Source organism: Geobacillus proteiniphilus (genome assembly GCF_001908025.1).
GTDB classification, from domain to species: domain Bacteria; phylum Bacillota; class Bacilli; order Bacillales; family Anoxybacillaceae; genus Geobacillus; species Geobacillus proteiniphilus.
On record NZ_MQMG01000024.1, the window covers coordinates 1 to 49793 of the forward strand.

Sequence of the window (49793 nt, forward strand, 5' to 3'; positions counted from 1 at the left end):
GTATATCTACAATGACGAATCCAACCTTGAACATCCCTGCGATGCTCAATGGGATGATCCGTGTGGAGTTTTCATAAAACTTTTGACCTTGCCTCTACAACAAATTATAAACTGAGAACAATTGATTTTCCATGTATTTTTCCTCAAAAAGCGGAATATATGATTAGTTTATGTCAAAAATCATTCAAAAGTTCTTGATCAAACTCATTTTTTCCTTAAAAATAGGAATTTATTGCTATATGTTGCCCTCTTCCCCTATAAATTTTTAACTAAGAAGAGGTCAGGGATTCGAGTGAGTAAACTATTTGTTGGTGGAATTCAGGAATGATCCCCGATGATCATTGCGAACGAAAGTTCGCAATGATCATCGGGACTACCAAGCGAAGCACGGCAGGATCCAACAGCCAATCTCATGCAAAAAGGACTCTCTCCCTGCTATGATGATTGGGAACATCTACCCAAAACAGAAGGGAGAGAGTCCATGAACATTCAACAATATCTTGCCAATGGCCTTTATTAGAAGAACTGGAGAAACCATTCATCCGCACCCTGCCAAAGCTGCGGACTTTATACCCTACAGCGTCGCACCCATGCCGGGCGTACACAAAAACAGAGAGTCCATTTAGGACTCTCTGCCTCTATCAAATTACTTAACTGTAATTGTAGTTCCAACTTGAATCGGATTTTGAAGGGTGCTTTGATCTTTAACAGCAGCGTTGTTCACGACTTTTACTTTCAAAGCAGACAGCAAGTTAACATCAAGGGTTACATCGCCAACCGCTTTGGTCGTTCCCGTTTGAACGAGAATATCCGTTCCGGAATCAAACGCATTATTTCCGTTTACATCCAAGTACAAGCGGTTGTCCGCAGTGGTTGACTCATTATTGTCAGCACCTTTATCTACTTTTGCTTTAAAGGTGACGACATATTTGCCAGCGTCAGTCCCCGTGCCGTCATCAAACTGAACGATGTTGCCATTATATGTCGTTGCAACTTCCACGCCATTGATCACAAATTGGAAATCAGACGGCGTAGTAGCTCCAACGGAATTCACCGACTCCGAGAATCCGAGAACGAGCAATCCATTGCTGGAAATGGTTGCTGTTTTCAGTTCTGGTGAAACATCGTCATTCAAGCGCACGTTTGCCACTTTCGGATCGGCGATGTTTCCGGCTTTGTCCTTGATGTTGTTGATATTCAATGCATATTGGCCGTCTTTCGTGATCGACTTCGCCGGAATGTTCAAAGTCACTGTGATGTTTGTCGCTGCGCTGCTGGAGCTGCCGCTACCATGTGCAATCGTTACATAGCTTCCAGACGGCAGCGGTTTGCCGTTTAACAAGTAGTTGTTGACATCTTGAACTGTGGCCAAGTCCAAGCCGACGTTGTCCGTCATCGTCAGCGAGATTGTCGTGCCGGACGTTTGGCTTGTTGCAGCTACAGCCGATACAGATCCTTCATTCACCACTGGCTTGGAGCTGTCCGAAGAAGCGCCGACGGTGACTGTCGTAACAGCTGCTGCGTTCCGGTTTGCCTGCGTGGACAAGTCTTGTACTACATCATTGCCGACACGCAATGTATACGTTCCAGCGCTCAAAGAGCTGCTAAGCGGAATAATGACTTCTGTGTTATCATCATTGTTTACTGCAGCACCGCCAGCATTCAAACGGCTCGTGACATCTTCGCCTCCAGCTGTGATCAATCTGAAGTCGGAGCCAATTTTCGCTACGTCCTCATTGAATTTCAAAACAATGGCGCCGTTCGTATACGTATTGCCTGCATATTGGCCGCCAGCAGCAACATAAGAAGCACCAGCCACTGTCGGGCGAGCCGTATCTTTCGTCAATGTAATGCTGTGCGTTGTAGCTGATTTCGCATTGCCATTGACATCTTTAATGCCATTGCCGAGCACAAGCGTGCCTGAAAATACACCGCTGTCGTTAAACGGCACTGCGCTTCCCAATGCCAGACGAACCGTCTTTCCAGCTGTCCCCGATTTAATGGTCGCTGTGATCGTGCCGCCTTGCGGATTGCCGTTCAAATCAAGCACGCGCGTATAACCCGCAAAGGTCGATGCATCCATTGCTTTGTCAAACGTCACTTCGATGAGGTTATCGCGGACCACTTTGACATCTTGCACAGTCGGCGCCACTGCATCACTGGATACAGTAAACGATTTCGTCGTCGGATTCGGCTGTAAGAAATTGTTTGCGTAATCTTTAAAGTTGAGCAATGTCAAGTCATATGTTTTTCCAGCTTCAAGCGCTTGAGCTGTCGTCAAGATGATTTCATTCGGATTCGACCCATCTTGAACTGACGCAGCTTGACCGCCGACATACGCAATCGCGCCGCTTGCTTGCACAGGCTCGCTAAATACAAGCGTCACTTTTGTCGTCGTAGATTTCGCCGTGGCTTTCACTTCTTTCAATGTCGGTGCCACTGTATCTTTGACAACTAGATTCGTGGAGTAAGAGTCTACTGTTTTTCCGTATTTGTCTTTAATATTTTCGACGATGAATTTGAACGGTGCATCATTGACTACGCCAAACTTATTGATAATGCCCGACGTTGTCGTGATAGTAACCGTTTTTCCGTCATCGGACCACGAAATGTCTGCTGAACCATCCAACGTCGCGAGAGTGCTAGCACTGGAATCCGAGCTTTTTTGGATTTTATAGTTGTTTTTATTGCTGGCTGTCGATCTGTCAACCGCTTTATTAAATTTAATTTCAATTTGTTTGGCGTTCACTACAGCAACACTTTCGACTTTGAAAGGCAACGCCGCTTCATATGCCGCATTGGCGTCTTGCGCTGCTTTTTGCAGTTCGGTTTTGAACGCATCGGTTACTTTCGATACATATTGGTTGACTTGGTCAAGCGCAGCTTTCGCTTTGTCCAAGTTGCCGGCTTTGACAGCGTCTTGCGCTTCACGCGCTTTCATCGAAACCGTGATGTCATAAACTAAGCTGTCGCGCAGTTTTTGCGCTTCGGCTTTGAATTGCGAACGAAGCAGGTCGCGCGTCGATTGGCCGTATACGCGGTCGAGGATGACGGTGCGCGTTTTGAGCTCGTACGAAATTTTGTGATAGAGCTCTTCTGCTTTTTTCAAGTCTTTCGCTTCGACAGCTTTCGCCAAGTCTTGACGCAGACCGTCAAGTTTGACTGCGTAGTTGTAAGCGTCGATGTACGTAGCCACGCGCGCTTCGCCCGATTTCGGGTTGGCTTTGAATACATACGTTTCGTATGTAGCTTGCAAGTCAGCCAAATACGCGTCTTTTTTCGCGCCGCCGGCTTTGTTCACAACAGCGACAGCGTTTGCATACGCTTGTTTTGCTTTGTTGTAGGCTGCATACACATCGCTGATGTTCGGGAGTTTACCCGTTTCCGTTACCGTGTGGCTGTACGTATAGTATGCTTCTTTAAATTGCGCTTTCGCTTGGCTGACGACCGTCGCAACGTCCGTTGCTGCTTGGGAAGCATGCGGGTTGGCTGCGACGAAAGCGCTCGCTGCTACAGCGCTGGCTGTGGCGAGTTTGACTGCTTTCTTTTTGTCCATAAAGCCCAAAATCCCCCTTCGTTTTTATGAAACTTTAGAGCAATGGGTACTAAACGTTTCCGTTTAGTAGATTCATTGCCTAAAAGGTGCTAACATCAACCAATATCATCCTTGACGGCTAGATGCTGGGCTGATTAGAAAGCCTAGCATCTGTTGCTAGCACTTGAGCATAATTCCTCAATGCTCCACGTCTCCTATAATAATACATTTTTCTTCTAAATTCTAGCCCTAAATACAAATTTTTTAGAGAATATGCCATTGAAATTATTGCCATCGATGGCGACATTGATATGAATATGCTGGAAATCAGAATGTTAGAACGATATTTTTGCAGATTGATGGGTTTCGTTGGAAACCATTTTGTACAAAAACATCAATCGTTTTTCTTCACCGTGACGTCCATCGGTTGGCCAAGCGTCATTTTGACAACGTCATAGCGGTCATTCAAGTACAAATCGAGAAAGCGGAACTGGCCTGGAAATTGCTCTGGGCTGTTCGTGATGGAAAATTGCAGCTGCATCGCGTAGTCGCCGCTGTTGGCGAGCTGTTCGGCGATTTTTTCGATCTCTTCCTTCGGCACGTTGTACGCTTTCAAGTAAGAGATCGAGTCGGCGATCGCTTCGGCGTTGTCGTTGAAGAAAATGGAGAGCGTCACCGTTGCGCCGTCGATGCGGCCTTCAAGCGGCAATGACATATTTTGGCCGTATAAATACCAGCCGAACAGACGATTTCCTTTTTGCCGCTCAATGACGAACGGGACGGATTCATTTCCTGCCCGAAGGATGTACTGCCCTTTCAATGAGCGGGCGACAAGGGCGAGAAGTTCGTCTTTTGTGAACGGCACGTATTGGATGGCGTCCCCTTGCTTGGCATACAGCCCGCCTCCGAGGCTGTAATAGACGGCGCCGCCTGCCCGTTTTTGGCTGTAGACGCGATACTCGCGCCCTTGTTTCGCCGTCATGGCGGGCTGCCATGCCGCTCCGTTCAGGTGGTATAGGGGCGTGTCGCGCAAAATGACGACTTTGCCGATCATGCCTTGTTTCCATTGAACTTGCCCCCATTGGACGGCAGCGTCAACCGTTTGCCCATTTCCTCCGAGGGCGATGGCGGCGGCGAGGCAGATGGCGGCCGCCATTTGGGATGCATGTTTCATCTTCGCGTTCCTCCTCGTTTTGCTCATCGTTGTCGTTCCAGCATGCTAAAAGAACCGCTTCGCCCCCAAGTACCGCTGTTTCCAATACGATTGGTCGAGGCGGCTGATCGTCACGCCGGTCGAGGCGCCGCTATGGATAAACTGGCCGTTGCCGATATAGATGCCGGCGTGCGATGGACCGTTGGTGGTCGTGGCGAAAAAAACGATGTCGCCGACTTCCGGGGCGGAAACCGATGCGCCTGCATTCCACATCAAGGCGACGGTGCGCGGGATGGGGACGCCTTGTTGCTGGAAAAGGTAGAAAATGAAGCCGCTGCAGTCAAACCCCTCTTCCGGCGCATCGCCGCCCCAAACGTATGGGGTTCCGAGCAGCTCAGCCGCATCGGCGACGAGTTCGATGACGTCCAGCTTCGCCGCAAGGGCTTGTCCGATCAGGCGCTCATATGTTTCGCCGTCAACGACGCCGGTCGCTGGGAGTTTGGCCGCTTGTTGGAAACGGCGGACGGCATCGGCGGTGGCGGTGCCGTAGTAGCCGGTGATGGCTGTGTAGAAGTAACCGAGCTCTTTCAGCTTCGTCTGAATGCGCTTGACGTCTTCACCGAGCGCGCCGATTGAGAGACGAATCGCCGGACGCTCGCGCTCGATCGGTGCAGGCGGGGGTGTTTTCTCTTTCACTGCGCTCGCAAGGCGGGCGGCGGTTTGGTTGTCGACCGCGCCGGTCACTGGCAGGCCGTTGTCGCGTTGGAAGCGGCGGACAGCGTCGGCCGTCAGCACCCCATAGTAGCCCGTGACTTCCGAATAGGTAAAGTAGCCGAGTTGTTTGAGCTGTTGCTGCAGCTCGCGGACTTGGTCGCCGCGCGCCCCAACAGTCAGCGTCGCAGACGGTGAGGGCGAGGAACCTTCTTCTTTTTGCTTCAGCCGTTCAAGCGTCGCCCGATCCGCCCGCCCGGTGGCGGGAAGCCCGTTCGCCCGCTGAAACTGCTTCACCGCATCGGCCGTCACCGCGCCATAGTAGCCGGTGATTTGTGGGTGGCGAAAATAGCCGAGCTGTTTCAGCCGGCGTTGCAAATCACTGACGGCCGCGCCGCGGGAACCGATGGCGAGCGTGTCGTTTGACGTAGGCGCGCTTTTGAGCTTCGCGTAGGTGGCGTCATCGACGATGCCGGTGGCTGGCAAGTTCATCGCCCGTTGGAACGCTTTGACCGCTTCTTCGGTAATGGCGCCAAAGTAGCCGGTCGCTTGCGGATACGTGAAAAAGCCTTTTTCTTTCAAGCGCTGCTGGAGCTGTTTGATTTCAGGGGAACTCATGCCTTTCTTCCATTCCGCCGCTTGGCTCTCGTCCGGCGCGAGAAAAAAGGCCGAAGCCATCGCAACGGCGAAAACAACGTGATTTGGTTTCACGGATGCGCCCTCTCCCTTCGCCGTCTGTTTCGTTTTTCATCTTTCATTGAGGCCTCATGCGGGATAGTTCCTCAGGCCGGCTTGACGTCCCGCAGCCAAAAATAGTAATGTTCTATATTTTCAGTATAACGGACGAAAGCCATGAAAGGAAACGATTTTTTTTATTGGAAGAAGGAAGAAGTTTATGCGCCGGAACGGGGCGTGCTTCGCTTCGGAGGCGACGGATACGTGAACAAATACGACACGCGTCGATCATCGACAAGGTAAATCGACTGCAGCACTTCATAAATGAGCTGTTTTTCCATCGCCAGCCATTCGTCAGCGCGGATCGGGATGTATTTTTGCCTCGGTTCGTTCCACTCGTAGAGGGCGACGGTAAACTTTTTTTGGCGAAGGTCGAGCTTGACGATAAACATGTACAACTGGCTCGTGCATTTAAACACAAAATAGAGCTGAGCTTCGGACGAGCACGTGATCGTGCGAAACAGCGCCTCGCCTTCAGACGAAAATCGCATCCGTCCACCTTCGTTTTTCAGCGAGCGCAGCGAATCAGTGAAACTGGCCGGGGCGATCGTTTTCAGCCGCACGGAAAACGGATTTTTCATTTCCTTAATATAGATGTGGTACATTTTTTGGGCGTGTTTCTCCCCGTTTCGTTCACAAATGACAAAATCGGCAAGATAAATGTTCACCTTGACCCCCTCTTTTTGGTTCGTAATTTCCCATTTTTAACTAATTGTACTATGTCCTTCCTGGACAAAAAAGATGCCGAACGACGGAATCACTGACAAATCCGTTCTGATTTGGAAACAAAGAGAGAAATGGGCTAAAAAGGAACAACCATTGGCTCCATGCTTTTCTATCTTTAAAGAGTAATGATGAAAAGCGTGGTGACGAACGATGACAAACTTGGGAGAAACGCTCAAACAACTGCGGAAACAACGGCGCTGGACACAGGAAGAGCTGGCCGAGCAGCTGAACGTGTCGCGTTCGCAAATCAGCAAATGGGAAAACGGCAGCTTGCTTCCGGATGTGCAGTCGCTTGAGAAGCTATGCCAGTTATTTGACGTCAGCGCCGATTTTTTGCTTGGCGGCGAAACGCGCCAGCGCGAGCTGTTGCGCGAAGTGACGGACATGTACGGAACGGCGGACGTGCATGAAACGGCGCTCGCGGCGTTGGACTACCTGCTTCAGAACCGGGAGATGAGCGAAGCGGTGTACGCGCTCGCGAAGCTGCCGGATAAAAAGCGGAAACATGTCGAAACGATGATCGTGACGATCGTGAAAGAGTGCTCCGAGCTCATTTAGCTCCCCCATGCTGAAAAAAAGCGCTAACAACGACGTGCTAGCGCCATCCGTTGGGGGAGTGTTTGGGGACACGTTCTTTCTCTTGGGGATTCGCTTTGAAAGGCATGTATGGGGAAACGACTATACGTGCTCCGGCCATTCTGGTTTCTTTCCGGAGTGGAGAAATTGGACGGACTCCGCGACGACTTCGGTGACATAGACGCGTTGACCGTCTTTTTTATCGTAGCGGCGCGTTTGGATTCTCCCCGTCACCGCCACCATCGATCCTTTTCGGCAATAGTTGGCGGTATGTTCCGCCGTTTTCCGCCATAAAACGCATGGAACGAAATCGGCGTCAATCCCTCCTTCCGCGTTGCGAAAATTTCTCGCCACCGCCAGCGTGACAGTTGTGACGGCAGCCCCTTCGGCCGTGTAGCGAAGCTCGGGATCTTTCGTCAACCGGCCGACCAACACGACTTGGTTGATCATGTGTTGGCGCATCCCCCCTTTCCTCCACCGCACCTTTATGATAACGAATCTCGTTTTGGGTCGTAAAATCGCGATTTTTGCATTTTTTTGCGCACTCTATGGATACAATCCAGCGAAAAAGGCGAAATCTTCGTCGACAATGGCGGGGCAAAATGGCGTTTTTGCCATCTGGCGGAAAAAAATGCAGATCGTTTTTCAGCAGCAGGGGCGGCATCCCGTTTTTCTCCCCTCGTCCGCCTGTGCTATAATCTTGAATAAGACAACGGTAACGAGGTGGACGAGATGAAAACGTTCAAGCTTGTCGGGCTCTCGGTCATCGACGACGACATGCACCGCCAAGACATCCCGTTTATTGACGGGCTGATCATCAACAAAGAAGACGGGCAAAACCGCTGGCTCGTGGAGGCGTATTTGGATGACGACTATGAGCCGATGTTTGTGAGCTTGCAGCGGCGTCCGGAGTTTCAACTGCAAGTGACGATCACCCACACGAGCAACGACCCGGCCAACATGCTCGTCGCCGTCCGTTCGATCACGAAAATGAACGGCCATATCAGCGTCTTGATGGAAGGGCTGATGATCCCGCGGCGCACCCATTTGGCGGAAGTCGTGCTGGCCGGCCTTGTCGAGAAAGGGCTGCAAGGCGAGGCGCTGCTTCAGGAGTTTCGCCAACAAATGAATGAACAGATCGGCCTCAAGGCGCCGCATGAACGAAAAAGGTAAAAGGCTGGGGGACGCGCTCTCCAGCCTTTTTGTTTGCCTTCCTGCAGGCAAGCGGATCATCCTCTTGGAAACGCCAGGGCATCAACCCGGACCGGGCGGGCGGTGATGATGCAGCGTTTCGGAGCGCGGCCGATGAGGCGAAACGGGTAGCACGTCGTCACCGTCAGCGTCGGGCGCGCTTTCTCAACCAAAACGGTTCGGTCGTCGTCATCGACGATGCGGATGTTGACGATGCGGTAATGGATGGCGGCGCGATCCGTCCGAATGATGAGCGCATCGCCGATCTCGAGCTCGCCAAAGCGGCGGAACACGGTATCGCGGTGCCCGGATAACACGACATGCCCTTTTTCCCCCGGCCAATCGCTCGCCGGATAATGGCCGACACCACGGCGCAATTCTTGTTCACGGACGCCTTCATACACCGGAATCGCCGCCCCGAGCTTCGGAATGGTGAGTTCGCCAAGGTAGACGCCAAGCGGCGCGTCTTTTTGCACCGAACGTTCCGTTGGAGGGCTTGCGGTCGGCGGTGAGGAAGGCGCAGGGGCATCCCGCTTGACCGCCATCCGGCCGACGGTGTACCAATAACCGTTCCAGCCGGCCGTCGCCGCCCCGATGACGATCGCCGCCAGCGCCGCCCATTGGGCGGCCCGGCGCTTCCACGAAAACCGCGTGGGCTTGCGCTCCACTTTCCTTCACCCTTTCAGCCGCCCGACCCGCCGGTAAAGAAGGAAACCGGCGGAAGCGAGCAGCAGCCCGGCCAATGTATAGGTCAAATACGGCGACGCCGTCTCCGGCAGTTTTTCCCCATACATCTTTCCTTTCATCTCTACAGCGAGCAGCCCGGCGTCAATGCCTTTCTCCCCCGCGCGGACGATGTAGCCCGATGTCAACATCTCCCGCGTTATGGCGATATCGGCGACCTCCTCGCCTTGGCGGTTGTACAATCGAACGCGGATCGGCTCCGCTCCGGCCGCCTTTATGTCCGGCACGTCCGCCTCAAGCTCAAGCAAGCGAAGCCCCTCTTCCCACATCGCCCGCAGTTTGCGGCGCTCTGTTTCCGTCCACGGCCCTTCCGTCTCCGCAAACGGGCGCAGCCGCTCACGAAGCGCCGCCAGCCGCCCAGCTAACTGCGGGTCGTCAAGCGAGGCAATATGGCGGGTGAGGGCGCGCACTTCTTGTTCCGTCATCCCAATGGCCCCAAGCAAGTCGTTGATTTGCTGCATGGCGGCGTTGTGCTGCGAGTAAAAACGGATGGCCCGGTCTAAGTCTTCGACAAATGTGTAATCTTGCACCGTTTCGCCAAACTGGCCAAGCAGCGCCTCGAGCTCCTCGACCGTCAGTCCGTGCCGGCGCAGCACGGCGTGAAGCCGCTCGTCGGTGATGGGCGTGCCGAGCCATTGTTTCAGCTCATCCATCGTGCGAAAATCGGCGGCTGTCAAGCCGTATTGATCCAAATAAGCCAACAGGTCGCTCACCGTCCAGCCGACGTCCTCGGCGTACTGCTCAAGCTCGCTTCGGCTGATGGCCGCCGCCTCAGCCGGAAACGAAGCGAAAACAGCGACAAGCACAGCCATTCCTAGCCATTGCCGCATTCGTTCTTCCTCCCTTCCGCTTTCTTTGGCGTACATTGGTAGTATTTTCCGAACACGCCGCTCTTATGTACGCCAACCAGCGAAAAAAGAAGAAAGCCCGGCTTAGAGCGCTTGAACGCTCTCCCACCTACGCAAACGCTTAGAGGCGGGAGATTCTCGGGGACACCTGCCCCACGGCAGGCTGCCAGCCAAGCCATCCCCGTCTGTCCCTGCGATTTGGCTGTCCCAACGAAGTCCTTCTTTCAAGATATTTTGGGCGGCGTTGGGGAACATCCATGATGGAAGACGCTGATTCATTCCCCCCTTCCGCTGATCGCGCGAAAGTGGGGGCTTCTCGGTTCATAAGAATAGGCGCCCGAGTTTCGGACGCCTGTTTCGCGTTAGGAAAGGTGGCTTACGGTTGCCTGTTGGAAGTAGGCGTTGTACAAGGCGCGAACCGCCTCGCTGACGACTTCTTCTTTAACGCCGAACATCATGCTCACTTCGGACGAACCTTGGTTGATCATCTCCAAGTTGATGTTGGCGTTGGCGAGCGCGGTGGTCGCTTTCGCCGCCATCCCGATCGTTTTTTCCATCCCTTCGCCGACGACCATAATGAGCGCCAAGCCGTACTCAATCGTCACCTCATCGACTGCAAGCTCTTCGCGGATGCGGGCGAGGATGCGCTCATCTTTTCCATCCGCGAGCTGATCCGCCCGCAAAATGATCGACATGTTGTCGATGCCGGACGGCGTATGTTCGTAGGAGATGCCTTCGTCTTCTAAAATTTGCAGCACACGCCGGCCAAAGCCAATCTCGCGGTTCATTAAGTATTTGCTGATGTTGATGCTGCAAAAGCCGGTGTCGCTCGCAATGCCGGCGACCGGTTCATCGATATGGTTGCGCTTGGCGACGATCCACGTGCCTGGAGCGGCCGGGTTGTTTGTGTTTTTTACGCAAACGGGAATGCCGGCGCGATAGACCGGCTCAAGCGCCTCGTCATGAAAGACGGAAAATCCGGAATACGACAGCTCACGCATCTCGCGGTACGTGATTTCTTTCAACTTGCGGGCATCGGCGACGATCGATGGGTTGACGCAATAAATCGAATCGACGTCGGTAAAGTTTTCGTACACGTCCGCTTTGACGCCCGCGGCGACGATCGAGCCCGTGATATCCGACCCGCCGCGCGGGAACGTGACGATATGGCCGGATCGGGAATAGCCGAAAAATCCCGGGATGACCAAAACGCCGCGCCGTTCGCGCAGCTGCTTCAGTTTGTCGTACGACTCCGGCAGCACTTGGGCGTTGCCCGGCTCATCGGTGACGATGATGCCGGCTTCAAGTGGGCTGACGTAGCTCGCCTCAAGCCCGCAATCTTGCAAATAGAGCGCCATGAGCCTTGCGTTATGGTCTTCGCCGCTCGCTTTAATGGCGTCAAACAACCGAGGCGGCTCGCTTCGATAGGCGCTGATTTTCGACTGCAAGTCATCGACAAGCTCGGCCAAAAAGCCGTCGGCTTCCAGCCCCAGCTCATTGGCAATGTCAGCATACCGCTTCACGATCGCTTCCATTGTTTCCTCATGCGGCTCGCCAGCCACAACTTGTTCGGCCAGCTGGATGAGCATATCGGTCACTTTCACATCGTCTTTGTACCGTTTCCCCGGCGCCGACACGACGACGATGCGGCGCTCGATATCCGAGCTGATGATATCAGCCACTTTGCGGAATTGCGCGGCGCTCGCCACCGAACTTCCACCGAATTTAGCTACTTTCATCGTTCATGACCCTTTCTGTCGAAAGTCTCTATATTTGTTTATCATATCACATTTTTCCGCTCTTGAAATCATTCATTTTTTAGAAATTTCCGCGAACGTCCAAAACCGCCGCCATCGCCGGCCATGATTCCCTATCAAACAGATGAGACCATGTCGGAAAGACGGCGCTGCAACAGACTCCCCGCCTTGACGAACGGATGATGGTTCAGCGCAACGCCGTTTTTCCATCGTCCTTCCTTGATGTTTCCGAAAACGGCCGCCGCCTCACGTTTGCGCCACATTGCCGCAACGGACGTTGGCGATCCCTTCTTTGCAGACGCCGTACGGCAGCCACGAGCAGTCGCGGCATAACTCGTCCAAATCATCCGGCTTGACCCGTTCCGCCGTCCGCCGGATCAGTTCGGACTTCCAATACACGTTGCCCGGCTCCAAGCCTAAATGGCGAATGACGTTTCCATCGAGCGAACGGACGTGGGCATCGGAATTCGGGCCGGCTTCGCATGTCGTTTCTCCATGGTGCGGACAGACGAGGCACGCCTCATCGAGCGCCGCGACGACTTCAATCGGAAAATCATCGTTTTCATCGCGAATGCGGGCAACGATCTCCCACATTTTTTCGACAAACGACGGGCTGTAGCCCATGCCGCGAAATCCGTGCACACAAAGCAAATGATGGCCGCGCAAACGCAACGGTTTCATTTTCTCTCCCCTCCCTTTCTTTCCTTTGGCGGGTGTTGGTCAAGGGCGAATCTGGCTCTGAGAATGCCCTACGATGCCCAACGGGATGGCTCGTGTGGAGTTTTCATAGAACTTTTGACGCTATCTTCTTTCCTCTCTTCAAACATATGCCGCCCGGCCCAATCGTTTCTATCGTTTTTGACTCCATCATACGTCAACTCTTTTCATTGAGCAACTGGCACCTCGATAACCAGCAGCGGACAGCTAAGCGACATCCCTTTCAGACCCATGCATCGTCTATGAAACGGTGGGCTCCCGGTCTTCGCCCAAACCGCAGTTTTCCTCCGTCAATTCGGAAAAATAACGGATCTGCTTTATACAGACAGCCGTCATGATACAATGAGAAAGGGAACGATGTTGCTGGGAAAGGACTGGCTGATCATGACGAAAGAAGAATTGGCACGCTCGCTTTCCGTCTTGCTTCATGAGCTGACGAAATCATGGCGGAAAGAAAAAATTCATTCCGATGTGCTCGAAATCATTATGAAGCTGCGCATTCAAACCGATGACGACGAGCAATACGTTGCCGATCTGCTCGGCAACATCGCGTTTGCGAGCGAATCGGCCCATGCGCTAAAGCAAATTTGGGGCTATATGCTGCGCGAGCAAACGTTTTTGTCGCCAAGCACGATCGAGGCGATGCTCGCTGACGCCCAGCGCGCGATCCACCGCCGGCTGGCGGAGCTTGTCGCCCGCTATGAGCGCCCGTTTTTGTCCATCGATGACCCGATCGAGCGAAAACGCCGGCTTGAGCGCTCCTACGGCGCGCTTCTTTTGTTCAACCGGATTGCCACCGATTTTTTGCTTGAGTTCGTCCGCGAAGAAAACGAAACGGCAGCGAGCGTCTTTTTCGCCGCCGATCCGAATGAGGCGATCGAAGTGTTCCATCATCTTTGCAGCGTCTGCGCGAGCCGCTGGCTTGAAGGTCTTGAAGTCGATTGATGGCCGAACCGTCGATTCAAGTCCTTGAAGCTAACCAAGGGTGCCCCAAAAGCGGCGGGGCGCCTTTTCTCATCACCATCTATACTGCCGCATTGGCATTTTCGATTTGACAGTATTGTCCAGCCATGCTAATTTGACACTCCACACGCCTAAAGGCGTGGGATTCTTGGGTCGTTAACGCCCTCATCCATTTCTGGTTCGGACAACGCCCAAGTTCGGGGCTGTGTCATCACCCCGTCCCATCGGGTTAGCATGTACCCCAATGGGCGGCGCACCTGTGACCAGCGCGCTAGGTTAGGCGCTCAAGCCTGAAATCGCTTTGGCGATGTTGATCGCGCCATTTAGGTCGGCGTGGATGGTGTATCCGCACTTTTGGCATTGGAAGAGGATGCCGTTGCGGTTGGCTTTCTCCCGATGACCGCACCGACAGAAAAGAGGCGTCAAGGAAGTGCTTCTTGGCGTCTTCGATGGGCTTCCGGGGCTGGAGGAAGCCTTTCGGGCGGTTTATCCGAAAGCTGACGTACAGCGTTGTGTCGTTCACAAAGTTCGTAACACCTTAAATCGTGTTCGAAAAAAAGACCAATTCGAAATGGCGGAGGATCTGAAACTCATTTATCGATCTCCGAGTAAAGAAATCGCATTGGAGATGTTTCGACAGTTTGAATCGAAATGGTCGAGCAAGTACCCAAGAGAAGTGCAATCTTGGGCCAATGAGTTGGATGTCCTCCTCACCTTTATGAATTATCCAAACAGTATTCGAAGTGTAATTTACACGACGAATGCCATCGAACGATCAAGGAGATTCGGAAACGTCTAAAACCGATGAACAGTTTGAGCAGTTTAGAAGCCGCGAAAAAAATCGTGTATTTGACCATTCAAGAGTTTAATGAGAAATGGGCAGAGCGAAAGTGGAGAGGATTTGCCGAAGCGCAGGAAGCCCTCAAGCGAATGTTTGAAGAACGTTACAATTAACCAAATACTGCAAATCACAAAGTAAGGGGATTCTCCCTTTCCGCATAGTAGACAGAATATTCTGTCTACTATGCGGAGGAAAGCCACTCTTATCTATTCCAAATCCATTGAGAGATACCCTATCTATCTTTCATTACACAAAATTCTTGACTGTACCGAATATTTATAATATTATTTACTTTGTAAGCGAATACAAAAACTCAAATGAAGGAGGAATCGGGGATGATCTACGCACAACCAGGCCAGCCAGGCGCGCTTGTCACATTTAAAAAGCGCTACGAAAACTTCATTGGCGGCAAATGGGTGCCGCCGGTCGACGGCGAGTATTTCGAAAATATCACGCCAATCACCGGACAGCCGTATTGCGAAGTGCCGCGCTCGAAAGCGGCGGACATCGAACTGGCGCTTGACGCCGCCCATGCGGCCAAAGACGCATGGGGACGCACGTCTCCGGCAGAGCGCGCCCGTTTGCTGAACAAAATCGCCGATCGGATGGAAGAAAACTTGGAAATGCTGGCCGTCGCCGAAACATGGGAAAACGGCAAGCCGATCCGTGAGACGCTCGCGGCTGACATTCCGCTTGCCATCGACCATTTCCGCTATTTCGCCAGCTGCATCCGCGCGCAAGAAGGCACCATTTCGGAAATCGATCATGACACGGTCGCCTATCATTTCAAAGAACCGCTCGGCGTTGTCGGACAAATCATCCCGTGGAACTTCCCGATTTTAATGGCGGCCTGGAAGCTCGCGCCAGCGCTCGCGGCCGGCAACTGCGTCGTCTTGAAACCGGCGGAGCAAACACCGACGTCAATCCTCGTTCTCATCGAACTCATCGAAGATTTGCTTCCGCCTGGCGTCGTCAACATCGTCAACGGCTTTGGCTTAGAAGCCGGCAAGCCGCTCGCCTCGAATCCACGCGTGGCGAAAGTGGCGTTCACCGGTGAAACGACGACCGGACGGCTCATCATGCAGTACGCCTCGCAAAACATCGTGCCGGTCACGCTTGAGCTTGGCGGCAAGTCTCCGAACATTTTCTTCGCTGATGTGATGGACAAAGACGATGACTTTCTTGATAAAGCGCTTGAAGGCTTTACGATGTTCGCTCTAAACCAAGGCGAAGTGTGCACATGCCCGTCGCGTGCCCTCATCCATGAGTCGATTTACGACGCCTTTATGGAACGGGCGCTTGAACGCGTCAAGCAAATCAAGCAAGGCAATCCGCTCGATACGGAAACGATGATCGGCGCCCAAGCCTCCTCCGAACAGCTCGAGAAAATTTTGTCATACATCGACATCGGCAAACAGGAAGGCGCCGAACTTTTGATCGGCGGCGAGCGGAACATGCTCGAAGGAGAACTGTCCGGCGGCTATTACGTCAAGCCGACCGTTTTCAAAGGGCATAACAAAATGCGCATCTTCCAAGAAGAAATTTTCGGCCCGGTGCTCGCGGTCACAACGTTTAAAGATCATGACGAAGCGCTTTCGATCGCCAATGAAACGCTGTACGGCCTTGGCGCCGGCGTCTGGACGCGCGACATCAACACCGCGTACCGGTTCGGCCGCGGCATCCAGGCTGGCCGCGTCTGGACGAACTGCTATCACATTTATCCGGCCCACGCGGCGTTTGGCGGCTACAAAATGTCCGGCATCGGCCGCGAAACGCACAAAATGATGCTCGACCATTATCAACAAACGAAAAACTTGCTCGTCAGCTATTCGCCGAAAAAACTTGGCTTGTTCTGACATTGGTCCACCTGCTCTTCCACAGCAAAAGGCAGCGCCGACGCGTTGCCTTTTGCCCACTGTTGCATCCGTCACCGCCAAAACCACGCAAACGCCTTTTGATGATGGAATGGAAAACGACGCAACAACCGTTCCATTCGACGAATCCAGCAAAGCTGCTCTAGGCACCTGTCTTTGACCGTGATGCGAAAGGAGGTGCATCCGATGCCTAATGAACCGAAAGTCATCGCCACCGAAGCGGCGTTAAAATTGATTGAAAAATTAAAGGCGAAATACGGCCCACTTATGTTCCATCAATCCGGCGGCTGCTGCGACGGCAGCTCGCCGATGTGCTACCCGCTCGGTGAGTTGATCGTCGGCGATTCCGATGTTTTGCTTGGCGAAATCGGCGGCTGCCCGTTTTACATCTCTAAGGCGCAATACGAATATTGGAAGCATACGCAGCTCATCATTGACGTCGTCCCCGGGCGCGGCGGCATGTTTTCGCTCGAAGGTCCGGAAGGCGTCCGCTTTCTCACCCGCTCCCGCGTCTTCGGCCAAAGCGCGGATGCGGGCGCAACGTAACCAGCCATCGCGAATCGTCACCGTGAAACCGCCATGCGCCGGGCATCACGTCGATGCGAAACCGCCTGGCGAAATGGGCCGCACGGAGCGAGCCGCCGGCTTCCATTGGCACCTCACCCCCGGATGCCTCATCGCTCCGGGGGAGTTTTGTTCGTCGCCGCCAAAAAGAAAGGCGGCCCGCCGCCTGAGCGAATGAGGCGCGGTCCGCCGTTTTCTTTTCTTCATTCGCATGCCGCTAGGCCTTCTCCTCTGCCTGCTTCAACTGCTTCATCGCCTCGGTCCGATCAGACAAGGTGATCCTTTTCAAACCGAACACCAACAACAAGCCCACAGCGATAAACACGAGCCCGAACAAAAAGACGGATTGCAGCGAGTCGACAAGCGACTGCTTCAGCACCGGCACGAACATGTCGCGCAGCAGCGCTGGAATCTTGGCCATCGCTTCCGGACTGAGCAGAACGGAATACAGCCCTTGCGGATCATCATGGATCATGCCGGCAAAGCGGTCGACAAGCCCTTTCGCCTGCGCCGGCAGCGCTTCGAGCTTTGGCATGAGCCGCTCGTCAAGCAAGGCGCTCGACCGGTGGTTCATGATGGCGCCAAGCACCGTCATCCCAAACGTCCCGCCGATCGAGCGGAAAAATTGGCTTGAAGACGTCACGACGCCAAGCTCCGATTTTGGAAAGCTTTCTTGCAGGGCGAGCGTCAAAATCGGCATCACGAGCCCTGTGCCAAGACCGAGAATGATCATATACATCGTCGCCGTCCATTTCGACGTCTCGACATCCATCGTGCCAAGCAGCCCGAATGCGGACGCCATAACGGCCATGCCGATGATCAGCTGCGGCTTCACCCCGATCCGGTATACCAGTCGACCGCCAAGGACGCTGCCGATGATCATCGTGATCATCATCGGCGTCATAATCGTCCCGGATTGGGTGGCGCTCACACCGACAATGCCTTGCATAAAAAACGGCACAAACATAATCGCGCCAAACATGCCGACGCTCATGAAAAAGCCGATGCCATTGAGCAGCGTAAACGTCCGATTGCGGAACAACCGAAGCGGAATGATCGGCTCCTCCGCCCGTTTTTCCGCCCAAACAAACAAAGCGAAAAAGACAACCGCGGCCGCAAACAACGAAACGATTTGCCACGACCCCCACGGATATCGGTCGCCGCCAAAGGTCAACCCCAACAACAAGCTGACGACGCCCGCCGTCAACGTCGCCATCCCGGCGATGTCAAATTTCACCGGCCCTTCGGCTTTATATTTGCTTAACCCCATCGCAATCAGCACCGTGGCGAGAATGCCGACCGGCAAGTTGATGTAAAACACCCAGCGCCAGTTCAAATGGTCGACGATAAAGCCGCCGATTTGCGGGCCCAGCACTGAAGCGAGACCGTACAAACCGCCGAACACCCCTTGCCATTTCGCCCGCTCCTTGCCGGTGAACACGTCACCGATGACAATCATCGCCATCGGCATCATAATCCCGCCGCCCAGTCCTTGAATGCCGCGGTAAATGATGAGCTCGGTCATATCGTTCGCCATGCCGCAAAGCGCTGAACCAGCCATAAAAATGACCAACCCGCTCACATAGACAATCCGACGGCCCAATAAGTCGGCGAGCTTGCCGGCGATCGGCACGACCGTCGTCGACGTCAACATATACGCTGTCGTCAGCCACGTCATAATCCCCAATCCGTGAAGCTCCCCGACGATGCGCGGCATCGCCGTGCCGACGATCGTCCCGTCTAATGCCGCAAACAGCATGGCAATGATCAACCCGGTAATGAGCAACGGACGATGACGAATGGTGCTCGCTGGCACTGTTAACGCTTTTTCCATGGTTCTCTCTCCCATCCATTGAGTCGTTGATACGCTTCCATTTCTTGGCTCAGTGCGTCCAAAGCCGACGCAAGTCGAGGCGCCTGTTGATGGCGCAAATACAAAAGCAGCGCTTCAACGATATAGGCGCGCGGCGGCTCATTGCGCCCAAGCACTTCCTCCTCCAGCGCCGCTACGGCTTCAAGCACATCGTTCGCCTGCTTCGGATCGAGCCCGTTGGCGGCCTCCCGGACGGCGGCGAACGCCGAAACCAGCCGCTCCCGCTGACGCTCGCGCTCACGCTCCTCCAGTTTCATCCATGGCGCAAACGACTCCTCGGTCAAAAGCGGGCGCTCATCAGCCGTGAAGCTGGCAACAATCGCATCAATGCGCCGCACGAGAAAACGAGCCGCCTCGTCCGCGTCAAACGCCTCTTCGCGAAAAAAGAAGTAAAACAAATATTGTCGGATGATGCCGTTGGTTATCATAGCGACATCATACACATACGGACCGACTGCCTCTCCGTACACCTCCGCCAGACGGGTGCAATACCATAAAAAAAGGCGCCCATGCTGGCGGAACATATACCGTTCCACTTCCGGATTGACTTTCGGCAATTGCTCCGACATCATCATACGCAAAAAGTCTTTGTACTCGCGAATGTGAGAAAAATGGGCGGCCAGCTGGCGAGTAAACCGTTCTTTTTCCGTCCCTTCCCCGCCGTCCGCCATGAAATCAGCGACCATTTTTTCGCTGTAGTAGCGGAGCACCGCCAGCAACAAATCTTCCTTCGAGGCGAAATGGTGATAAAACGCTCCTTTGGAAATCCCCCATGCCTCGACCAAATCTTGAATCGACGTCTCATGATACCCTTTTTCGGCAAACAATTTCATTGCCGCCTCAATAAATTGGGCGCGCCGTTCATCCATGGCAACGACTCATTCCTTTCCCATTCGCTGTCATCCATTGCCGATACGACGGCAACACCGCGCGCGGTTTCACGAAATCAACCCGTACGCCGCGCTGTTGCAGCCATTCAACCAACCGTCGAACATCGGTCATTGTCCTCGCCTCCATATCCCATATGACCATTTGGTCAAAACGATTATAAACTACTGTTATAAAGGTATGCAACTCAAAAACGATATTTTTTGACCAAACAGTCATTTTTCGGCCTGAATTTGCCGAACAATCAGTCAACATCCCTGCCTTCAAACAAAAAAAACGGCCCCACCGCCTGATTGAAGACGGTGGACGGCCGTTCTTGCTATTCGTTTGCCGCCGCTGCGAGCGCCAAAGCGCCCGCGATACCGGCGTTGTCGCCAAGCCCTGGGAGGACGATGTACTCATCGATCTTCTCGAGAATCGCTTCGTGCTGAATATAGCCGCCAAGCAATTCCTGCACATGACGGCGCACAAGCGGCAGCACGTGCGTCTGCTTCATGACGCCCCCGCCCGTGATCACCTTTTTCGGCGATAAAATGAGGATGTAGTTGGCGATCGCTTGGGCAAGATAAAAGGCTTCTAGCTCCCATACTTCATGGCGGTCAGCCAATTCCGCCCCCTTTTTCCCCCAACGCCGCTCAATCGCGGGGCCAGACGCCATGCCTTCCAAACAGTCGCCATGATACGGGCAAATGCCGGCAAACGCGTCATCCGGATGACGGCGGACCAACATGTGGCCCATCTCCGGGTGAAGCAGCCCATGCAGCAAGCGGCCCTCGACGATCGCGCCGACGCCGATGCCGGTGCCGACCGTCATGTACAGGCAGCTGTCAAGCCCTCGCGCCGCCCCCCAGCGCTGCTCGCCGAGCGCCGCCGCATTGACATCCGTGTCAAAGCCGATCGGCACGGGAAAATGCTGCTTCATTGTGCCGACAAAATCAAACTGCGCCCACGCCTGTTTCGGTGTGCTCGTAATGCATCCGTACGTCGGACTGTCCGGACGCAAATCGATCGGGCCGAACGATCCGATCCCAATCGCCTCGATGCGGTGCGGACGGAAAAAGTCGATGACGTGCGCCATCGTCTCTTCCGGCACCGTCGTCGGAAACACCGCCCGTTCATGGATGTTCCCATGTTCATCGCCGATGGCGCAGACAAATTTCGTGCCTCCAGCTTCAATGGCTCCTAGGATCATATGTACGCCTCGCTTTCTTCATCTGCTCTTTTCTTGTGTCTATCTTACTAGAAAAAGGGAGAAGACATCAATGGCAAAAAGCCGCTGATCAGCGGCTCTTTGAAACATAGTGCAATCGATTCTATTGTCTGCTGGGTTTGTTGATCTACACCGCTGATTGGCTCACCCCTTCACCGAGCCGGCAAGCAAGCCGCGGACGAAGTATTTGCCGAGGAAGGTGTACACGAGCAACGTCGGCAGTGCGGCCAACAAAGCCCCCGCCATTTGCACGTTCCATTGGACGATTTGGCTGCCGGATAAATTTTGCAAGGCGACCATGATCGGCTGTTTGTCCGATGTCGTGATCGTCACCGCGAACAGAAACTCGTTCCAAATGTTTGTAAACTGCCAAATGGCGACAACGACAAAGCCGGTGATCGACAGCGGGAGCATAATGTACCGGAAGATGCGGATAAACCCCGCGCCGTCGATTTTGGCCGACTCAATCATCTCATCCGGTATCGCGGCGTAAAAATTGCGGAACATGAGCGTCGTAATCGGAATGCCGTAGACGACATGGACGAACACGAGCCCCGGAATCGTGTTGTACAGCCCGATTTCGCGCAAAAACTGGATAAGCGGAATGAGAATGCTTTGATACGGGATGAACATGCCGAACAAAATGAGCGTAAAGAGCGTATCCGCTCCTTTAAACTTCCATTTCGACAGCACGTAGCCGTTGAGCGACCCAAGCAGCGCGGATAACAACGTCGCCGGCACGACGAGCAAAATCGAATTCCAAAAGTTCGGGGCGAGCTTGTCAAACGCCGTCGCGTAGCTGCTCCAGTCAATCGTTGACGGCAGCTTCCACATATCGGCCAATGTCACTTCATCGAGCGGCTTCAAGCTCGTTGTGACCATGACATACACCGGCAACAGGAAAAACACGCTCATGACGAGGGCCAATAAATACAAAAACGGCCGCGCCCACACGGATCTCGCCATCACGATCCCCCCTTGCGGCTTGAGATGAGATACGGAACGATAAAGATGGCGACCGACAGCAGCATCACGATCGCAATCGCCGCGCCGTTGGCGTAATAGTTGCCGCGGAACGTCGTTTCAAACATGTACACGCCCGGCACATCGGTGACAAAGTTCGCCCCCGGCCCGGTCATGGCGTAAATCAAGTCGAAAATTTTCAGCGAAATATGGGCCATAATGATGATGACGCTGACGGTGATCGGTCGTAACAGCGGCAAAATGATTTTCCAATACAATTGAAACTCGGTCGCCCCGTCCATCCGCGCCGCTTCCCGCACTTCATCTGGAATGGCGCGCAGGCCGGCGAGATACATCGCAACCGCAAATCCCGTCATTTGCCAAACGGCCGCCACGACAACGGCAATGATGGCCACTGGGATGCCAAATTCGATTTTGCCCCAATGGAATCCACCGAGAATCGTTGTGTCGGTATACCATTTAGAATCCAAGTCGAGCGGTTTTAAAAACAAATTGACGCCGGTTGACGGGTTGAACAGCCATTGCCACACGACCCCGGTGACGACAAATGACAAGGCCATCGGGAAAAAGAAAATGTTGCGAAACAGCGACTCGCCGCGCAGTTTTTGGTCAAGCAAAATGGCAAGCAATTGTCCCAACACAATGACGGCGGCGATAAACAACACCGTAAACACAAGCGTATTGCGCAGATCCGCTTGGAAGCGGAAATCATGAAACAAATACAGATAGTTTTTCAACCCGGCAAACGACCAATCCGGCACGAGCGAATTCCAGTTGCTCAAGGACACATACCCCGTCCAGCCGATAAACCCGTATACAAATAAGAAAATCAGTACGACCGACGGCGCCAAAAACGCCGCTGCCAGCCAATGATCGGCCGTCCATTTCCGCTTTTTCCGCACCGCGGGGACACCTGCTGTCTTCTCGGCTGGCGTGATGCTGACCGTTTCCACCATCATCCCTCCTCATGATGACGAAAAGGGGAAGAGAATGGCTCCCGTCCCCTTTTCCCGATTACTTCTTCAGTTCTGTTGCTGCTGAAGCCAACGTGTCGATGAACGTCTTCACATCTTTTTGCGTCACGAAAATGTTGACAGCCTGATTCACCTTCGTGACAAACCCTTCCGGCGCTGCTGAACCGTGCGCTAAGCTTGGCGCCAGCTCCGCTGTTTTGAAGTCTTGCATCGTTTGTTTGCCGTATTCATCGTACTTGGACGGATCCGCATCGATGCGGGCCGGGATGGAGCCTTTCAGCGGGTTAAACGCATCTTGTCCTTCCACCGAACCAAGCACTGCTAAAAATTTCTTCACATCGTCCGGGTTTTTCACACCTTTCGGCAAGCCGAACGTATCGGTGATGACCATAAACTTGCCTTCCGTATTCGGCACCGGCACATAGCCGAAGTCTTGGTTCACCTTCAATTTCAAATCGTTGACAAAATAGCCTTTCACCCAGTCTCCCATCACGTACATGGCCGCTTTTCCTTCGGCAACGAGCTGGGCGGCGTCTTGCCAGTTGCGCGAGCTATGGTCTTCGTTAATATAGTTGAGCATTTTCTTAAACGTCTCAACGGCTTGTTTCACTTGCGGATCGTTAAACGAGACTTCACCGGTCCAAAGCTTCTTGTAGTTTTCCGTTCCGAGCGTGCCAAGCAGCACGTTTTCAAACAGGTGCGTCGCAACCCACGGCTCTTTGTCGCCCAATGCAAGCGGCGTAATGCCTTTTGCTTTCAGCTTGTCAGCCACTTGGAAAAACTCGTCGAACGTTTTCGGCGGCTGGAGTCCGTTATCGGCAAAGATTTTTTTGTTGTACCACAGCACGTTGCCGCGGTGAATGTTGACGGGCACGGAGTAAATGTTGCCGTCCTTGCTCACCATGTCAATCAACGCTTTCGGGAATTTGTCCATCCAGCCTTCTTTTTCATATAAATCGTTGAGCGGCTCCATTTTGCCGGCGGCCACCCAACCTTCATTGAGTTCCGCTCCGCCGTGCACTTGGAACGTCGATGGCGGGTCGTTCCCTTGCATGCGGCTCGCTAAGACCGCCTTGGCGTTCGTCCCGGCCCCGCCGGCGACCGCTGCGTTTTCGACTTCAATATCCGGATATTTTTCTTGGAACAGTTTGATGAGCGCTTTTAAGCCGTCTTCCTCACCGGCTCCGGTCCACCAGCTGAAAATCTCGAGTTTCTCTCCCGCTTTTTGGCTGCCTTGTTTGGCGTTATCGGATGAAGAGTTCGAGCTGCTGCAGCCCGACAGCGCCATCCCAATTCCAAGCGCAAGCGCCAGCCATGCGGATGCTTTCTTTCTCATGATTCTCCCCCTTTGCATCTGTTTTTTGAAACCCCTTTCAATGTTGAGTGTACCATGCGCTACTCATCAAACTGCGGCTTGATTTCTTCACTTTTTTGCGTTTTTCTTCACTTTTTTGTTTTCCGTTCTCCTGTCGGGCAAACGAAAGTCTCGCTGGTACAGCTAGCGGCCATTTCGCTTCAATGGCGCGAAAAAAGCCCGTCTCCCCATCAGGGGGCGGGCTTCGTTTCGGACGCCGGAAGAGGGCGGGGCAACCCACTTCGTTTGCGGGTTTGCGGGACTTGCCCGTTTGCCTTTTGACTCGCCATCCACCTTCCTTGTTGGAGACAGCACTCCCCTTGTCAGCGCGCCAGTACTTTTTTCCGGTATTCGCTCGGCGACAGGCCGGTCTGCTTTTTAAAGACGCGGCTGAAATAGTTTGGGTCGTTGTAGCCGACGAGAAAACAAATTTCTTTTAAGCTTTGATCAGTCTCAGCCAGCGCTTCTTTCGCCCGCTCGATGCGCACGTTCGTCACGTAGTCGATAAAGGTGATGCCAAAATGCTCTTTGAACAGTTTGCTGAAGTAGTACGGACTGATGCCCGCTTGTTCAGCCACTTCCTCAAGCGTCAGCGGCTCGGCGTAATGACGGTCAATGTAGTCTTTCGCCTTGCCGAGTTTGCCATACGCTTGCTGCTGGCGCCAAGCCTCGAGATCAGCGGCGATGCGGTCCAGTTCATCAAGCGCCGCCCGCTTCAATTCTGCCGCCGACCGGCAGGAAGCAAAGGAAGCGAGCCGCTCGTAACGAATGCCCAGCTCCGATAGAAGACGCCCGAGCCACACAAAGGTCTCTTCCGCTTTGCGCCCGGCGGCCGGCAGTGAATGAGAAGAGGCCAGTTCCTCTATATACGTCAGACAGATCATCCGGGCTTGCTCGATGTCGCCAAGGCGCAGCGCTTCAAACAGCCGTTTATCCCGTTCCGCTCCCCCGCCGGCGCGCGTCGCTTCCGCCGGCAGAAACCCCACTTGCGCTTTTTGCCGGTCGGCGTAATAATGTGCGGCCGACAGCGCCTCATAGTACGAGGAACGAAGTTGGTCAAGGCGGGAAAACGGGGAGCCGAGCCCGATATACAGCGCGGCGCCGTACCGGGCCGAAAACTGCCGCGCCAAATCGAGCGCCAATGCCTGGATGACGGGCTTCCAGGCCGGCTCGCCATCGTTTGGGCTGCGGAAAAACAAGACCGGCAGGCGCCGGTTCGCCATCCGCCCGATCCAATAGCGCGTTGGCGCCTGCCCGCTAAGCTGCTTGTCCAGCCATGATTTCCATTCGTCAGCCACCCCTGCATCCGGGAACTGAATGACGAGGAACATCCCCGACGCAATCGAAAACGGCAGCAGCTCCTTCCACCGCTCCCACTCATCAGCCGATACGTCTTCTGTCATGAGGACGGACAGCCATTCGCTTTCCACAAGCGTCTGCAACCGGCGAATCTGCTCCTCGAGCTGGCGGTTGCTCTCCTCGTGTTGCCGCTTGGCCGCCACTTCTTGGCTGACCCGTTCCAAAGCCGAAATGACCTCCTCCTTCCGGCTCGGTTTCAATAAATATTCCTTGACGCCAAACCGCATCGCTTGTTTCGCATAGTCGAACAAATCAAACGCCGACACAATAATGAACTCCAGATCGAGGCCGTCTTGGCGAATCGCTTCGATCGCTTGCAGCCCGTCAAGGCCAGGCATTTTGATGTCAATGAGCATCACATCCGGACAATATTGCTTGGCAATGTCAATGGCCTCGCGCCCGTTGGCGCCCTCGGCGACCACCTCGATGTCCGGAAGGTGGTCGTTAATCATTTTGCAAAGCGCTCTTCGCTCCAACGCCTCATCATCGACGATCGCCACTTTCACCGTTCATCCCCCCTTGCCATCTTGGCAGCCATAACCGCACCGTCGTTCCTTTTCCTGGTGCAGACTCGATTTCGGCCACATCCATCACTCCGTAAAACAGCTGCAGCCGGCGAATGACATTGTGCAAGCCGATGCCGGTCGAATGGCCGCGCCCTTGCTCGCGGCGCGCCGGCGGTTCTTCGCCGCGGATCAACGCATCAAGCTCCGCTTTCACCTGCTCATCCATGCCGACACCATTGTCGCGCACTTCCACAACGACCCGCTCGTTTTCGGCGAAAACGGACACGGACAGCTCGGCTCCCTGCTCGTACGTCTCAATGCCATGGATGAACGCATTTTCAATCAGCGGCTGCAACGTGAGCGGCGGAAGCGGTTGATCGAGGCAAGATGGTTCCGCCTCTAACGAAAACTTGATCCGATCAAAAAACCGCGTCTGCTGGATGAAGAAATATTCACGGGCGATGCGCACCTCATCGGCAAGCGTCACCGTCCGCTGCAAATCGCCCAAGTTGTAGCGCAAAATGGCCGCCACCGCTTCAATCAGCCGCGACGTTTGCTGGGCGTTCTCCAAGTACGCCATCTTCGCGACCGTGTTCAGCGTATTGAATAAAAAATGCGGATTGATTTGGCTTTGCAAGCTTTTGAGTTCCAGTTCCTTCACCAGCCGGTCGAGCTCAGCCTTTTGTTTCATCTCCGCAATCAGCTGCTTTAAATTGCGGCGCATGTCATTAAACGTGATCGTCAACAGCCGCAGCTCATCGTTGGTCATCGGCTCAATATCCGGCCCGTCCAGCCGCCCGTCAGCGATGGATCGGGCAGCGCGCGAGAGAAGAATGATCGGCTTCGTTAAGTGGCCGGAAAAGAACACCGCCAGCAAGGCGCCAAGCAACAACGTCGTGACAAACAATCCCATCCCCATATAGCGGAAATAGCGGTTGCGCCGCTCCACTTCATCGTACCGCCGTTGGTAGGCCGTCAGCTCATCGTCAATCAAGTTTAACGTTTCCTCTTGCAAAAAGGACGCAATGTTCATCGTTTCATGCAAGTGGGACGAGTACAAGCCAATATTTCCGGCTTGAAAATGATAGACCGTCAGCGCCGCCTCCTCCAGCAAACTTTCAATCATATGTTCATAGTTTTCCGCCGCCAGCCGGTCGGACAGCACTGGCAAGATGGCGCCGAGCTGCCGGCGGTGTTGCTGCAGCCAGCGGAACTCCCGCTCATAAGCGCGTGCATACCGTCCTTCTTTTTCCGAGACGTACGCATTGAGCTGTTCCATCATTCGGTTTGCCCGCTGCGACACCTCATTCAGCAACAACAATCGGCGCATCCGTTGATCATAATCGCTCATCATCTCTTCGCTCGTCTGATACAAAAGAAACACCGCTCCGTTAAGCAAAAGCAAAAAAACGGTAAAACAAAGCAGCATCTTCGTCCGAATGTTCATCTGGATTCCACCCCGCTGTCACCGGCGCTTTGTTGCCTGCATCGCCCTGCCGCTTCAAGCCGAACGTGTTCGAACGTCAAGGACGGCCGTCTCTCATGCTTTAGCGGCGTTCGCCAACCTTCCTCCGCTTTCAGCCCCCTCCCTACGGAGGCCTGGCAGGCACCTTCATGGCGTGTTGACCTCATAATTGCGCGCCGGGCGCAGCGGCAAGTCTTTTTTCCGAATGACTTTCGTCTCCGTATTCGTCACCGCCGGCACGTCTCTCCCGGCAACGATCTGGGCCATCATGTTCACGGCCCGATATCCCATTTCATACGGCTCCTGCACCACGGTCGCCGCAATCGTTCCTTTTTGCAAATAGCGGATCGTCTCAGGAAGCGTATCAAAACCGATAATATACGTCTTTTGCTCCCGGTGAAACTGCTCGACCACCTTGGCAACGCCAATCGCATCAAGCGCGCTCGTGCCGTAAAACGCATTCACATCCGGGTGCTTTTTCAAAATCGTATACGCCTTTTCCGCGGCTTGCACACGCGTAATGTGCGACTCTTCGATGGCGACGATGCGGATGCCTTTTTCCTGTCTCACCGCATCCTCAAATCCGCGCACTCGCAGCTGTTGGTGCGCCGCCGTCAAACTGCCGGTAATAATCGCAACCGTTGCCTTGCCCTTCGTATCCTCAGCTAACGCCCTTCCTGCGAGAAAACCGGCATAATAATTATCCGTCCCCACATAGGCGACACGTCGGCTCGTCGGGGCATCCGTATCGATCGTCACCACAGGAATATTCTTGTCCGTGATTTCGTTAATCACCGGGACAAATTCCGCTTCCGTCAACCCTTGTGTGATGATTCCATCGACTTTCGCTGCCGCCGCCTTTTTTAAAATGCGCAAATGCTCATCAATATTCGCCTGCCGCGGGCCGATATACTCGAGATCAACCCCCAGTTCTTTCGCCGCCGCTTTCGCTCCTTTTTCCACCAACCGCCAGTAATCATTATCGAGTTCCTCCGGCACAAGCACGAAATGGTATGCATCTTTTGTTTTTGCCGGAACCCGTTCCTTCTCTGGCTCCGGATATGCATACACGTTCCAAGCGCAATAGGCGGTGAAGGAAGCGCTTGCAAGCAGCGCGGCGATGCCGCCGCCGTAAAACAGCCGTTTCCACCAATCGCGCATCTTGATCCCTCCTACCGCCATTGTACACGAATGACGGGGCGCTAGCCTAGACAAAAGAAAATGGATGCCGTGTCTCTCCCTTCTTCCCGCCCTGCCGCGGCCGCACAGCCTCTGCTTCTCGATGGCAGCAAAAGCTGTATAGATGCAACGAAGAAGTTTAACATATCCTTGACGGAAAAGCGGTTTGTCCATTTTCGACTGTCGAAGGCAAGCCTGTGGCTTGCCCCGTCACGCCAAGGCGTGACGGAAGACCGAACAACCGCCTGCTTCACAGACCCATATATGGGTCTGGAAGCGGCGTTGTTCGGTCGCCCGACAGTCGATCAAATACTTGGTAAAAGCTGCAAATGGTAAAGCTTCAAATTGCATCTATATGAAATACAAATAGGGTTCAGCCCGGCCGGCATCATCCGCCATGCGGCAATGGCCATGCCCATCATCAAGCGCAGAGTGAGCAAAAAACGCCGTTCCGAAACAGGCTCGCTGCATCGGAACGGCATCTCCCCATTTTTTTACTCTTTCAACTTTTCCACTGCCTCCACCGGCAACCCGGTCAACTCACAAATCGTCGGCACGTCGTACCCTTTCGCCAACATCCGCTTGGCCACGTCCATTTTCCCTTTTTCCATCCCTTTTTCCATTCCCTGCCGCTCGTATGAGATCAGGAGATCGTTCACTTTTTTCGCTTCCTTCGTTTCCATTTGGCTCACCTCGTTTCGCAATTGGATTTCCTCTTGTTCGGACAGCGTCAAATACGTCTCGAAAAACCGAAACAACAGCCGCTGCCTCGCCTCGTCAAGCTCCAGGCGGACGAGCAGGCGCAAAAATTCTTTTTTCACTTCAACCTTTTCGCTTTCATTATACCCCATTTTGCTTAACAAGGCGGCGGCAACCGGGTTGTCGCGGCGAATGTACTCGCGCCATGGCAGTTTGCGAAGTTCAACAGTAAGAAAGCGGAAATCGACAACGGTTAGGAACGGAAACTTGATGGTGAACGAGGACGGTTCATCGCGGTGTTCGTCATAGCTGAAGATGGCAATGGGAAGAATGCGGCGACGGTATTTTTGAAACAAGCGGCTGACATAAATGAACATGCGCTCGGGAAACGTCGGCTGCGTGTAGCTTTGATGTTCGATATGCACGATGATCAGCCCGTCTTCCCCCTTCAACTTCGTTTCGACCAATAGATCCACACGGTGCTTTTCGCCGGCTACCACATCCGTAAACACCTCTTCGGACAAAAATGAGACGTGGCGGAAGTCGATTTGTTCATACACGTGCGGGAAAAAAAGAAGCAAAAACTCTTCAAAAAACGTCGACAACAACTCCTTAAACAGCCGGTCGTGGTCGATTCGTGTTTCGGACACGGTCTCCCTCCTTGTGATATTTGAACTTCCTTTATTTTATTCGCCGCGCCTTGGGCAAAATCCTGCCGAAAAGGCTGGTGAAAAAATGACCGGAATCGTCCGCAATCCCTTAAACAATCCGCCCGGGCCGTTTGTCTCCTGGCCGATCACCCCGTACTTGAGCGGAATGCGCTCGTCTTTCGCCCGCGCCTCAAGACCTCCGACGCGAAACTGCGTCGTGACAAAGTCAGCCCCGTCAAGCGCCCGGCGGCGATCCAAAGTCAAATGAATCTCGATCGGCACGCCAGCTTTTTCAACCATCCGTTTGGCAAGTGCGCCGACGATTTCAAGTTTTTCTTTGCCTTCCGGAATATCGACAAGCCACAATTCCCCGACCGGCAATTCATGATAACGCTTGATCAACCCTTCGACCAATTCCGGCGTGTAGCTCGATCCGCCGCCGATCGTCGCCATTTTCAATCGTTTATCCATATTCCTCTTCCCCTTTCGCCCTGTTGGGCATGGTATAATCAATGTAGGAATCAACCAGTGGGCTTGAAAGCGCCATCCTTTCCCAGCCATCGCACGTTCCGTCCCATGAAAGCGAGGTGTCCCGATGTTCACTCCCGAACAAATCGCCCAGTTTTCCGAGCTCGATTACGCCATTTACGACTACGTGATGAAACACCCGCATGAAGTCGCGTACATGCGCATCCGCGAGCTCGCCGAAGCCGTCCATGTCTCGTCGCCGACTGTGCTCCGTTTTTGCAAAAAGGTCGGATGCGAAGGGTTCAGCGAATTTAAGACAAAATGGAAGCTGTATTTGCGCGAGACAAAGCGAACGTCAATCATCAACAGTCAAGAGGCGCTTAAAGAATTTTTCGAGCGGACGCTGACCGCCGATTACGAGCGGACCATTCTGGAGGCGGCAGCCGCGATCGCCCAAGCGGAGCACGTCATTTTCGTCGGATCGGGCAGCTCGGGCATTTTGGCCGAATACGGCTCCCGCTATTTTTCCGCCTTTCAAAAGTTTTCCGTCTACATCAAGGACCCATTTTTCCCTATTTACGGCCATTATTTCCACAACTGCGCTGTCATCGCCTTGTCGGTGTCTGGAGAGACGTCATATACGCTCGCCCAAGTGCACCGACTCAAGGAAAACGGCAGTACGATCATCAGCATCACCAACCGGAAACATTGCACACTCGCGAACATCTCGGACTACAACTTGACATACTACACCACGCCGGAGCGGATCGGACAGACGGATGTCACAACCCAGCTCCCGGTCATCTACTTGCTCGAACGGTTAGCGAAAGAAATGTATCGGCTGCTGGGACGGAAGACGGAAACGATCGGAAAGGACAGCAGCCCAACCGTTTGAGCCCAGCTCCGCTGATCGCGGCAACGCCATCGCCTTGTTGTTGGCTCCATCTACTATTACTAAACCGCGCCTGAGGGCAAAAGTAAAGGGAATGGCGCCCCGTTGTAACAAAAGGAAAACGAAAAACAACTTTTTCTATGTTGTAACGCTATGTTACAAGGGCGAGAACGGGCTGTGCATACAAGGGTTAGCGGACAATGCGTTTGTTTTTTTAAACTCAGCCTTGACACTTTTGTGTTGTTTGAGGCGCGCTTAGCGGATTTCTCCTTTGCACCGCCCGCCGATCAAAAGAAAAATCCCCGCCAACAGGCAGGGATGCAGAGCGTCCGCTATGATCAAAAAATTTTCCCCGGATTGAGAATGCCGTTCGGGTCAAACAGCTGTTTCAACCGTTTCATCCAAAGCACGGCGTCTCCTTTTTCTTCACGCAAAAACGCCCGTTTGCCAATGCCGATGCCGTGCTCTCCCGTGCACGTGCCGCCGCGCGATAAGGCATAGCGGACGATATGGGCGTGCACGCGTTCGATCCGCGCCATCTCATCCGCATCGTTCGGGTCAAAGGCAAGCACCGTATGGTAATTGCCGTCGCCGACATGGCCGAAAATCGCGGCGGTCATATTCTGCTCGTCAACGAGCCGACGTGTATCGGCGATCGCCCCCGGCAGCTCGGACAGCGGCACGCACACATCTGTTGAGAGCATCGCCTTGCCTGGATAGGCGGCTTGAATGGCGAACGCCGCATGGTGGCGCGCTTCCCAAAGCTTCGCGCGGGCGAGCGAGTCGGTCTCGACCACAAACGAAACCGCCCCCTCCGCTTCGCACAATTCGTTGACAAGCTTTGTTCCGTCCTCGACGCTTGATGGGCTGCCGCTCAGTTCGATAAACAACGTCGGTTTCACCGGATAATCGGTTTTTTTGTACGCATTGACCGCCGCGATCGTCGCCTCGTCAACGAGCTCGATTTTCCCCGGACCGACGCCGGCTTTCAGCACGGCAAACGCCGCTTGCGCTGCCGCCTCGAGCGATGGGAAGCACGCTTTGATAGCGTTTGTCGCCTCCGGAATGCCATGCAGGCGGACAATAAGGCGGGTGAACACGCCAAGCGTCCCTTCCGACCCGACGAACAAGCCTGTCAAATCATAGCCGGCCGACGATTTCACCGCCAAGCTGCCCGTTTGAATGACCGAACCGTCAGCGAGCACCACCTCAAGGCCAAGCACTTGATCGCGCATGACGCCGTATTTCACGCAGTTCGTGCCGCTCGCGTTCGTCGCCGCCATGCCGCCGATCGTCGCGTCCGCCCCCGGATCGACCGGGAAAAACAACCCATATCGCTTAAGCGCCTCATTCAGTTGCAGCCGCGTTACTCCCGGCTCGACGATGGCGAGAAAATCGTCCGGGCGAATGTCGATGATGTTGTTCATCAACGTCAAATCCAAGCTGATGCCGCCCGCAACCGGGATGACATGCCCTTCCAAGCTCGTGCCGGCGCCAAACGGCGTAACAGGAATGCGGTGCTCGTTGGCAAACGCCATCACCCAGCTCACTTCCTCTGCCGTCTTCGGAAAGACAACGACATCAGGCGCATGCGGCGCATGGTAGGCGATGCCTTTGCTGTGGTGTTCGAGCACCGTTTCATTGACGCTCACCCGCTCGCGGTCGCCGATCAATTCAAGCAGTGATTCGTATACGCTCATCGTTCTCCCCCTTATCGATGGGATCAGCGGACGTACCGCCCATCGGCTAATAACGCAGCAACGTGTGAATCCCTTCCGCAATACGCTCGGCGTTCGGCAGCCAATCATCTTCCACCGACGGCACCGGATACGGCGTGTCGTAGCCGGCGATGCGCACGATCGGGGCCGAGAGAGCGAATAGCGCCCGCTCGCTGATCAAGGCCGCCACTTCGGCGCCAAATCCCCCCGTTTTCACCGCCTCGTGAACGATCATCACCCGCCCTGTTTTTTCCACCGAGGCAATGATCGTGTCGATATCAAGCGGCTGCAGGCAGCGAAGGTCGATCACCTCCGCATTGACCCCTTTCGTTTGCATCTCGGCGGCAAGTTTGGCGACAAGCGGCACCGTCGGCCCCCACGTGAGGATCGTCACATCGTCTCCTTCTTTGACGACCCGCGCTTGGCCGAGCGGAATCGTGTACGGTTCTTCCGGCACCTCCATGCGAAACGCCCGATACAGCTTCATCGGCTCCAAAAACAAAACCGGGTCTTCATCGCGAATGGCGGAAATCAATAGCCCTTTCGCATCGTAAGGATTGGACGGCATGACCACTTTTAAGCCCGGGGAATGGGTAAACAGCGCCTCGAGCGCATCCGAATGCAATTCGGGCGTCCGCACCCCGCCGCCGTACGGGCTGCGCACAACGATCGGGCACGAAAACCGTCCGGCGGAGCGGAAGCGGATGCGTGCCGCCTGGGCCGCAAGCTGGTCCATCGCCTGGTACACAAACCCGAGAAACTGAATTTCGGCAATCGGCCGCATTCCGTTGATCGCCAAACCGATTGACGTGCCGATAATGCCCGATTCCGCAAGCGGCGTATCAAACACACGCTGGTCGCCAAATTGCTCAAGCAGCCCGTCCGTCGCCCGGAAGACGCCGCCGTTTTCGCCGACATCTTCGCCAAGCACGATGATGCGCGAATCGCGCTCCATCTCCTGGCGCATCGCTTCATTGATCGCTTCAATCATCGTCAGCTCGGCCATTTATCTCACCCCGCTCCGTTGTTTGCGCCGCATCACTTCTTCTTTTTGCTCGGCAAGCAATTTTGGCGCCTCGCTGTACACGTAATCGAATACATCGACAATCGAACCGGACTTGCTGGCGATGGCCGCCTCGTACGCCGCCGTCACTTCGTCATTCACTTGGGCGACAAGCGCTTCTTCTTGCGCTTCCGTCCATAATCCGCGCCGTTCCAAAAGCACTCGCAGACGGTGAAGCGGATCTTTCGTCCGCCATGTTTCAACCTCTTCCGGCCGGCGGTATTTCGTCGGGTCGTCCGCCGTCGTGTGCGGCCCAAGCCGATAGGTGAGCGCCTCGATCAACATGGGACCCTCGCCGCCGCGGGCGGCTTCAACCGCTTGTTTCATCGTTTCATAAACCGCCAGCACGTCGTTGCCGTCAACGAGCACTCCTTTCATCCCGTAAGCGAGCGCTTTTTGCGCGATCGTCCGGCTTGCCGTCTGTTTCCGGTACGGGACGCTAATGGCGTACTGGTTGTTTTGGCAGAAAAAGATGACCGGCACGTTGTACACCGCGGCAAAATTCATCGCTTCATGAAAATCGCCCTCTGACGTCGCGCCATCGCCGAAATAAGCAACCGATACTTGCGATTCGCCTTTCAATTTCGACGCCCACGCGCAGCCGACCGCATGAAGCGTCTGCGCCGCGATAATGATTTGCGTTGGGAAAATGTTCAATCCTTCCGGCATCCGCTTTCCCGACAGGCGGCCCTGCACATAATGGAAAAACTGCTCAAGCGGCATGCCATGCATCAAGCAGACCGCCACTTCGCGGTAGCTCGGGAAAATCCAGTCGTCTTTTCGAAGCGCAAGGGCGCTTCCGATTTGCGCCGCCTCTTGACCGCTAAACGGGGCATACGTCCCGATCCGCCCTTGCCGCTGCATGCGAAGCAGCCGCTCATCAATGACGCGCGCCCGCCGCATTTCCCGGTAGGCACGAAGCAGCCACTCATCGGAAAACGCCGCTAACTTCTCCTCATCGCCGTTTCCGTTTTCATCGAGAATTTGCACGATCTCGACCTGCAGTTCGTTTGGATCCAACATGCGATCCCCTCCCATCGTTTCGTGATCGAGCATGATCTTCGTTCGTTCCTTGCCGGCGCAAGAAAAACGAGGAAAGTGATGAACAGCAGCGATTGCTTCAACAAAATGTGTCCTTACATTTCAGATGGAATTTCTCAAGTTGCGTCACCGACCTTCAAAAGATATCGAACACCTCGGCGCCGCCTACCGCACGTCCAACAACAGCACTTCCGGATTCTCCAAATAGTGCGCCACCGTCCGCATAAACCGCCCGGCCGGCTCTCCGTCAATGACGCGGTGGTCAAACGTAAGCGACATTCCCATCATGTCGCGAATGACGATTTCATCATCCACAACGACCGGACGCCGTTTGATGGCATGCACCCCTAAAATGGCCACTTCCGGATAGTTGATGATCGGCGTCGCAAACCAGCCCCCGCCCGCCCCGGTGCTCGTGATCGTAAACGTGCTTCCTTGCAGCTCCTCAAGGCGAAGCGCCTGGCGGTGCGCTTTTTCTGACAGTTCGGCGATTTCGATGGCGAGCTCGCGGATCGATTTTTGATCGGCGTCACGGATGACGGGGACGACGAGCCCAGCTTTCGTCGCCGTCGCGATGCCGATGTGATAGCGCTTTTTCAGCACGATTTCATTCGTCTCTTCATCGAGCGAAGCGTTAAACATCGGATATTGCTTCAGCGCCCTTGTCACCGCCTTGATGACAAACGGCAAATACGTCAGCTTGATGCGTTCTTCCGCCAACTGACTGGCAAGGTGCTTGCGGATTTCCACAAGCTTCGTGACGTCCACCTCGTCCATGCCGGTCACATGCGGCGCCGTGTACATCGATTTCACCATTTTTTCGGCGATTTTTTTGCGCAAGCCTCGAAGCGGGATTCGCTCTTCTTCTTCAAACACCGCGTCCAAACTCGCGATGGACGTCCATGCGGCTATACTCTCCTGCCGTCCTCCGGCCGCACTCGCGCTGCCGGTCGGCAGAACGCCGGCTTCGTTCGCTTCCCTTCTTGCCACCTCCGCCACCGCCGCAGCTGCTTCCCGTTCTCTGACATACCGCTCCAAGTCGGCGAGCGTCACCCGGCCGCCTTCGCCCGTTCCTTCCACTTCATCGATCGGAACGCCCATTTCCCGCGCCCGCTTGCGCACAGACGGCGCGGCAATCGCCCGCTTGCGCGCAGGACGAAGGAATTCTCCACGCAGGGCAGGCACAGGCTCCCGAGCCGAACCGTCGGCCGACGCTGCTTCGGCCGTGACCGCCGCCTCAGTTTCCACGACAATCAACGGCTCCCCAACCTTCACCGTCGCCCCTTCCGGCCCGGCAAGCACCACCACTTTCCCCGCCACTGGCGTCGTCATTTCGACCATCGCCTTATCCGTTTGAATTTCGGCAATCGGCTGATCGGCCTTGACCACATCCCCTTCGCGAATGAGCCAGCGGATGATTTCCGCTTCATGCAGCCCTTCGCCGATGTCTGGCAATTTAAATTCGTAGATCATGCGATATCCCCTTCCCCTTGTTCTCATGTTGTGATTGGAAACAAAAACAATGGTGCGGCATCGATGGTGTGGCAATCATGAGGCAGTATAACGGTTAAGCGCTTACAAAAAACGTGGTAAGAACTCATTTTTTCTGCCAAAATATCAAATGAATATTTTAAATTTTCTAACCTACAAGGTTTATGATAGTATATAGATGTTCAAGCTGTCAATATAAGGAGAGCGGACATTTTTCGCCTGCTTCGACAATCATCGACAGCCGTTTCCATTATCGCAAAATAATAACTCCCGGTTCGATTCGCCCCAAACATCGAAAGCTGGCGGAAAACGATACCGGTTTCATCGGTGGGGAGGCCGCTTTTTGACGACATCCCAGAGGGCTGGTGAAAAACGACCGATTTCGCCGAACCCGTTGCTTTCGGCTGAAAGAGAAGCGTTGATTTTACAGGACTTCTCAATTTGAGAAGAGAGTCCGTTTTCCGCGACTTTTCACTAAATCACCAGCCTTCTAGAAGGCCGATGAAAAATGGCTGTCACGCGCAAATCAGCGGCATTTTTTCAAAAAAGAAGTTGGTTCTACAAGGTTTCCCTAATTGGAGAACGGACCAGTTCAACGGTATTTTGCAATACATCACCCGTCTTATAGAGGAGGAATCGACATGCGTCTCACCACGATTCACCATATCGCCATTATTTGCTCGGACTATGAGCGGTCAAAACGATTTTATACGGAAATTCTCGGATTTCGCCCCATCCGGGAGCAATACCGCGCCGAGCGCCGCTCGTACAAACTCGATTTAGAAGCCGATGGCGGCATTCAGATTGAGTTATTCTCCTTCGAAAACCCGCCAAAGCGCCCAAGCTACCCGGAAGCGTGCGGACTGCGCCATCTTGCTTTGGCGGTGGACAACCTCGATGAAGCCATTGCCTACTTGCGCCAACATGGCATTGATACCGAACCCGTCCGTGTTGACGAAGCGACCGGAAAACGGTTCACCTTCTTCCAAGATCCGGACCGGTTGCCAATCGAACTATATGAAATATAATGGGAAAGGCGCATCGGCTAAAGATCAATGCAAAGCCTCGTCGGTTGATTATGGTACAATGATGGTCGATGACATCAAAGGGGGAATCAACATGGTCCGATTTGCTACAATCGGAACGAACTGGATTACAGAAGCCTTTATCGAAGCCGCGCGTCTCATTGACTCATTTGAGCTCGCCGCCGTCTACTCGCGGACGGAGGAAACAGCAAAGCGGTTTGCCGACAAAGTCGGGGCTCCGCGGACGTTCACCGACTTGCAAAAGCTGGCCGAAAGCGATGACATTGATGCCGTCTATATCGCCAGCCCGAACGCATTTCACGCCGAACAGGCAATTTGGCTCATGAATCACGGCAAACACGTCTTGTGTGAAAAACCGTTCGCCTCGAACGCCAAAGAAGCAAAGGCGATGATCGAAGCGGCCGAGCGAAACGGCGTCGTGTTGATGGAAGCGATGAAGTCAACGCTCATGCCGAACTTTGCGTCCATCCGCGAGCACTTGCCGAAACTCGGCCGCATCCGCCGCTACGTGGCGAACTATTGCCAATACTCGTCGCGCTATGACGCTTATAAACAAGGAACGGTGCTTAACGCCTTCAACCCCGCTTTCTCGAACGGGGCGCTGATGGACCTTGGCGTCTACTCCCTGTATCCAATGGTCGTCTTATTTGGCAAGCCGGAAAACCTCAAAGCGCATAGCGTCAAGCTCGAATCAGGGGTGGACGGCGAAGGCTCGATCGTGCTTCATTACGGGGACATGGACGCGGTCGTCTTTTATTCGAAAATCACGAACTCGCACTTGCCTTCGGAAATTCAAGGGGAAGACGGAAGCATGATCATCGACGCCATCCATACGCCAGCGAAAGTCGAAATCCGCTACCGCGACGGGCGCATCGAGGACATCACCGTCCCGCAAGATAAACCGCCGATGTATTACGAGGCGGAAGAGTTTATCCGTTTGATCGAAAGCGGGGAACGGGAGTCTGCCATCAACTCGCACCGCCATTCGCTTTGGACGATCGAAATCATGGACGAAGCGCGCCGACAAACTGGGATCGTGTTCCCGGCCGATCAGCGGTAAGGAAAAAGGTTCCAACCTAGTCTGCAATGAGGCTCGGTTGGAACTCTTTTTCTTTCTGTCTCATTGGATTTCCTTGGCTTCCGATAAGCCATGGCTGTTACCTTCTGCTAAAATACGGACCAAGCCATCCGCTTTCATGCGTGACGACAAACGTCCAGTTGAACCCACTGTCAACCACGTAGAGATCCATCCTGCCGTTTCCCGCGGCCAAGTCGGCAGCTTTCAAGCTAGAAGCATCCTCCACTTTGAACCCATCATCATGATGTTGAAAGAAAAGATAGCAGCACGTTTTCTCTTCGCGATCAAACGCCATTTCCGCTTCTTCTCCTGTGAAACAGCCTCTCATCCCATAGCTGAACACGTGCCATAAGTAGCCGTTGCCCCCATTGCAATTATGAAAGTGGATGCTCCGTTTTTCTTCGACGGTCAAATGGCCGGCAAATACTTCTTCCCACCGTTGCCTCCATTTCGCTCCGACGCCAGATTGTTTACTGATTTTGATATTTCGGCGCACTAGCTTATGAAAGAAATCCATTCAGTTCTCCCCTCAAGTAATGGAATAAAATCCTTCGCTTCCCATCCGCCTCGCACTCTATGCACGGCAGTCTTCCCCGCTCGCCCTGTTCCCATGCACCGGCGCTGTCTCTATTCTCCCGTCTCGGCAAACCGGCGGATGCGCGCGCCAATTTCATCGCGGACGCGGCGGAACACGGCGAGTTTCTCCTCTTCCGTCCCTTCCGCTTTCGCCGGATCGTCGAATCCCCAATGGACGCGCTTCACATGCATTGGTACGACCGGGCAATGGTCAGCCGCATGGCCGCACAGCGTCACGACCAAATCGGCGCAATTCAATATATCCGGATCAATGACGTCAGACGTTTGGTTCGAAATATCGATGCCGACTTCCTTCATCACCTTCACCGCGTTCGGATTGAGGCCATGCGCTTCAATCCCGGCGCTGTACACCTCCCATTCGTCACCAAGAAGTTGTTTCGCCCAGCCTTCCGCCATTTGACTGCGGCATGAGTTTCCGGTGCATAAGAAATAAATGATTTTTTTCTTCATCGTTGATTCCCACCTTTACTTTGATGTTGGAGCAGCAGAGGAAAAATACTTTCGCTGAAACGCCAATGCTACGTTGACAAGCGCCAGCATCACCGGCACTTCAATCAGCGGGCCGATGACCGCCGCAAACGCCGCGCCCGAATGAATGCCAAACACCCCAACCGCCACAGCAATGGCCAGCTCAAAGTTATTGCTCCCCGCCGTAAACGCCAGCGTCGTCGACACCGGGTAGCCAGCCCCTAACTTTTTCGCCAAAAAGAATGAAACAAAAAACATCACAACAAAATAAAGCAGCAACGGAATGGCAATGCGCACAACATCGAGCGGCAAGCTGACGATCATATCGCCTTTGAGCGAAAACATCACCACGATCGTAAACAAGAGCGCAACGAGCGTCAGCGGGCTGATTTTCGGCACAAACACCGTGTCATACCATTGCCGCCCTTTCGCTTTGACAAGCACAAACCTTGTCGCCATGCCGGCGAGAAACGGGATGCCTAAGTAAATAAACACCGATTTCGCCACTTCCGCCATCGTGATCTCGACAACGGCTCCCTCAAGCCCGATCCATCCAGGAATGACCGTCACAAATACGTACGCATACAGCGAGAAAAACAGCACTTGAAAGAGCGAGTTGAAAGCGACAAGCCCTGCCGCATATTCCGCATCCCCTCGCGCCAAGTCGTTCCAGACGATGACCATGGCGATGCAGCGGGCGAGACCGATTAAAATCAAGCCGATCATATACTCCGGCTTGTCAGGCAAAAAGATGACCGCCAACAAAAACATGAGAATGGGGCCGATCACCCAGTTTTGCACGAGAGACAAAACGAGCACTTTCACATCTTTGAACACGCGCCCCATCTCTTCGTAGCGCACTTTCGCCAGCGGCGGATACATCATCAAAATCAAACCGATCGCAATTGGAATCGACGTCGTGCCGACTTGCAGACGATTCAATCCATCCACCAGCCCCGGAGCCCAAATCCCGATTCCAATCCCGGCCGCCATCGCGAGAAAAATCCATACCGTCAAAAAGCGATCTAAAAACGACAACCGCTTCGGTTCGCAACAATCCACCATCATTCACCTCGTCATTCCACATCAGCACCCGCAGCGGACCGCGGGATTCGCTTTTTCGATTTTGCGGATGTTTTCATCTTGATCCGGAACGTACGACAACACCGCTTGCAACAATGAGTAGTATTCGCTTTGCGGCCGGAGCGAATAATACACCCATTGCCCTCGCCGCTCCTCTTGGATCAGCCCAGCATCTTTCAACTTGCGAAGATGCTGGCTGATCGCCGGCTGGCTGGTCGAAAACACTTCAAGCAGCTCGCACACGCAGCACTCCCGCTGATTCAAAATCGCCAAAATCGTCAGCCGCGTCGGATCGCCGAGCAGCTTCAACACCCGAGCGGCCGCTCCTATCTCCATTGCGAGTTGCGGCATATCACCCCTCCGTTCATCATCATATAATGATTTACTTATATAAAAACGAACATCCATCATGAAACGGCCACGCCGACCAATGAAATGGTTTCCGTCAATCAGTATATAATTAAATGCTTATATAAGTCAACCATGATGTATCGACAAAAGCAAGAAAAGCGGGCGTGCCGCATTTTTCCGCCGCACGCCCGCAAATGTCAGTCCATCCGCTTTTTCGCCGCCGACAACAGATCGATCGCCTTCGTCCCCACCCCGACAAACGTCTCCAAAATCGCCTGCGCCCCGGCGATTGAAAAGACAAAAATAAACGGCATGGCGATCTTCGGGATGAATAAATACCCAAGCGCGAGAAAAACCGCGCTCCACACCCCCGCGCACCAGTAACAGTTCAACAAATAGCCGAATTTCGATTTCGGCACTTTCTTGATTTCCGTACTCCCGTCCTCGTGTTGGATTTTCTCTTTTTTCATGAACGGATTGCGAATAAATTCCGTGATTTTATCAAAGACGATCAAGTGGGTGAACCGATAGCTGGCTAAAATGATCATGATGTACGTCATCCAGTCAAGTTCGCGAAGCATGGCGGGTCCCTCTTTCTCATTTTTTCCCTAATGTAAATGAAAAAACATTCACTTTACGACTTCCTCTTGTCGGACAAGCGTTCATCACGTTATGCTATGAGTAGTTTTATCTGGCGGGGGAAATTTTATCTCACATTTCACACCCTCTCGACAAAAATCGGGAGGATTTTTTCGTTCCGATGTCGAATCAATTCTTGATACACAAGGAAAGCAAAGGAATTTGCACACCACGGATGTTCGAATTCGGACGATTAATGAAAGCTCCTATTTGAATATCCATAAGCACCATCTTCAAAGATCTTGACCTTCTCCAGCTGATGGACCGTCTGATTCCGGTTGATCCTCAATGCCAAACCCAAGCCAGCGATGTGGTGGGGCTGCTCATCTTGGATATCTTAAGCGGCCGGCAAGCGCTGGTTCATCGAAAACGGTGGGCACATGACATCGATTGGCTCAAGCACGTCTAACAGGATAAAGAACGACTAGCGATGGTAAAAAAAGGATTGCCATCACTAGTCGTGTTGGTCAAAAAATTATTCCGAAAAACTAAATGAAAAATCCTTTGTTTTGACCCTGTTAAGGTGCGAAATGTGAGGTATAATATTGACAGGCTGCTCATTGAACGATGTATCTAATTTTATAAATGTCCTCTAGCACATCATCAATTGATTGAATATTAAAATACCCATGGTGTTAGTTGAGCGTCAGAGCTCAACTAACACCACGGATAAAATTCCATATTATTGCCCTTGAACCAACTCGAGCGGAACGGGGATAAATTTATCCACTTTCTCCCCTTTGTGAACGCGAATGGCGGCTTCCACAGCCTTTTCGCCAATTAATGCCGGTTTTTGCGCGACCGTCGCCGCCATTTTGCCTTCTTTCACGGCTTTGACTGCGTCATCTGTCGCATCGAATCCGACCACAAGGACGTTGTTCATTCCATGCGCTTGCAAGGCCTCCAACGCCCCTAAGGCCATTTCGTCATTATGGGCAAAGACCGCTTGAATGTCTTTATGGCTTTGCAAAATGTTTTCCATGACTGATAACCCTTTGGCCCGGTCAAAATCTGCCGCTTGTTTGGCCACAACTTTCATATTGGCTGCTTTGTCAATCACTTGGTGAAATCCTTCTCCACGTTCACGAGCCGCCGAGGAACCAGGAATCCCTTCCAATTCCACAATGTTTCCACCGTTTTTCAAGTGGTCGACAATAAATTGTGCCGCCATTTTCCCACCGGCCACATTGTCAGAAGCGATATGGGTGACCACTTTCCCGCCGTCCGCGCTACGGTCGACGGTAATCACTGGAATGTTGGCGCTGTTCGCCGATTCAATCGCAGAAGTCACGGCGCTCGAGTCCGTCGGGTTGACCAAAAGCACATCGACCTTTTGCTGGATCAAGTCTTCAATATCGTTAATTTGTTTCGCCGAATCATTTTGGGCATCGACCACAATCAATTCTGCCCCTTCGTCCTTGGCGGCTTTTTCAGCCCCTTCTTTTAATGTGACAAAGAACGGGTTGTTCAAAGTGGAAATGGACAAACCGATTTTGACTTCTCCGTCATGTTTCGTTTTCCCTTTGTCGCTCGATGCGTTGTTCTGGTCGAGCGAACATCCACCCAACACGCCTCCCGCAAGCAACAATGCCGCCAATAACCCCACTGCTTTTCTCATTTTGATTCCCCCTTGTTTTTTGATAAAATCTATCATGCTTCTTTGCGGCGGTCTAACAGCACCGCAAGAAGAATGACCGCTCCTTTGATTACTTGCTGATAAAACGACGACACATTGAGCAAATTCAATCCATTGTTCAATACACCGATAATCAAGGCGCCGACTAACGTGCCGAAAATCCAGCCTCTTCCTCCTGACAAACTGGTGCCGCCTAAGACAACGGCCGCAATGGCATCCAACTCGTACGCCGTTCCCGCTGTCGGCTGCGCGGAATTCAAACGGGAAGTTAAAATGAGCCCCGCCAAAGCAGATAACGTCCCTGTTAGTGCATACACATATATTTTGAGTCGATCAACGCGAAGTCCCGATAGACGGCTCGCTTCTTCGTTCCCCCCAACCGCGTACGTATGGCGGCCAAATGTAGTCTTTTTCAATACCACATACAAAGCGATATAGACCATGAGCATCAATATAATAGGTACGGGAATGCCGAAGAAATAACCGCGCCCCATCATCTGAAACATGATGTCATCAGACGCAAACCCTGTAATCGGGCGACCGTCCGTGTAAACGAGAGTCAAGCCGCGAAACGCCGTCATGGTCGCCAGCGTGGCAATAAAAGGAGCCACTTTTCCTTTAGTGATGATCACCCCATTCAACACTCCCATTACCATACCCGCTAATAGGCCCACCAGTATAGCGACAAAACCATTAATTCCTTGCGCCATCATTCCTGCTGTGATAGCGCTTGATAACGCCAACACCGAACCGACGGATAAATCAATGCCTCCCGTTAAAATGACAAACGTCATGCCAAAGGCGATGAGCGCGTTAATCGATACTTGCCGCAGGAGATTGAGCCAGTTGTCCATCGTCAAAAAGTCATCGCTCAATATGGAAAGCACGATGCATAGCAGAAACAATCCGATGAGAGGCCCTAGTTTTTTCACATCCCATTTTCGCTTTGCTTCCATCATCGATTCCCCCCTGTCGCCGCCCGCATGATGGTTTCTTGATCCAGGCCGTCGTTTTCCAAGATCGCTTGCACTTTCCCTTCATGGACGACCATGACGCGGTCGCTCATGCCCAATACTTCCGGCAGTTCAGAAGAGATCATAATGATCGCGACGCCTTGGGCGGCCAATTCATTGATCACTTCATAAATCTCTTTCTTTGCCCCGACATCCACGCCGCGAGTCGGTTCATCCAAAATGAGAATGCGCGGGTTCATCGCCAGCCATTTGCCGAATACGACTTTTTGTTGATTCCCGCCGCTCAATGCTTTCACGGGTAAATCTGGGGAAGAGGCTTTAATATTCAACAGGTGGATCAATGACAACACCACGTCCCATTCTTTCGATGACTGGATGAATCCCGCTGTTGCTAATTGTTCCAACTTCGGCAAGGTCAAATTCTCATGGACGCTCATCTCGAGGACGAGTCCTTTTTGCTTTCGGTCTTCGGTAATCATGGCGATGCCATGTTCTACGGCTTGTCGCGGAGAACGGATGCGCACAGGGCGCCCGTCGATATAGATGTCTCCTTCATCGAATGGTCTGGCGCCGAAAATCGCTTCCATGATCTCGGTTCGCCCCGATCCCATCAGTCCCGCCACACCAAGCACTTCACCGGCTCGCACGGAAAACGATACATTCTCAAACAACCCTTTTTTCGTGAGCCGCTCTACGCGCAGCCGTTCTTCTCCGATCGTGACGCGCCGTTTTGGAAAACGTTCCCCAATTTGCCTGCCGACCATCATTTGAACAATTTCATCGAAGTTCGTTTCCTTTACTCGTTTCGTTCCGATAAACTGGCCATCGCGGAGAACCGAAATCCGGTCGCAAATGGTAAAAATCTCTTCCATCCGATGAGAAATGTACACGATCGCGACGCCTTGCTGCGTCAATGTGCGAATGACAGAAAATAAAGCCTGAATTTCCCGTTCCGTCAGCGCCGCTGTCGGTTCATCCATAATAAGGCACTTCGCATTCGTCGAAATGGCCCTGGCAATTTCGATCATTTGCTGTTTTCCGACAGACAACCGACCGGCGAGTTCTCGTGGGTCAAGGTCCATCCCTAATCTCCGCAAATAGGAAGCGGCCTGTTGCTCCATTTCTTTATAACGAATGACACCCGTTCTCCCGATTTTCGGCTCGCGGCCAAGAAAAATGTTTTCGGCCACCGTCAATGTTGGAATGACATTCAACTCTTGATGAATCACGACAATCCCGTCGCGTTCCGCCTCTTTCGGATGACGGTAATGCACTTCGCGCCCGTTGACAACAATCGTTCCCCCATCCCGCTCATAAATGCCGGTCAACACCTTGATGAGCGTCGATTTCCCCGCTCCGTTCTCTCCCATCAACGCATGCACTTCTCCAGGAAGCACTTCAAAATCAACGCCATTCAGAACGATATTGCCGCCAAACGATTTTTGAATCGACCGCATTTCAATCAAGGGCCTCATCGTTTCTGCCCTCCTTTTCCTTCAGAAATCTTTCTATGAAAAGTTCACACCGGAACGCAGAATGATATTGGCATAGGGAGTTGCCTCCCCCGTTCGAATCACTGCTTTCGCCTGCTTCGTCATCACTTTGAATTGTTCGTGGGGAACAAACTGCACAGGCACACCACCCATTCTTGCCCTGATGCTTTCGTATAGATCCGGATTCTGGTCTTTGATCTCCTCGGCTAGTACGATTGCTTCAATTTCCAATTCATCAACAACCGCATCCAATACGGATAAAAAGGGCGGAACCCCTTTGACGAGAGACAAGTCGATGCGCGCATTTTCATTCGGAATCGGCAGCCCGCAATCGGCAATCACGATCGTATCGGTGTGCCCGAGCGAGGCAAGCAGCGTGTTCAATTCTTTATTCAAAATCCCGCGTTTTTTCATCACTGACTCTCCTTCTGTTTGGACAAAAATGACTCGACCTCTTGCCGTCTCGGCATCCCAGCTTGCGCCCCTAGTTTCGTCACCGACAAGGCCGCCGCCGCATTGGCAAACCGACACGCTTCATCAAGCGGCTTCCCTTCCGCCAGCGCCACGGCAAGCGCACCGTTAAACGTATCGCCCGCGCCCGTCGTATCCACGACTGGAACTTGGAAACTTGGAATGAGCCGTTCTTGTCCGTCTTGCCAAATGCGCACCCCTTTTGCCCCTTCGGTGACAATCAGCTTATCGGCAAACGCTTCTTCGTCCATCTTGTCAAACAAAATAGTCCGTTCATGTTCATTGGGCGTCAAGAAACTCGCCTGCTCGAGCACCGACGGCGGCAGCGGCTGGGCTGGAGCTGGGTTGACGATGACGCGCACGCCATGGCGATGAGCGATCGAAACCGCCCGTTCCACAACGGAAAGCGGAATCTCGAGCTGCAATAAGCAAACATCGCTTTCGGCGATCACGGATTCACATGAATCGAGATCTTCCGGCGTAAGCGCATAATTCGCCCCAGGAACGACAATGATCCGGTTGTCCCGCTCAGAAATCGTAATGGAAGCAATGCCTGTATGTTCATGTGTAACCGGTTTCACATGATCGACGGAAATACCTTCGTATCGCAGCAAACGGACGAGCTCCTTGCCGAACGAGTCATCGCCAACAGCGCCAATCATCCGAACGTTGGCGCCGAGGCGGGCGGCGGCCACCGCCTGGTTCGCCCCTTTGCCGCCGGGAGTGGTGAGAAACTGTTCGCCTAAAATCGTCTCTCCTTGATTGGGAAAGCGCACCGCCACAGTGACTAAGTCCATGTTGATGCTGCCGATCACCGTAATGGTTGGTTTGTTCATGTCGTTTTCCTCCTTGATGTCGACTGTCGCACCATCAGTTGAACCGGAAGTTGATAATGGAGCTTCTCAAGCGGCTTCCCCTCAATTTGTTTAATTAAAATTCTTGCCGCCATGGCCCCCATTTCGTAAATAGGCTGAGACACGGTCGATAGTTCGGGTGTTGTCATTTCCGTCAGCGGGATGCCGTCGTAGCCAATAATGGCAATATCATCCGGAACCCGCAGCCCGCATTGCTGAACCGCTTTCAAAGCACCGACCGCCATCGCGTCGTTGCCGGCAAAGATCCCGTCCATATCATGTTCAGCCAACGCGGCCATCACCGCTTCTTTCGCCTGCTTCAACTGGTAATTCCCTTGAATGACGAGCTGACGATCTCCCAACCCTAACGCCCTCATTTCATCTTGATAGCCGCGGAAACGCTCCATGGCGTTCACCACGTGGTTGGGCCCTTGAATATGGGCAATCCGCCGGCAGCCCACTTCATACAAATGCCGCGTCGCTAAACGAGCTCCCTCGTAATTATCCGCGACCACCGACGGATAACGCTCATGCAACGGACGGTCGAGCACGACAATCGGAACATCCCATTCCTCAACTTCTTCCGGCGCTAACTGATTAGTGGTCAAAATGACGCCGTCCACATATTTTTGCTTTAACACTTCGATGTATTCTCGTTCTTTTTCTACTTTCTCATCCGAATTGCATAGAATGACCGTATAGTCATAAATATTCATCACATCTTCCACCGCGCGAACGAGCTCGGGAAAGAACGGGTTCGTAATATCCGGGACAATCAATCCGACGGTTTTGGATGTTTTTTTGAACAAAGCTCTCGCCACTTCATTCGGTTTATAATTGAGCTCTTTCATCGCCTGTCTAACCCGTCTTTCCGTTTCCTCATTAACATATCCATTTTGATTTAGCACCCGCGAAACGGTGGCGACGGAGACACCTGCACGCTTTGCCACATCACGAATCGTTGCCATGTTCGATTCCTTCTTTTATGTCTATGTGTAACCGGTTACACATAGTATATCCTATTTTTTGTGCGCCATCAAGCTATTTTTTGCGCTGATCCTCATGTTATACGCTCTTTTCCATGTGAGCCGTGTTGTGATTTCCCAAGAACATGGTTATAATAAGAATAGAAAAGCATACGATACAAAACAGGACATTGGCAACCGCCAATGCCCTGACCAACACGCACGGTTGCTGCAAGAAGTGCAGTCGCCCAGAAACAGGCAGAAGTAACCCACCCTCACCTAGGCCGAGCAGGGTGGGTTACTTTTCTTTTGATACCGCAATGACTGCTACGACCAGCGACGCAAACGAAATCATTAGCGACAACGCCTCCGCAACAGTCATCATCCAGCAGCCCCCCCTTTCATCAAGGGAGTTGCCACTGCCCACCCTGCATCAAACCGTGCATCTTTATTCGATCATTTTTGTTCCTAGCAACCAATATGTCTTGGAAAATTTAGGACGTTCGGTCATTGCCTAACGTCCCTCTGCAAGCTTCTCACTTTTCCCTCCACCGTTCGCTCGCTTCATCCGCCCGTTTCGCGGCCACCATCATGCTCATGATGACGAGCATCACGAACGAGCCGACAAACATTCCCGCGATAAACGCGACCATGACTCTCTCTCCCTTTTCTCGCAAACTTGTTATTTGCCATTCTTTCCTTTTACATCTAAGCCGATACATCGGGAGAGCTTATTCTATTATACGCCGCGTTTGACCGCACGATGCTTTGTCCTTAACCAATGGCGGCAAACAAAGACGATCAAAAGCGCAATCAGCGCCCCGCACGAATCAATCGCCACGTCTTTTGGCGTCGCCGTCCGCCCTGGTTCAAACGATTGGTGCCACTCATCGGTCGCCGCGTAGGCGGTCGCAAACAGCCAAGCGCCTGCATACGCAAACCGCTTGGGCGACAGCGCCCGCCATACAAGCGCGGCCAAAATGCCAAACTCCGTCAAATGCGCCGCTTTGCGAATCAAAAAGTTCAAAAATGACGGCCCCTCTTCATCCCCGCCGCCAAACGACAAGTACGATAAAATCATCTGCAGCACATGCGCCGTATTCGCCCCAGTGAACCAGGAAGACTCGCTGAACGTGTAAATGACGACACACCAGAGAATGACGGGGAGCCAGCGGGAAAGGAAATCTCTCATCGTTTCACCTGCCAACAACCTTTTTACCAACAAAACAAGGGGCCTAAACAACAAACGAAAGTAGACACCTTGTTCGCTAAACCCTTTACCATCATAACAGGAATGGTGATATTTTTCCATTTTCTTTTTTCAAAGCTGCTTCACCATTGTTTTAAAATCGTTCGCTCACAGGCTGGGAAGAAGACTTCTTTTCCGTT

46 protein-coding genes and 4 pseudogenes are annotated in these 49793 nt (G+C 53.3%); 11 read left to right on the top strand and 39 right to left on the bottom strand.

The annotated features are described in order from the left end of the window. Window positions 1–646: 646 nt before the first annotated feature. The 4 genes from BRO54_RS09655 to BRO54_RS09670 all read right to left on the bottom strand — a co-directional run bounded on the left by BRO54_RS09655 (window position 647) and on the right by BRO54_RS09670 (window position 6802). Complete coding sequence (locus BRO54_RS09655; RefSeq protein WP_074043795.1) at window positions 647–3556, bottom strand: Ig-like domain-containing protein; 2910 nt, start codon at window positions 3554–3556, stop codon at window positions 647–649. Between the two features lie 373 nt (window positions 3557–3929). Further along, entirely contained in the window at window positions 3930–4709 is a 780-nt protein-coding gene (locus BRO54_RS09660) for a hypothetical protein (RefSeq protein WP_074043796.1), read from the bottom strand. Between the two features lie 45 nt (window positions 4710–4754). Beyond that, window positions 4755–6110 (bottom strand): C40 family peptidase, encoded by a 1356-nt coding sequence (locus BRO54_RS09665; RefSeq protein WP_074043797.1) that lies wholly within the window; start codon window positions 6108–6110, stop codon window positions 4755–4757. A gap of 182 nt (window positions 6111–6292) precedes the next feature. Further along, window positions 6293–6802 carry a hypothetical protein gene (locus tag BRO54_RS09670; RefSeq protein ID WP_074043798.1) on the bottom strand — a complete coding sequence of 170 codons (510 nt, stop codon included), beginning with the start codon at window positions 6800–6802 and terminating at the stop codon, window positions 6293–6295. A 208-nt stretch (window positions 6803–7010) separates the two neighbouring features. On the opposite strand from BRO54_RS09670, the gene BRO54_RS09675 reads away from it, so the two are divergent. Then, window positions 7011–7418 carry a helix-turn-helix domain-containing protein gene (locus tag BRO54_RS09675; protein ID WP_074043799.1) on the top strand — a complete coding sequence of 136 codons (408 nt, stop codon included), beginning with the start codon at window positions 7011–7013 and terminating at the stop codon, window positions 7416–7418. Between the two features lie 120 nt (window positions 7419–7538). Here BRO54_RS09675 and ssb read toward each other — a convergent pair whose 3' ends face one another. Continuing rightward, on the bottom strand, window positions 7539–7898 hold the full coding sequence (gene ssb / locus BRO54_RS09680) for a single-stranded DNA-binding protein (RefSeq protein ID WP_193408808.1): 360 nt from the start codon (window positions 7896–7898) through the stop codon (window positions 7539–7541). A 270-nt stretch (window positions 7899–8168) separates the two neighbouring features. On the opposite strand from ssb, the gene BRO54_RS09685 reads away from it, so the two are divergent. Continuing rightward, entirely contained in the window at window positions 8169–8609 is a 441-nt protein-coding gene (locus tag BRO54_RS09685; RefSeq protein ID WP_074043800.1) for a YwpF-like family protein, read from the top strand. A 56-nt stretch (window positions 8610–8665) separates the two neighbouring features. On the opposite strand, the gene BRO54_RS09690 is transcribed toward BRO54_RS09685, so the two are convergent. From BRO54_RS09690 to BRO54_RS09705, 4 genes are all read right to left on the bottom strand, one after another. Beyond that, window positions 8666–9295 carry a class D sortase gene (locus BRO54_RS09690; protein WP_074043801.1) on the bottom strand — a complete coding sequence of 210 codons (630 nt, stop codon included), beginning with the start codon at window positions 9293–9295 and terminating at the stop codon, window positions 8666–8668. 6 nt (window positions 9296–9301) lie between these two features. Beyond that, complete coding sequence (locus BRO54_RS09695) at window positions 9302–10201, bottom strand: processed acidic surface protein (RefSeq protein ID WP_074043802.1); 900 nt, start codon at window positions 10199–10201, stop codon at window positions 9302–9304. Window positions 10202–10581: 380 nt separating this feature from the next. After that, window positions 10582–11958: an aspartate kinase gene (locus tag BRO54_RS09700; protein ID WP_074043803.1), complete on the bottom strand. Its 1377-nt coding sequence runs from the start codon at window positions 11956–11958 to the stop codon at window positions 10582–10584. Window positions 11959–12222: 264 nt separating this feature from the next. Next, window positions 12223–12657 carry a DUF1284 domain-containing protein gene (locus tag BRO54_RS09705; RefSeq protein WP_074043804.1) on the bottom strand — a complete coding sequence of 145 codons (435 nt, stop codon included), beginning with the start codon at window positions 12655–12657 and terminating at the stop codon, window positions 12223–12225. A 393-nt stretch (window positions 12658–13050) separates the two neighbouring features. Between BRO54_RS09705 and BRO54_RS09710 the strand changes: the two genes are divergently transcribed. Then, window positions 13051–13638, top strand: coding sequence for a hypothetical protein (locus tag BRO54_RS09710; RefSeq protein ID WP_074043805.1), 588 nt, complete (start codon window positions 13051–13053; stop codon window positions 13636–13638). Between the two features lie 294 nt (window positions 13639–13932). Here BRO54_RS09710 and BRO54_RS09715 read toward each other — a convergent pair. Then, window positions 13933–14097 (bottom strand): annotated as a pseudogene (locus BRO54_RS09715) (zinc ribbon domain-containing protein); the annotation flags it as partial. On the opposite strand from BRO54_RS09715, the pseudogene BRO54_RS09720 reads away from it, so the two are divergent. The 3 genes and pseudogenes from BRO54_RS09720 to BRO54_RS09730 form a co-directional block, all read left to right on the top strand. Continuing rightward, window positions 14069–14610: pseudogene (locus BRO54_RS09720) on the top strand (IS256 family transposase); the annotation flags it as partial. The pseudogenes BRO54_RS09715 and BRO54_RS09720 sit on opposite strands and share 29 nt — an antisense overlap. Window positions 14611–14832: 222 nt before the next feature. Beyond that, window positions 14833–16353 carry an aldehyde dehydrogenase gene (adh, locus tag BRO54_RS09725; RefSeq protein ID WP_074043807.1) on the top strand — a complete coding sequence of 507 codons (1521 nt, stop codon included), beginning with the start codon at window positions 14833–14835 and terminating at the stop codon, window positions 16351–16353. 204 nt (window positions 16354–16557) lie between these two features. After that, window positions 16558–16917 carry a DUF779 domain-containing protein gene (locus BRO54_RS09730; RefSeq protein ID WP_074043808.1) on the top strand — a complete coding sequence of 120 codons (360 nt, stop codon included), beginning with the start codon at window positions 16558–16560 and terminating at the stop codon, window positions 16915–16917. 235 nt (window positions 16918–17152) lie between these two features. On the opposite strand, the gene BRO54_RS09740 is transcribed toward BRO54_RS09730, so the two are convergent. The 12 genes and pseudogenes from BRO54_RS09740 to BRO54_RS09800 form a co-directional block, all read right to left on the bottom strand. Continuing rightward, window positions 17153–18769, bottom strand: a complete 1617-nt coding sequence (locus tag BRO54_RS09740; protein ID WP_011232671.1) for an MDR family MFS transporter — start codon at window positions 18767–18769, stop codon at window positions 17153–17155. After that, complete coding sequence (locus BRO54_RS09745; protein ID WP_074043809.1) at window positions 18754–19677, bottom strand: TetR/AcrR family transcriptional regulator; 924 nt, start codon at window positions 19675–19677, stop codon at window positions 18754–18756. Before BRO54_RS09745 ends, BRO54_RS09740 begins: the two co-directional genes overlap by 16 nt. Next, a complete protein-coding gene (locus tag BRO54_RS20060) occupies window positions 19670–19810 on the bottom strand; it encodes a hypothetical protein (protein ID WP_013146496.1) in 141 nt (46 codons plus the stop codon). Before BRO54_RS20060 ends, BRO54_RS09745 begins: the two co-directional genes overlap by 8 nt. Before the next feature lie 205 nt (window positions 19811–20015). Next, window positions 20016–20888, bottom strand: a complete 873-nt coding sequence (locus BRO54_RS09750; protein ID WP_074043810.1) for an ROK family protein — start codon at window positions 20886–20888, stop codon at window positions 20016–20018. A gap of 162 nt (window positions 20889–21050) precedes the next feature. Continuing rightward, on the bottom strand, window positions 21051–21872 hold the full coding sequence (locus tag BRO54_RS09755; RefSeq protein WP_074043811.1) for a carbohydrate ABC transporter permease: 822 nt from the start codon (window positions 21870–21872) through the stop codon (window positions 21051–21053). After that, window positions 21872–22843 carry a carbohydrate ABC transporter permease gene (locus BRO54_RS09760; RefSeq protein ID WP_074043836.1) on the bottom strand — a complete coding sequence of 324 codons (972 nt, stop codon included), beginning with the start codon at window positions 22841–22843 and terminating at the stop codon, window positions 21872–21874. Before BRO54_RS09760 ends, BRO54_RS09755 begins: the two co-directional genes overlap by 1 nt. Window positions 22844–22904: 61 nt before the next feature. Then, window positions 22905–24200, bottom strand: coding sequence for an ABC transporter substrate-binding protein (locus tag BRO54_RS09765; protein ID WP_074043812.1), 1296 nt, complete (start codon window positions 24198–24200; stop codon window positions 22905–22907). Between the two features lie 341 nt (window positions 24201–24541). Continuing rightward, window positions 24542–26083: a response regulator transcription factor gene (locus BRO54_RS09775; protein WP_074043814.1), complete on the bottom strand. Its 1542-nt coding sequence runs from the start codon at window positions 26081–26083 to the stop codon at window positions 24542–24544. Then, entirely contained in the window at window positions 26061–27530 is a 1470-nt protein-coding gene (locus BRO54_RS09780) for a sensor histidine kinase (RefSeq protein WP_074043815.1), read from the bottom strand. Before BRO54_RS09780 ends, BRO54_RS09775 begins: the two co-directional genes overlap by 23 nt. 165 nt (window positions 27531–27695) lie before the next feature. Then, window positions 27696–28709 carry a sugar-binding protein gene (locus BRO54_RS09785; protein WP_074043816.1) on the bottom strand — a complete coding sequence of 338 codons (1014 nt, stop codon included), beginning with the start codon at window positions 28707–28709 and terminating at the stop codon, window positions 27696–27698. Window positions 28710–29221: 512 nt separating this feature from the next. Next, complete coding sequence (locus tag BRO54_RS09795) at window positions 29222–30076, bottom strand: Rpn family recombination-promoting nuclease/putative transposase (RefSeq protein WP_074043817.1); 855 nt, start codon at window positions 30074–30076, stop codon at window positions 29222–29224. Window positions 30077–30148: 72 nt separating this feature from the next. After that, a pseudogene (locus BRO54_RS09800) lies at window positions 30149–30547 on the bottom strand (family 4 glycosyl hydrolase); the annotation flags it as partial. A gap of 124 nt (window positions 30548–30671) precedes the next feature. On the opposite strand from BRO54_RS09800, the gene BRO54_RS09805 reads away from it, so the two are divergent. Continuing rightward, window positions 30672–31439 (top strand): MurR/RpiR family transcriptional regulator, encoded by a 768-nt coding sequence (locus BRO54_RS09805; RefSeq protein ID WP_074043818.1) that lies wholly within the window; start codon window positions 30672–30674, stop codon window positions 31437–31439. 335 nt (window positions 31440–31774) lie between these two features. Here BRO54_RS09805 and BRO54_RS09810 read toward each other — a convergent pair whose 3' ends face one another. From BRO54_RS09810 to BRO54_RS09825, 4 genes are all read right to left on the bottom strand, one after another. After that, on the bottom strand, window positions 31775–33136 hold the full coding sequence (locus BRO54_RS09810) for an FAD-binding oxidoreductase (RefSeq protein ID WP_074043819.1): 1362 nt from the start codon (window positions 33134–33136) through the stop codon (window positions 31775–31777). 46 nt (window positions 33137–33182) lie between these two features. Continuing rightward, complete coding sequence (locus BRO54_RS09815; RefSeq protein ID WP_074043820.1) at window positions 33183–34160, bottom strand: alpha-ketoacid dehydrogenase subunit beta; 978 nt, start codon at window positions 34158–34160, stop codon at window positions 33183–33185. Continuing rightward, window positions 34161–35240, bottom strand: a complete 1080-nt coding sequence (gene pdhA / locus BRO54_RS09820) for a pyruvate dehydrogenase (acetyl-transferring) E1 component subunit alpha (RefSeq protein ID WP_074043837.1) — start codon at window positions 35238–35240, stop codon at window positions 34161–34163. Window positions 35241–35423: 183 nt separating this feature from the next. Beyond that, entirely contained in the window at window positions 35424–36731 is a 1308-nt protein-coding gene (locus BRO54_RS09825; RefSeq protein ID WP_074043821.1) for a dihydrolipoamide acetyltransferase family protein, read from the bottom strand. A 659-nt stretch (window positions 36732–37390) separates the two neighbouring features. Between BRO54_RS09825 and gloA2 the strand changes: the two genes are divergently transcribed. Both gloA2 and BRO54_RS09835 read left to right on the top strand, forming a co-directional pair. Then, window positions 37391–37777 carry an SMU1112c/YaeR family gloxylase I-like metalloprotein gene (gloA2, locus tag BRO54_RS09830; RefSeq protein WP_074043822.1) on the top strand — a complete coding sequence of 129 codons (387 nt, stop codon included), beginning with the start codon at window positions 37391–37393 and terminating at the stop codon, window positions 37775–37777. Window positions 37778–37868: 91 nt separating this feature from the next. Further along, window positions 37869–38855, top strand: coding sequence for a Gfo/Idh/MocA family protein (locus tag BRO54_RS09835; RefSeq protein ID WP_074043823.1), 987 nt, complete (start codon window positions 37869–37871; stop codon window positions 38853–38855). A 97-nt stretch (window positions 38856–38952) separates the two neighbouring features. On the opposite strand, the gene BRO54_RS09840 is transcribed toward BRO54_RS09835, so the two are convergent. From BRO54_RS09840 to BRO54_RS09860, 5 genes are all read right to left on the bottom strand, one after another. After that, entirely contained in the window at window positions 38953–39390 is a 438-nt protein-coding gene (locus BRO54_RS09840) for a DUF4275 family protein (protein ID WP_074043824.1), read from the bottom strand. Window positions 39391–39500: 110 nt separating this feature from the next. Beyond that, entirely contained in the window at window positions 39501–39920 is a 420-nt protein-coding gene (gene arsC, locus BRO54_RS09845) for an arsenate reductase (thioredoxin) (protein WP_074043825.1), read from the bottom strand. A 15-nt stretch (window positions 39921–39935) separates the two neighbouring features. After that, window positions 39936–41003, bottom strand: a complete 1068-nt coding sequence (arsB, locus tag BRO54_RS09850) for an ACR3 family arsenite efflux transporter (RefSeq protein WP_176202386.1) — start codon at window positions 41001–41003, stop codon at window positions 39936–39938. A gap of 21 nt (window positions 41004–41024) precedes the next feature. Continuing rightward, a complete protein-coding gene (locus BRO54_RS09855; protein WP_074043827.1) occupies window positions 41025–41372 on the bottom strand; it encodes an ArsR/SmtB family transcription factor in 348 nt (115 codons plus the stop codon). A gap of 197 nt (window positions 41373–41569) precedes the next feature. Then, complete coding sequence (locus BRO54_RS09860) at window positions 41570–41953, bottom strand: DUF1360 domain-containing protein (protein ID WP_074043828.1); 384 nt, start codon at window positions 41951–41953, stop codon at window positions 41570–41572. 220 nt (window positions 41954–42173) lie between these two features. On the opposite strand from BRO54_RS09860, the pseudogene BRO54_RS21000 reads away from it, so the two are divergent. Then, a pseudogene (locus BRO54_RS21000) lies at window positions 42174–42402 on the top strand (DUF4277 domain-containing protein); the annotation flags it as partial. A 291-nt stretch (window positions 42403–42693) separates the two neighbouring features. Here the strand turns inward: BRO54_RS21000 and rbsB are convergent. From rbsB to BRO54_RS09895, 6 genes are read right to left on the bottom strand one after another with little or no spacing between them, the layout of a single operon-like run. Further along, complete coding sequence (gene rbsB, locus BRO54_RS09870; RefSeq protein ID WP_074043829.1) at window positions 42694–43629, bottom strand: ribose ABC transporter substrate-binding protein RbsB; 936 nt, start codon at window positions 43627–43629, stop codon at window positions 42694–42696. A gap of 32 nt (window positions 43630–43661) precedes the next feature. Next, complete coding sequence (gene rbsC / locus BRO54_RS09875; protein ID WP_074043830.1) at window positions 43662–44606, bottom strand: ribose ABC transporter permease; 945 nt, start codon at window positions 44604–44606, stop codon at window positions 43662–43664. Next, on the bottom strand, window positions 44603–46096 hold the full coding sequence (locus BRO54_RS09880) for a sugar ABC transporter ATP-binding protein (protein ID WP_074043831.1): 1494 nt from the start codon (window positions 46094–46096) through the stop codon (window positions 44603–44605). Before BRO54_RS09880 ends, rbsC begins: the two co-directional genes overlap by 4 nt. 33 nt (window positions 46097–46129) lie before the next feature. Next, complete coding sequence (gene rbsD, locus BRO54_RS09885; RefSeq protein ID WP_074043832.1) at window positions 46130–46528, bottom strand: D-ribose pyranase; 399 nt, start codon at window positions 46526–46528, stop codon at window positions 46130–46132. Next, complete coding sequence (gene rbsK / locus BRO54_RS09890) at window positions 46528–47421, bottom strand: ribokinase (protein ID WP_074043833.1); 894 nt, start codon at window positions 47419–47421, stop codon at window positions 46528–46530. Before rbsK ends, rbsD begins: the two co-directional genes overlap by 1 nt. Beyond that, entirely contained in the window at window positions 47418–48407 is a 990-nt protein-coding gene (locus BRO54_RS09895) for a LacI family DNA-binding transcriptional regulator (RefSeq protein WP_074043834.1), read from the bottom strand. The genes rbsK and BRO54_RS09895 overlap by 4 nt, the downstream gene beginning before the upstream one ends. Before the next feature lie 290 nt (window positions 48408–48697). Here BRO54_RS09895 and BRO54_RS21045 point away from each other — a divergent pair, with 290 nt between their 5' ends. Then, window positions 48698–48922 carry a hypothetical protein gene (locus BRO54_RS21045; RefSeq protein WP_167367376.1) on the top strand — a complete coding sequence of 75 codons (225 nt, stop codon included), beginning with the start codon at window positions 48698–48700 and terminating at the stop codon, window positions 48920–48922. A gap of 18 nt (window positions 48923–48940) precedes the next feature. Here the strand turns inward: BRO54_RS21045 and BRO54_RS20525 are convergent, their stop codons facing one another. Then, window positions 48941–49057, bottom strand: a complete 117-nt coding sequence (locus tag BRO54_RS20525) for a DUF3789 domain-containing protein (protein WP_013146530.1) — start codon at window positions 49055–49057, stop codon at window positions 48941–48943. A gap of 86 nt (window positions 49058–49143) precedes the next feature. Next, a complete protein-coding gene (locus BRO54_RS09900; protein WP_050367906.1) occupies window positions 49144–49596 on the bottom strand; it encodes a VanZ family protein in 453 nt (150 codons plus the stop codon). Window positions 49597–49793 lie beyond the last annotated feature (197 nt).

Bases quoted from the DNA above. Each gene is read 5' to 3' on its own strand.
- BRO54_RS09835 (WP_074043823.1), top strand. From the start codon at position 37,869: ATGGTCCGATTTGCTACAATCGGAACGAACTGGATTACAGAAGCCTTT.
- BRO54_RS09655 (WP_074043795.1), bottom strand. From the start codon at position 3,556: ATGGACAAAAAGAAAGCAGTCAAACTCGCCACAGCCAGCGCTGTAGCA.
- BRO54_RS09785 (WP_074043816.1), bottom strand. From the start codon at position 28,709: ATGCGCGATTGGTGGAAACGGCTGTTTTACGGCGGCGGCATCGCCGCG.
- BRO54_RS09895 (WP_074043834.1), bottom strand. From the start codon at position 48,407: ATGGCAACGATTCGTGATGTGGCAAAGCGTGCAGGTGTCTCCGTCGCC.
- BRO54_RS09765 (WP_074043812.1), bottom strand. From the start codon at position 24,200: ATGAGAAAGAAAGCATCCGCATGGCTGGCGCTTGCGCTTGGAATTGGG.
- BRO54_RS09695 (WP_074043802.1), bottom strand. From the start codon at position 10,201: ATGCGGCAATGGCTAGGAATGGCTGTGCTTGTCGCTGTTTTCGCTTCG.
- BRO54_RS09880 (WP_074043831.1), bottom strand. From the start codon at position 46,096: ATGAGGCCCTTGATTGAAATGCGGTCGATTCAAAAATCGTTTGGCGGC.
- BRO54_RS09745 (WP_074043809.1), bottom strand. From the start codon at position 19,677: ATGGATGAACGGCGCGCCCAATTTATTGAGGCGGCAATGAAATTGTTT.
- BRO54_RS09855 (WP_074043827.1), bottom strand. From the start codon at position 41,372: ATGCCGCAACTCGCAATGGAGATAGGAGCGGCCGCTCGGGTGTTGAAG.
- BRO54_RS09805 (WP_074043818.1), top strand. From the start codon at position 30,672: ATGTTCACTCCCGAACAAATCGCCCAGTTTTCCGAGCTCGATTACGCC.
- rbsK (WP_074043833.1), bottom strand. From the start codon at position 47,421: ATGAACAAACCAACCATTACGGTGATCGGCAGCATCAACATGGACTTA.
- gloA2 (WP_074043822.1), top strand. From the start codon at position 37,391: ATGCGTCTCACCACGATTCACCATATCGCCATTATTTGCTCGGACTAT.
- BRO54_RS09815 (WP_074043820.1), bottom strand. From the start codon at position 34,160: ATGGCCGAGCTGACGATGATTGAAGCGATCAATGAAGCGATGCGCCAG.
- BRO54_RS09730 (WP_074043808.1), top strand. From the start codon at position 16,558: ATGCCTAATGAACCGAAAGTCATCGCCACCGAAGCGGCGTTAAAATTG.
- BRO54_RS09700 (WP_074043803.1), bottom strand. From the start codon at position 11,958: ATGAAAGTAGCTAAATTCGGTGGAAGTTCGGTGGCGAGCGCCGCGCAA.
- BRO54_RS09755 (WP_074043811.1), bottom strand. From the start codon at position 21,872: ATGGCGAGATCCGTGTGGGCGCGGCCGTTTTTGTATTTATTGGCCCTC.
- BRO54_RS09750 (WP_074043810.1), bottom strand. From the start codon at position 20,888: ATGATCCTAGGAGCCATTGAAGCTGGAGGCACGAAATTTGTCTGCGCC.
- BRO54_RS09900 (WP_050367906.1), bottom strand. From the start codon at position 49,596: ATGAGAGATTTCCTTTCCCGCTGGCTCCCCGTCATTCTCTGGTGTGTC.
- BRO54_RS09740 (WP_011232671.1), bottom strand. From the start codon at position 18,769: ATGGAAAAAGCGTTAACAGTGCCAGCGAGCACCATTCGTCATCGTCCG.
- BRO54_RS20060 (WP_013146496.1), bottom strand. From the start codon at position 19,810: ATGACCGATGTTCGACGGTTGGTTGAATGGCTGCAACAGCGCGGCGTA.
- ssb (WP_193408808.1), bottom strand. From the start codon at position 7,898: ATGCGCCAACACATGATCAACCAAGTCGTGTTGGTCGGCCGGTTGACG.
- BRO54_RS09840 (WP_074043824.1), bottom strand. From the start codon at position 39,390: ATGGATTTCTTTCATAAGCTAGTGCGCCGAAATATCAAAATCAGTAAA.
- BRO54_RS09705 (WP_074043804.1), bottom strand. From the start codon at position 12,657: ATGAAACCGTTGCGTTTGCGCGGCCATCATTTGCTTTGTGTGCACGGA.
- rbsD (WP_074043832.1), bottom strand. From the start codon at position 46,528: ATGAAAAAACGCGGGATTTTGAATAAAGAATTGAACACGCTGCTTGCC.
- pdhA (WP_074043837.1), bottom strand. From the start codon at position 35,240: ATGTTGGATCCAAACGAACTGCAGGTCGAGATCGTGCAAATTCTCGAT.
- BRO54_RS09685 (WP_074043800.1), top strand. From the start codon at position 8,169: ATGAAAACGTTCAAGCTTGTCGGGCTCTCGGTCATCGACGACGACATG.
- BRO54_RS20525 (WP_013146530.1), bottom strand. From the start codon at position 49,057: ATGGTCGCGTTTATCGCGGGAATGTTTGTCGGCTCGTTCGTGATGCTC.
- rbsC (WP_074043830.1), bottom strand. From the start codon at position 44,606: ATGATGGAAGCAAAGCGAAAATGGGATGTGAAAAAACTAGGGCCTCTC.
- BRO54_RS09810 (WP_074043819.1), bottom strand. From the start codon at position 33,136: ATGAGCGTATACGAATCACTGCTTGAATTGATCGGCGACCGCGAGCGG.
- BRO54_RS09710 (WP_074043805.1), top strand. From the start codon at position 13,051: ATGTTGCTGGGAAAGGACTGGCTGATCATGACGAAAGAAGAATTGGCA.
- BRO54_RS09825 (WP_074043821.1), bottom strand. From the start codon at position 36,731: ATGATCTACGAATTTAAATTGCCAGACATCGGCGAAGGGCTGCATGAA.
- arsB (WP_176202386.1), bottom strand. From the start codon at position 41,003: ATGGTGGATTGTTGCGAACCGAAGCGGTTGTCGTTTTTAGATCGCTTT.
- BRO54_RS09675 (WP_074043799.1), top strand. From the start codon at position 7,011: ATGACAAACTTGGGAGAAACGCTCAAACAACTGCGGAAACAACGGCGC.
- BRO54_RS09860 (WP_074043828.1), bottom strand. From the start codon at position 41,953: ATGCTTCGCGAACTTGACTGGATGACGTACATCATGATCATTTTAGCC.
- adh (WP_074043807.1), top strand. From the start codon at position 14,833: ATGATCTACGCACAACCAGGCCAGCCAGGCGCGCTTGTCACATTTAAA.
- BRO54_RS09660 (WP_074043796.1), bottom strand. From the start codon at position 4,709: ATGAAACATGCATCCCAAATGGCGGCCGCCATCTGCCTCGCCGCCGCC.
- arsC (WP_074043825.1), bottom strand. From the start codon at position 39,920: ATGAAGAAAAAAATCATTTATTTCTTATGCACCGGAAACTCATGCCGC.
- BRO54_RS09780 (WP_074043815.1), bottom strand. From the start codon at position 27,530: ATGAACATTCGGACGAAGATGCTGCTTTGTTTTACCGTTTTTTTGCTT.
- rbsB (WP_074043829.1), bottom strand. From the start codon at position 43,629: ATGAGAAAAGCAGTGGGGTTATTGGCGGCATTGTTGCTTGCGGGAGGC.